Origin of the sequence: Pseudochelatococcus lubricantis, from assembly GCF_011762225.1 — a bacterium.
In the GTDB taxonomy this organism is placed as follows: Bacteria; Pseudomonadota; Alphaproteobacteria; order Rhizobiales; family Beijerinckiaceae; genus Pseudochelatococcus; species Pseudochelatococcus lubricantis.
The window spans coordinates 1-57,671 of the sequence record NZ_JAASQI010000006.1 but is presented as its reverse complement, the minus strand read 5'-3'; the positions used below and the strand labels follow the sequence as shown (position 1 = coordinate 57,671).

Here is a 57,671-nt window from a genome sequence, read left to right as displayed (position 1 = left end):
CCTTCGCACGCGCCGGATCATAGCCGAAGCGTTCGCTGACGAGCGCCGCGTCATAGGCCGGGCTCGGCGGCACGGGCAGATGGTCGAACGGCGTCCCGACGCCCGAGAACGCGGCCGCGTTGACGGCGTTCCGGTCAATCCCGCAGGCAACGGCATGGCGCAGGCGAGGATCGGTAAAGGGACCTTCCTGGACGTTGAACAGGAGATACATGAACGGACCGTTCGCGGATTCGAGGCCGACGTCCGCCCCGTTCTTCAGCCGGTCGAAATACTGTGTCGACACGTATTCGATGATGTCGACGTCACCCGACTCGAGAGCGGCGATACGCAGGCTCTCGTCGGGCATGGCAATGAAGTGGATCGCGGAAGGCCCGGGCACGCCGGCGCGGAAGAACTCCGGAAACGCCTTCACGGTGACGGAAGAGCCGCGCTCGACATTGTCGAGGGTGAACGGGCCGGCGCCGATGAAGTTCGGCGCGGCCGACCGGCGCGACACGACAACCGCGTACCCCGCCGCCAGCACCTGCGGGAAGGTGACGCTGGGCTGCTTCAACACGATGCGCAACGAACGCTCGCCGAAGACCTCGAACGTTTTCACGATCTGGAAATCCTTGCGCAGATGCGCGGTGGACTTCTCGTCCGCGATCAGCTCGAAGGAATATTTCACGTCTTCGGCGAGTACCGGCGTTCCATCGTGGAAACGGGCGTTCTCGCGCAAAACGAATTCGTAGGTGACGGGGTCGACCTGGCGCCACTCTTGCGCCAGTTCAGGGCGCAACGTGCCATCCGGAGCATAGGACAGCAGCCCGCGATACAGCATCAGCTTGACGGTGAGCGATGCAGTTCCGGTATACTCGAACGGATGCAGGTTGGGCGGAAACGAAGACAGCCCGAACCGCACGGGCTTCGCGCCAGCGGCGGCCCGGGCAATGCCGACCGGCAGCCCGCCCGCTATGACCAACGCACCGAGAAAACCTCTGCGGGAAAAAGAAAACCCACGCCTGCTGTCTTTTGCGATCATTGCATTGTTCCCCTTATGAATTTGCGAGTGCCGGACATCTCTGCGCCTCTTCCCGGCCCACCCCGTGCGACGTCGAACGCGCATCGCGCAGGACACGCCCCTGGGCCGGCGTCCGGGTCAGAAGGCACCGGCGTGGAGCAGAACGATTTTTCGATGACGCGCGGATTGACGCCACTTCACGATAATTCGACCATTGCCCGCGACCGGGACGTTCCCGCTTCAGCCCTTGCCGGGCTCTCTTCTTTGGAATGATATGTAGGAAGGTAGCCCCTCCGCAAATACGGTTGTATGCATACCTTATTCACTCACCTTATGGGGCGCATCGGTGAATTTTCGACAGATAGAAGCCTTCAATGCCGTCATGGCCGTAGGCACCACGACGCGCGCGGCCGAGTTGCTGGGCGTTTCGCAGCCCGCCATCAGCCGTCTGATCAAGCAACTGGAAAAGGCGACTCAACTCACGCTTTTCGAAAGGATAAACGGCCGCCTCGTGCCCACCTTCGAGGGTTCCCTCTTTCACAAGGAAGTAGACCGCTCGTTTCTCGTCCTCGAACGGCTGAAAATGGTGGCGGCGGACATCCGCAACTACGGCTCCGGCAATTTGCGCATCGCGGCGCTTCCGGCGCTGGGATTTTCCCTGATTCCGTTTCTGATTTCGCGGTTCATGCAGGAAAATCAGGCGCGGATTTCCATTTCCATGGAATCGGCCAATTCCGACGCCGTCCGCGATCTTGTCGCGGCGGGGCAATTCGATGTGGGATTCGCGGCGGAAGAAATCGACAGCACCGGCGTCATGGCGGAGCAATATGCCATGCCGCCAGCGGTATGTGTCATGCCCGTCGGCCACAGGCTGGCGGAACGGACGGTCATCGAGGCCCGCGACATCGTCGGCGAGCCGTTCGTGTCGCTGTCACGCACGGACCGGGCGCGGCAGCGGATCGACGCAATGTTCGAGCGCGTGGGCGGCGAGCGAAATATCGTGGCTGAAACGCATTATGCGCTTTCCATCTGCCATTTCGTGCAGCACGGGCTCGGCATTGGCCTGGTCAACCCCTATTGCCTGCACGCCATTTCAACGGACAGCCTGGCGGTGCGCCCCTTTCTGCCGCGCATCACCTTCCGCACCATGATGATATTTCCGCCCCAGCGCCCCATCACCGGCCTCACGCAAAGCTTCCGCGAGCTTGCGCAAAAGCACAGCACCTCTTTCCTGCTCGATACCCTGAACCGTTTCGACACGCTGAAAACAGACGAGGCGAAACAGGCATTCGGGCTCCTGCAGGAACCGGGACCGTGGATCAGGAACCCGATGCGATAGGGCGGCGGGCGGTATGCCAGGTCAGTATCCGTGCCGGCCATCCACGACATTGCGGAGGGGAAGCCCGTCCGCCTGCCGGGCCAGGTTCTCGGCCAGTATCGCCAGGCAGCGGTCGACGTAGCCGTGCGGATCGTCCGCCGAGACATGCGGCGTGATGAACAGATTCGGCACATCCCACAGGGGGGATGTCTCGGGCAAGGGCTCCCTGTCGAACACGTCGAGTATGGCGCCGGAAAGATGTCTTTCCACCAGGAGCCCGGCCAGCGCGTCGTAGTCCATGACGGCTGCGCGCGCCATGTTGACGACTGACGCGCCGGGCTTGAGTGCCGCCAGTTCGGCCCGTCCGATCGCGCCCTTCGTCTCGGGCGTCAGCGGACAGGCAAGGATCAGAAAGTCGGTATCCGCCAGTTCGTCCGCAAGCCGGTCGGGCCGGATCGTCCGCCCTACGGCGGGATGAGGCTCGCCGCTGCGGCGCACGCCCACGATATCGAGGCCGAGCGGCCGCAGCCGCTCGGCGACGGCGCCGCCGAGCGCGCCGACGCCGTAGAGGAGCACCTTCCGGCCGGCGATCGTCGACGAAAGAGACCGCTGCCACCTGTGCTGCCGCTGCAACGTGGCATAGGCCGGAATGCCCTGATGCAGCATGAGGACGGCCAGCAGCCCGAACTCGCCCGCCTTCGCCGCGTGAACGCCGCTGCTGTTGGTCAGCACGGCGCCCGGCGGCAGCCAGTCGAGCGGCATATAGCTCTCGACGCCCGCGCTGGTGCAGTGGACGATGCGCAGGCGCTCGCCCCACGCCGACAGCATCCCCATGTCGAGCCGGCCGGCGACGAACACGTGCGCGGCGCGTATCGCCCGCTCGTCGCGCTCGTCGCCATACCGGACATCGATGATCGCCGGCAGCGCCACCGGCGACAAGGCGCGCCTCACAGCCTCTTCCGTGATCCTGTAGGCAGGATCGCGTTCCCTGCTGTTCTCGACATAGATGCGCAGCGTTTCATCGGCCATGTTATTAGACCCGTCAGGGGGCAACTTCGCCCACAATGGTTCATCTATTTGTTGTCGCGTCTTTTCCGAAATCGGCGAAGCCTACCTTCGGCATCACGCGCTGGCAGTGACGCGGTGGAAGAGATAGGGCGCCACCCGCTCGGGCACGAGATCGACGCCATAGCCGGGACGTGTCGGGATCGCGACCCGCCCGTTGCGCACCTTCGGCTCGACCGGGTCGTCCACGAGGGCGTAATGCTCGGGAACCCGGAAAGGATAGAGTTCCTGAATGAGAAAGTTCGGAATGCAGGCGTCGAGATGCAACGCCACGGCGCTGGCGACAGGCCCGGCGCAGACGTGCGGGGCGATGCGCATGCTGTAGACCTCGGCCATGGCGGCGATCTTCTTCGTTTCCATCAGGCCACCGGTGTTACCGATATCCGGCTGCAGGATGGCCGCCGCTTGCTGCTCCAGCACGGCGCGGAAGCCGTATCGGCTGTACAGCCGCTCGCCCACGGCGATCGACACGTCGAGCTTGTCGGCAACTTTCTTCAGCGCTGGCACGTTGGTGGGATCGACGGGTTCCTCGAAGAACAGCAGATCGAATTCCTCAAGGGCACGGCCGACCTGGATGATGGCGTCGGTGGTCAGCTCCGCACTCATATCCACCATGATATCGACATCCGGGCCGACGGCTTCGCGCACCGCCCGCACCATGGCGACGGCCCGGTTACGGTCGGCGCGGTCGTATTCACGCCGCGAAACATGGGTGAAGATGCCGTTCGGATGGTTGGGGATCGGCTTGCCCAGGGGGTATAGCTTCAGGGCGTCGTATCCCGATGCCACGGCTTTCTCCGCAGCGCGGGCCATCTCGACCGGCGTCTGGGCACGAAACGACCAGCCGTTGCCATAGACGCGCACGTCGTCGCGGAACTTGCCGCCCAGCAGCTCATAGACCGGCACGCCGAGCGCGCGCGCCTTGATGTCCCACAAGGTCTGTTCGATGGCGCTGATGGCGGCGAAGACAATCGGCCCCCCGCCCTTCGCCCAGAAGGTGTGATCGTAGAGTTCGCTCCAGATTTCCTCGATCCGGAAAGGGTCCTTGCCGATGAGAAAGCGCTCGCAGAACTCGGCGATCAGTTGCGACACCGCCGACGCTCCCGAGCCGTAGGCCAGCGCCGCCTCTCCCAACCCCGAGATGTTCTCGCTTGTCTCGACCTTGAGAATAACCGGGCTCCGGCCATCGATCTTCGCAAGATAGATCTCTGCCCCTGTGATCTTCATCTATCAACTCCATGCCTGATGCATGGAGGGATCGTATAAAGACGCGCCTTCCCGCGTCTAATGCCGAGAAGTGCGCATATTATGCGCGCGTCTTATACCGTCGCCCGAAGCGAGGGGCGTTGCGCCGGGCGGGCGTAGGCGCTGATTGGCTTGGCGCGGACGAAGACGGCGACCGGCGCCGGCACATGGCGGGATGTGAGCTGCCAGTTGCCTGCCTCCTAAACACGGTGTTTCTCACAGATGTTGGAAAGCCTGATTAGAGCGCGTTCCGATCAGAATTCGCTCAAGATAAGGAAACGAGAATCTGTCCTGTTTCAACGTAAACAAGACAGATTCTAGCAGGGGAACGGCGAGGTCAAAGGCACCGGTCATCGACCCGCGGCACTCCATGAGACAAGGAAAAGAAGGACGCAACGGCGCCCAACCAACTATCTGAAACGACGGGAGTTTTGAATGCCCGTCGCTTCATGCCCGGTACTTCAGCGCCATATACACACCCCACAGGATGATCAGTATTGCGGCGATTTCGGCCTGATCGGGTATCTCCCTCAGAAAGGCGGCCGCGAGTATCAGGGTGAACGCCGGAACCAACGACTGGAACAGCGCACCCTTGATGGCCCCCAGATCGGCCACCGCGCAGGCATGCAGCGCAAGCGCCACGATACCTGTTAAAACGCCCTGCCCCAGCCCTTGCAGCACGAGTTCCTGTGACGTGGCCGCCAGTATCCGCGCGCCAGCCAGCCAGAAGTAGAACGGCAGGTAAACGAGGGCCGAGAGGAGCGCCACCGTTGTCACCGCCTCCAGCGCGGTCAGGCCGCTGCGGCGAAACGCTACGCCGTACACGGCCCACAGAACCCCGCCCGCCAGGAAATAGCCTATGTGGCCGCTCCCGCCCGCAGCCATTGCCAGCCACACAAGGCCCACGAGGGTTATCGCAATACCGCCGGCTTGTACTCTGCTCAGGCGTTCCCCCAGAAACAGCGTGCCGCCGAGCAGCGTGAACACCACGCCCGAGCTTGCCGAAACGGCCCCTCCGAACAGCGCCGGGGCGGCGAGGAAACCATGGCCGACAAGGATGACGAACGGCGGTCCGACGCCGAGCGTCATCAGCAGCGCAAGCGGCAGCTTGACCATGGGAAAGGGAACCCGACGCACCAGCAACATCAGGATCGGCGCGGCCACCATGAACCGGAGCGCCGCCAGGTCGTAGGGGTCCAGCCCGCCAGCCGTGACGCCATGCCGGGCAAGGACATACCACCCGCTCCAGATCGTCGCCGCGGCAATCCCCGCCAGCACGCCTCGCATGACGATCGCAGCGCTCGCGGATGCGGACTTCGCCATGGTCAGACCAGCTTGGACTTCTGCACCTTGCCCGACGGCGCGACGGGCAGCTCGTCGAGGAAGGCGACGATGCGCGGCACCTTGTATTCGGCGATGCAGCTGCGGCAATGGACGAGAACGTCATCCTCGTTCAATTCGGGATCGGCCTTGACGACGACCGCCTTCACCACCTGCCCAAAAACCGGATCGGGGCTGCCGACCACGGCCGCGGCGGCGATGCCGGGATGGGCGAGCAGCGCGTTCTCGACCTCGATGGGTGCAATCTTGGCACCGCCCGAGATGATCTGATCGCGGTTGCGCCCGACGATGAAGAAATTCCCCTCCTCGCATACGACCAGATCGCCGGTGCGGAACCATCCGTCCGTCATCGCCTCGGCGGTGCGGACCGGATCGCGGTAGTACGCTCCCGAAAAGCTCGGGCCGCGCACCCATAGCTCGCCCACCTCGCCCCCCGGCACCTCGGCGCCCTTGTCGTCGACCAGGCGGATCTCGGTCGGCGCGATCAGGCGGCCGACCGAGCCCGCGGGCGGCTGGCTGGCCAGACGCAGGTCGAATGAAAAGATCGGCCGCACCTCCGTCATCGCGTAATAGGGGCGAACCGTGATGCCGATGGACTGCCGGCAATCCGCCTCGATCTGCTCGTTGAGCGCCGCCCCCGAGGCTGCGCACAGCCGCAGCGAGGAAACGTCGTAACGCCGCCCGTCCTTGCGCGCCACGTCGGCCATCATGGCGTACATCGTCGGCACGCCGAGAAATACCGTGGGCCGCAGGTTCTCGATGGCCTCCAGCGCGAGGCGCGGATGGAACTTCGGCGCGAGCAGCACCGTCGCGCCGCTCAGCAGGGCGACGTAAGTCGCGGCGTGAAAGCCGTAGCTGAACGTCAGCGGCAGCATCACCAGGATGCGATCCTCGGGACCGATGCACCACATGCCGCTGTAAGCGAGGCCCGACGCAAGCTCGTTGGCATGGGTCGCCGCGACGCCCTTCGGCGTGGAGGTCGTGCCCGATGTGTAGCACAGGAGGACGAGATCATTCCCCGCCGCCGCTTGCGGCTCCATACAGGGCTCGGCTGCCCTGGCCCGCGCGAGAAATCCGTCGAAGGTCTCGCGCAGGGGAGCGGGCTCCAGCCCCTCGACGGCACGCTCGACCGTCGGCGTCAGTTCGTCGGCCTCAATCAGCAGCTTCGCCCCGCAGTGACCGAGGATATAGCGGATTTCATGAGGGGCGAAATCCGCGTTCACGGGCACGATGGCGGCGCCGATCATGGCCATGCCCAGGTATAGCGAGAAGATCTCGGGCCGGTTCGCGGACAACACGGCAACACGATCGCCCTTCTGGATGCCGGCATCCAGCAACGCGGTCGCGGCCCGGCGCCCCTCATCCACCAGCGCCCCATAGGACGTGATCTCATTGTTGAACACGAAAGCGGGGTGATCGGGCCGCGCGGCTGCATGGCGCAGCACCGGCGAGACGATATCGGTAAAATTCATGCTCCTGCTCCTTGCCGGCTGATCACTTGCCGGCTGATCATTTGCCGGCCGCTCATACGAGGCCGAGTCGCTCGGGTCCGTCGGCCTTGATCATCTCGCGTGCGATGACGATGCGCTGGATCTCGTTAGTGCCCTCGGTCAGCACGTAGATGGGCGCCTCGCGGTAAAGGCGCTCGATGGGAAACTCAGCGACATAGCCATAGCCGCCCAGCACGCGCATGGCATCCTGGGTGATCTGCATGGTGGTTTCGGTGGCGAAAAGCTTCGCCATGGAGGCGAACATGTCCGCGCGCCCGTATCGTGCCTTGTGGCGCAACGCCTCCCCGAGCAGCGCCCGCGCCGCGGCGAGCTGGGTCGCCATGTTGGCCAGGTGGATCTGAACCGCCTGATGGCCCGCGATCGGCTGGCCGAAGGCTTCCCGGTCCTTGGCGTATTGCAGGGCGATCGACAACGCCTCTCGCGCCATGCCAAGCGCCGTCCCCGCCATGGCGAGCCTGCCGGTTTCGAGCATCGACAGCACCTGCGGCAGCCCCTTGCCCGTCTCCCCGCCGAGCAGGGCGTCCGCCCCGAGGCGAACGTCATCGAAGCGCAGTTCCGCCGTATCGACGTGCTTGAACCCCATCTTGTCGATGACGCGCGTCACCTCGAAGCCCGGCGTTTCCGGCTCGACGATGAAGAGGCTGATCGGCCCCTTTCCGTCGGCGGCGGGCGCGCGTGCGAGGACGATGTGCAGGCCGGCGCGCAGCCCGTTGGTGATGAAGGTCTTCTGGCCGTTCAGCACATAGCTGCCGTCAGGCTGCGGCACCGCCTGGGTGCGGATCTGCTTCAGATCGGAACCGGCCGAAGGCTCCGTCAGCACGATCGCGCCGCGCCGCGACCCGTCGGCCAGTTGCGGCAGGTAGCGCGCCTTCTGCGCCTCGGTGCCGTAAAGCGCGATCAACCGTGCCACAGTGCAGTGGCTGTTGAGGAAACTGGGCATCGCGGACCAGCCCGCCGCCAGCTCCTCCATGATCGCCACATAATCCGCGAGCGGAAGGTCGAGCCCGCCGTGGCTTTCGGGGATGACCATGCCGAACAGGCCAAGCCCGGCCATGGCGTCGACGACGTCCTGCGGAAAACCGTCGGCTTCCTCCAGCCGTGCGACGCGGGGCGCGATCTCGCGGCGCACGAATTGCCGCACGCCCTCGACGATAGCGGAAACCTCGTCGGCAGCGGCGTCGTGGGCGGAGATTTCGTGATCGGACATTGCGTTTTCCTTCCTACATCGTCAGATAAGCGCGGCAGACAGCCTCGTTGGCCGAGAGTTCCGCCATGGTACCGTCGAAGACGATTTGCCCGCGGTCGAGCACATAAACGCGATCCGCCAGCGCTGCCGCGAAAGCGAGGTTCTGTTCGGAGAGCAGGATCGTCAGCCCCTGTGCCTTGAGATCGAGGATGAGGCGCGCCAGACGCTCGACGATCACTGGCGCCACGCCCTCGGAGGGTTCGTCGAGAAGCACGAGATAGGGATTGCCCATCAGGGTGCGCGCGATGGTGAGCATCTGCTGTTCGCCGCCGCTCATGTCCGAACCGGGGCGATGCGGCATCGCGGCGAGGTTCGGGAACACCTCGAACAGCGTCTCAATCGTCCATGTCGCGGCGCCGTCGCGCGGAGGCTGGCGCCCGAGGTCGAGATTCTCAAGCACCGTCAGCTCCGAGAATATACGCCGGTCCTCAGGGACGAAGCCGAGGCCGCGCCGGGCTACCTGATAGACCGGCAGTTTCTCGATCTGCTCGCCGCGCAGGCGCACCGAACCTGAACGGTTGCGCAGATGGCCCATGATCGCCTTAAAGGTCGTCGACTTTCCGGCCCCGTTGCGCCCCATGACGGCGACGACCTCGTTGGGATGGACCTTGAGACTCACGTCGAACAGGATCTGGGCTCGCCCATAGGACGCATTCAGACCGTTCACTTCCAGTATTGGTGTGTTCATTGTCCGATACCCGATGTTTCGAGGAAAGCGCCACTGCCCAGATAGACCTCCTGTACCAACGGATCCTCACGAATTTCCTCGGGAGTTCCCCTGGCGATCAACTGGCCACGCGACATCACCACGACCGTGTTCGCATGCTCGAACACGACATCGACACTGTGCTCGGTGAAAAGAACCGACAGGCCGCGCTCAGTCACCAAACGGGCCGTGAGGCTCATCAGTTCGTTACGCTCCTTGGGCGCCATGCCCGCGGTCGGCTCGTCCATCAGCAGAAGCCGCGGGCGATTAGCGAGAGCCATCGCCAGCTCCAGCCGCTTCACGTCGCCGTAGGCCAGAACGCAGCAGGCTCGATCGGCTTGTTCCTGCATGCCGACCGCCTCCAAAAGCTCATCCGCCTCCGCGGCATAGCCCGCCATGAGCGGCGACCAAAGCCCCCACAGGCGGCGATTGACCGAATGCAGCACCATCTGCACATTCTCGCGCACCGTCATCGAGCCGAAGGTCTGCGCGATCTGAAAAGTGCGCCCGACCCCATGGCGCCATATCTCGCTCGGAGCACTGCCGGTGATGTCGTGCCCGCCGAAGGTCACTGAACCGGTATCAGGGCGAAGCTGGCCGTTCAGCATGTTGAAGCAGGTCGACTTACCGGCGCCATTCGGCCCGATCAGCGCCATTATCTGGCCCGGACCGATCTCGAAGGACACGCCCTGCACCGCCTTGACGCCGTAGAACGACTTGCTGATACCGTTGACTGTCAGAGTGCTCATCTCTCACCCTTTCCGAAGCGGCCCATGAACGCGCCGACGATCCCCTGAGGCATCTTGAGCACGAACAGGATGATGAAGATGCCGAGTATCAGCCGCCAGTAGTCGGAGAGGTTGCGGATCAACTCGACCGAGACGATGTGATAGCCAAGGGCGCCGATCAGCGGCCCGCTGACGGACTGCACCCCGCCCACCAGCACCATCACCAGCGCATCGACCGTAGTCGCGACGGAGAAATCCGTCGGGAAGACGGAACCGCGGTGATAGGCCATCAACGCGCCCGCAAGCCCGGCGAAGGCGCCCGCCAGAACAAAGGCGCCCCACTGGATGAAGGCGACGTTGATGCCGATCGCGGCGGAGCGCGGCAGCGAGTCACGGCCGGATCGAAATGCGTAGCCGAAGGGTGCGTAGAGCGCCCGCCGCATCAGATAGGTAGCAACCACCACCGCGCCGAGCGCCAGATAGTAGTAGGCGACGTGGGAATTCAGCCATGCGGGGCGGGCAAGACCGACGATGCCGTTATCACCGCCGGTGAACGACACCATCTGCACCGACAGCGCGTGCAGGATCTGCGCAAACGCCAGCGTCAGCATGGCGAGATAGACACCCCTGAGGCGGGTGCAGAACCAGCCGAACACCACGCCGCCCAACGCGGCGGCCAGCATCGCCGCCACGATCCCCGCCCCCATCGGCAGGCCGAGGCGCGTCGCCACGAGCGCGGCCGCATAGGAACCGAGCCCATAATAAGCGGCGTGCCCGAAGGAGACGATGCCGCCGACCGACAGAAGGAAGTGCAGGCTGCTGGCGAAGATAGCCAGGATGAAGACCTCCGTCATCATCACCTCCACGTAGATCGGCGCCAGCAGGGGCAGCAGCGCCAGCGCGAGGATGACGGCAAGCGTCGCCTGCTGCGCGCGCCGCGACTGCGGGCGGAACGGCTGATCGATGGACAGATCGCTAGGGCGCTGCGGTATCAGACGTCCGCCCATGAGGCCGTTGGGGCGGAAGATCAGGATCAGCACCATCACGAGGAAGATCAGCACCGACACCGCCTGCGGGAAGAACAGGACGCCGAAGGCATTGATCACCCCCACCAACACGGCGGCGAGGAACGCACCAAGGATCGAGCCCATGCCGCCGATCACCACGATCACGAAGGCGTCGACGACGATGTTGATATCCATCTGGAGATTGGCGGATTCCTTGGGGATCTGCAGCGCGCCCGCAAGCCCCGCCAGAAAGGTGCCGATGAAGAACACGACGGTGAACAGGGTCGTCTGGTTCACGCCGAGCGAGGCGACCATCTCGCGATCCTGGGTTGCCGCCCGGATCAGCCGGCCCCAGCGGGTGCGGTGGGTAAGCCACCACAGCAGCCCGAGGAAGATCGGGCCCACGAAGATCAGCACGATATTGTACTGCGGGATGCGCTCGCCGAAGATCGTCACCGCCCCGCGCAGGCCCGGCACGCGCGGCGCAAGCACCTCGTCCGGCCCCCAGAACTCGAAGATCAGGTTCTGGAATACCAGCACCAGTCCGAAGGTAACGAGGATCTGGAACACCTCCGGCGCGCTGTAGATGCGCCGCAGGATCGTGACCTCGATCAGGCAGCCGACCACCCCCACGATCAGCGCGGCGATGAGCACCCCGCCCCAGAAGCCATAGGCGGTGTTCGGCATGATGCTGATCACCGTCAGGGCGACATAGGCGCCCAGCATGTAGAATGAACCGTGGGCGAAGTTGACGATCTTCGAGACACCGAAGATCAGCGCCAGTCCCGAAGCGACAAGGAACAGCGTCGATGAGTAGGATAGGCCGTTCAGGAGCTGAACGAACAGCGTGGATGCGTCATACATGACCTTCGGTCCTCGGCACTGCGGACAAACCCCGTCCGTCGCGAAACGCGCGCGGACACATCTCGGGGGCGCGGGTTTTGCGTCTGTCGGCACGGGTGGCGGCCATGTCGGTGCGACCGGCCGCCTCGCCGGTTACTGGGTTGCTGCGTGGGGACGAAGCGTCTTGACGACGTCGTCGGGCAACTGATAGTCGGCGCCGTCGTAGAACTTCCAGTCGACCATCTTGCCCTTGCCGTTCTCGACGGCGAGCTTTCCGATGAAGAAGCCGAACGTCGACTGATGATCCTGCGGCCGGAACGTCAGCGGGCCGACAGGTGTTTCAAACTTCACCCCGCGCGCCGCGGCGATCAGGGCCTCGGTGTCCGTGCTGCCCGCCTTCTCGATGATGGCCTTGATGGCCTGCATCTCGCTGTAGCCGATCAGCGAACCGACCTTGGGCGAAAGACCGTAGGCTTTTTCGTAGGCATCGCGGAACGCCTTGTGTGCTGGCGTGTCGACCTGCTCCGCCGGATAGCCGGTAACGATCCAACCCGCCGGCGCCTCGTTGCCCAGGGGCTCAAGATACTCGGGCAGCCCCGTCAGCACCGAAAAGACCTCGCGCCCCTCGAACAGGCCGCGCATGTTGCCCTCGCGAACGAATTTCGCCAGATCGGCTCCGAACGTCGCGTTGAACACCGCGTCGGGGCGGGCTGCGATCATGGCCTGAACGGTTGCGCCGGCCTCCAGCTTGCCGAGAGCCGGCCATTGCTCATTGACGAATTCGACATCGGGACGAAGACGCTGCAGCTCCTGGCGGAACCCGGCAACCGCCGACTGACCGAACTCATAGTTCGGCGCAATCGTCGCCCAGCGCTTCGCCGGCAGCTCGGCCGCCATCTTCGCCAGCGCCAGAACCTGGGAGCGGTTGCTGTTGAACAGACGGAACGTGTAACGATTACCCCTCTCCCACACCAGCGCATCGCTCTGCGGCTGGCCGACGAGGAAGAAGATCTTGTTGGTGTTGGCGAAATCCGCCACCGCCACCGCGACATGCGACAGATAGGTACCCGTCAGCAAGGCGACCTTCTCGTTGGTCACGAGTTCCTGCGCGGCGCGCAGCCCGGCGTCGGGCTTGCCCGTATCGTCGCGCGAGATGACCTCAAGGGGCTTGCCGAGCACGCCGCCAGCGGCATTGATCTCCTTGACCGCCAGCTCCCAACCCTTGCGATAGGCATCGGTCGATTGCGGGTTGGCGGAATAGGATGACATCTCGCCGATCCTGATGCTGTCGGCCAGTGCATGTCCAAGAGGCCAAAGCGCCAACGTGAACACCATGGCCGCCCTGCAAATGGAATTTTTCATTTATATATTCCCTCTCTGGTTTGATCGCTCTTTAGAGGCGCCCTGCTTTCGTTAAAACGCGAAATTCATATAACTTTTTGATTTTTAAGGGTTTTTTATTGATCAAGCGATTCCGTCTAATCCGAAATCGCTTCAGCTTCCAGGCGCGTAGCGGGCCCAGCCGTCCTTGAGCACCTGCCGATCTCCTACGACGACGTCGAACGCCACGCCTCCCTCCCGCGGCGCGGCGCGCAGCGTCAGGACATCACCGGGCAACACAGGTGAACTCAGGCGCGCGGTCGCGGCCTGCAACGCGGCTGGATGATCGCCGAACGCCGGCCCCAGCAGTTTCAGCGCTATGCCAAGCGTGCACAGCCCGTGCAGGATCGGCCGATCGAAGCCGTAGCCGCGTGCTATCTCGGGATCGACGTGCACCGGATGCAGATCTCCGGTCAGCCGATAAAGCACCGCCTGCTCTGGCGATGTCGCGTACTCGGCCAGCGGCGCCAGCGCGGGCAATGCGTCCGCTTTGGCGGGCGCAGGCGCGTTCAGCCCTCCCCAGCCCCCGATGCCGGGCAGGAATATGGAATAGGTGGCGCTGAAGAATACGCTGGTGACCTCGATCTCGACGATGGTGGCCTTGCCTTTGTCCCATACCGCTGCGACCCGTGCCCGAGCGGGAAAACGTGCACTGCGCGGCAGAAATGCGCCGCCCTCGTGCGCGTGGATATCAATCCCCTGGGACACATGTAGCGACTTCTTCCGGTCGTATACGCCCAGATCGCCGCACCGCTCCACCGCCCACAAGCCGAGCGCGCTTACAAGGCCGGGCAGAGGCCGCAGGTCGCGCTCATAGACCAGATCGAGTTCGTGCGCCCTCGCCCCGCAGGCCAGGGCATAGAGGATCGCGTCCTTCTCGGTCCAGCCGATCTCCTGCGTGCCGAGGTCGAGGCCGATCAGATCGTGAAATGTTTCCGGATGCTTCATTTTTTCGTCCTTGCTTGCTCCAGCGCCTCTCGCCGCTGGTCTGAAGCCAGCAGTTCGAGCCGCCGTGCCTCCCAATCCGCAACCTTGAAATCGGGGCTTTCGCACGATGCGACGAAGGCCTTCGCTGCTTCCTGCGCGAGCGAGGGAAGCCCCACCGCTGCTGCGGCGATTTCCAGCGCACGTTCGCGCACCGCATCCGCACCTGGCCGATCCGCGACATGGGTGACGATCCCGCCGATCCGGGCGTCAGTGCAGTCCAGCCGCTCGGCGAGCAGCAGCAGCCGCGTGGCGGCCGCATGGCTCATCCGTGGCAGTATCTGCGCCAGCCGCCGCGGATTGTAGAGGATCCCCATCCGCACCGCGGGAAGGGCGAAGATCGCATCGGGCGAGGCGACCCTGAAGTCGCAGGCGAGTGCGAGGTCGAGCCCCGCGCCGATACATGCGCCGTTGATCGCCACAACGGAAATCAGCGCGCTGTCCCGCAGGCTCGCGGTGAGCGCCGACATCTCCTCGTCGAAGGCGATATCCGCCACGCTGCCGTCCAGCTCCGCAAAATCCGCGCCGGCGGAGAAGACACGCCCCTCAGCAGCGATGACGATGGCCCGCAAACCCTCGACCCGCGCTGCGGCGACAGCGTCGCGCAGCGCGCCGATCAGCTTGCGCGAGAGCGCATTGCGCCGCGCATCGCGGGAGAGTACGAGCAGGCGGACGCCGTCGCCCGGCGTTTCGACGCGCAGGTCATCCATTCCCGACCCGCCCTGTGAACTGCAGTGCCGCGATCCGCTCGCCGAACGTCAACGCCTCCTCCAGATCCTCCGCTAGATCGAGGAGCGGCCCGTCCTGCCCGGCGCGCCCGACGAGCTGGACCGAAACCGGCAGCCCGCCGGCCGTATCACAGGGGATCGCCGCCGCCGGATTTCCCCCGACGTTGAACGGGCTGGTGAAGGGAAACGCCCCCCAAAGGCCGCTGACCCTCTGCCCGTTGATCTCACGCGGGCGCGCTCCGATAGTAAACGCCGGCGAGGCGGTTGCCGGCGTCAGCAGGACATCGAACTCGTCGAACAGCCCGGCAATGCGCGCTCGGTAACCGGCGTGCCGGCTGCGCGCCGCAGCAACCTGCTCGACGCTCAGGCTCGTCGCGGCGCGCAAGCTCGCCAGCGCGTAGTCGCTCAGGTCGTCGCCGCAATAATCGAGCATGAACCCGCGTTCGCGCCATTCCTCAGCCAGAACCAGAGCATTGAACACTTCATCCCAGCCGCGCAGATCCAGATCGATCTCCTCGACCTCATGCCCGAGATCACGGAGAGCGGCGGCCGCCTTCACCACTGCCGCGCGGATGCCGGGATCCACGGGATGATCGTCGGGCGAAACGCACAGTCCGATGCGCAACGCTTCACGAACGCTTTGGCGCGGCAAATCCTTGTCCGCGAGAACCGACAGGAAGAGCCGCGCATCGGCAACCTCGTGCGACATGGGGCCGGCACAGGCGAACTCGCTCATGGCCCGGAAGCCGCCCTCGTCGGCGCAAAGCCCGTAACTCGGTTTAAAGCCGAAGATGCCTGTCATGGCGGCGGGGATGCGGATGGAGCCGCCGCCGTCGGCGCCGAGCGCCAGCGGCACATATCCCGCCGCCACCGACACTGCCGCCCCGCCGCTTGAGCCTCCCGGTGTCGCGCGCAGATTCCACGGGTTGCGGGTGACCTGGGGGAGACGGTTCTCGCAGGTGGCGGACTGGCCGAACTCGGCCGTGTTGGTCTTCCCGACAAAAACCGCCCCCGCGGCGCGCAACCGCCGCACGGCACCGCTGTCCTCGAAGGCGCGGTGTCGACTGTGTATCAGCGACCCCCGCGTGGTGACGGATCCCGCGATATCGAAGGTGTCCTTGATGGTGATCGGAACGCCGGCCAGCGGCGCCGCATCCCCCGTCCGCCATGCGTCCTCGGCCTGCCTCGCCTGGGTCAGCGCAAGTTGGTCGAGCACGAGCACCATGGCCCTGAGCGTGTCGTCGCAATCGCGGATCCGTTCCAGCGACGCACCGGCAACTTCGACCGGCGAGAGATCACGGCGCCGGAAAGCGCCCAATAGACTGCAGGCCGAGGGGGCAGCGCCGACGAAAATGTCGTTCCTGTCAAGCATGCGGATGCACTCCGCCGCTCACACCATATGTTTCTCCAGTAATATATCCCGCTTTAACGTCATCGACGAGGAACGACACAAGATGCGCTATGTCCTCAGGGCGGCCGAGCCGGTTAACGACTGCCTTCTTTTCGAGATAACTGTCGAAAAACTCGTCGGGATAAATGCGGCGCAGGAAGTCGTTGTAGATCAGCCCTGGCGCGATGGCGTTGACGCGAATGCCATGCTTGCCGTTCTCGGCTGCGGCCACACGGGTCAGCGCCATGACGCCCGCCTTGGCCGCGGAGTAGGCCGCGCCGTGCTCGGTGGTCATTTCCCAACCGGAAATCGACGAGATGTTGACGATCGCCCCCGAGCGGGCAGCGATCATGTGCGGCAGCGCGAAGCGCATGCAGCTGAATGTCCCGGTTAGGTCAATGGCAAGGCACCGTTGCCAGGTGTCGAGGGACATCTCGGCAACGGGTTCGATCTTGGACCAGCCGGCGTTGTTGACGAGGACATCGATCCGTCCCAAACGGTCGGCCACCGCGCCGAATACCGCCTCGACCTCGGCATGATCGCTGACATCCAGCTTGTAGGACGGGCACTCCACCCCGGAGACCTGCGACAACTCCTCGGAGAGTTTGGTCATACGCCCTTCGTGCAGGTCGGTGATCACGACTTGCATGCCGTCCGCGGCGAGCTGGCGGGCCACGGCCGAGCCTATACCCGCACCGGCGGCGGCGGTAACTATTGCGACCTTCCTATCGCTCATCTGCTTCTCCCATGCTTTTGAATGATCAGGCGGGACAGTTCCCGGGCCAACAAATCGGGCTGATCAGCTGCGATCAGGTGCCCGGCGTCGGGGATATTGGTGTAGCCTGCGTCCGGCATGGCATCGCGCATGATCTGTGCCGCCTTTAGCGGACAGAAGACATCGTTTTCACCCTGGATGATGTGGACCGGCACCCGAATGTCGCGCAGCCTTTCGGTCATAGACACGGCTGCCAGCCCCACCATGGCGCGCGCCGCGTTGACATAACCGGCGCCATCGCCCACGGCGGCAATCCGACGGGCGGCAATGGCCGCAACATCCTGCCGGTTGCACACGACCTGCGCGTCCGTATCCTCCGCGAGTGCGCGGCGAAACCCGTCGATATCCGACATGGCCTGCTGGATGCGCGCCTCGAAAAAGCCCGCCGCGGCGCGCCCTACCTTGCTCGACGCGCCGATGACGATGGCGCGGCGAACCAGATCCGGGCGCTGCAAGGCGGCCTCCAGAGCCACCACTCCGCCCAACGAGAAGCCGACGCAGGCGGCGGGCCCCGTCACCTCTTCCAGATAGGCCGTGAGATCACCGGCAAGCTGGGATACGGTTCCGTTTCCCTCTCCGACAGTGGAGCCGCCATGTCCGCGCAGATCGAGCAGATGAGCGCGGATACCCCGGGGCAGGCGCGCCACGACCCCCGACCAGCTTTCCTTGTCTTCAGCCAGGCCATGAACAAATATAACGGGTTGCCCTTCGCCAAAGCGTTTGAAGGCAACGGATATATCGCCCAGCAATACGGCTCCCTTTTCGGAAGCGCACGACGCGGCTTCCGAGGCAGATAAAAGCACCATGGCATTTGTCCCGATTCCCCCGCGATGTTCATCATCGTCGGTTGTCCTTTGATTGGGTTGAGCCTATGCTAATTGCCACATAAAAACAAGAGTGACGTCACTTTTTTAAATGTCTGGAACGATGGAAAAACCAGCAGAACCGAACCTGCCGCAACCCACCACGCCCAAAGGGCGAGCCACACTGGCGCGTATCCTTGAGAGCGGCCGCGAAGTCTTTGGCGACGCAGGATATGTCTCCATGCGCATGAGCGACCTGGCGGAGAAGGCCGATCTGTCGATGGGTGCGCTGTACCGCTATTTCGACAACAAGGATGATGTCTTCCTGGCTATCATCCACGGCATTCATGGCGAGCTTTACGCGGCCAGCCGCGGCAACGGCCGGTACACGTTTCGCGCCGCCCCCTATGAAACGATTCTGGAATCCAATCACGGGTACCTGTCGCACTACCTTACTCACCGCAAGGTCATGCGCGCCTTCATCGAAGCAACGATGGTAGATAAACGGTACAATAAAATGTGGTGGTATATGCGGGAAAGTCATATAGTCCGCGTAGCCGCCGCATTGCGCCGCGACCATGGCATAACCGAGATCAGCGGGAGGCCCGTCAGGACGTCTCTCGAAGCCTTGGCGTCGATGACCGAGCAATCCGCCTATGTATGGTATGCGCATCCGGCAGATGACGAGAAGCTGTTGCCCGTCGATGACGCGACACAGGTCGTCAGCCAGATCTGGTTTCGGACCATTTTTCCGTAGAGAACGCTCTGATTAAATGAAATCATTTAATCGACAAGCATTCGTTCAATATCAAAACCTGTCTCAGGTTGTCATTGCCATGAGATGACAACATGAGCCAGGGAGCGTTTTCCGCGCATGCGCGCGCTCGGCCGAAGGCCAAATCTCCCCGGTCCTTGATGCCTGTGACGCGCTCATATCGAGAGGCAGGCGTCTTTCAGCTCCAGATAATCCTCGATCCCGTAATGCGAGCCTTCGCGCCCAAGGCCGGATTGCTTGATGCCGCCGAAAGGCGCAAGTTCCGTGGAGATCAGCCCGGTATTATGGCGGCGCGCTCCCGACATGGGCATCCGTACAGAGCAGGCTCGGATCGTTCAGTTGCATCACTTATGGCTTTACAAAAACGTGAGCGTCTTTGGGCTGCCACTGCACGTGCAGCCTGTCGCCGCGCGCGACGGAGCCGATCATCGGATGGCCGAAGTTCAAGCGCACCGTCAGCGCGTCGCCCCAACCGGTGCGGGCGGTGACGGTGCTGTTGTTACCAAGGAAGGTGACATCCTCGACAACGACCGGCAGCGTCGCGCCCTCGCGTCCGGGACCGGCAGCCAGCTCGATCCGCTCCGGCCGCAACATCAGCTCGGCCTTGTCTCCTGCCGTTCCCGTTCCATGCAGCGGAACCCCCGCCAGCACCTCACCGTCGGCGAAGCGCAGGGTAGCCCGGTCGTCGGCGATAGCGGCCAGCTCGCCGCCCAGAAACGCACTGTCGCCGATGAAGTCGGCGACGAAATGCGTGGCCGGGTTAGCGTAAAGCTCCGGCCCGGTGCCGACCTGCTCGATCTTGCCCTTGTTGAAGATGGCGATCCGGTCGGACAGCCGTAACGCCTCCTCCTGATCATGGGTGACGTAGAGGATCGTGACCCCGGTTTCCTGATGGATGCGGCGGATCTCGAACTGGATTTCCTCGCGCAGCTTCTTGTCCAGCGCCGAAAGCGGCTCGTCCATCAACAGCACAGGCGGATCGTAGACCAGCGCCCGCGCCAGGGCGACGCGCTGCTGCTGGCCGCCAGACATGTTGGCAGGCATCCGATCCTCGAACCCGTCGAGACGCACGAGCTTGAGCGCCTTCTTCACCTTCCGGTCGATCTCGTCCTTGCCGGCGCGGCGCACACGCAGCGGGAAAGCGACGTTCTCGCCCACGCTGAGATGCGGAAACAGCGTGTAACGCTGGAAAACCATGCCGATGTTGCGCTTGTGCGACGGCGTCGACAGCAACGAGCGGCCCTGCAGCAGGATGTCGCCGGCGGTGGGGTCCTGAAAGCCCGCAAGAATATAGAGTGTGGTCGACTTTCCCGAGCCCGACGGGCCGAGGAAGGTCATGAATTCGCCCTTCGAGATAGCAAGCTCGACATGGTCGGTGGCGACCACGTTGCCGTAGACCTTGCGGAGGCCGTTGATATGCAGAAAGGGTGTTGTCATCTTGCTTTACCTTTGCGGATCAGGGCGGCGATGACCATCAGAAGCACCGTCAGCGCGATGAGAAGCGTGGAGGCCGCGGCGATCACCGGTGTCAGGTCCTGCCTGAGCGTGGTCCACACCTTGACCGGCAGCGTCTGGAGCGAGGGCGAGGCCATGAAGATCGCCAGCACCACCTCGTCCCATGAAATGAGGAACGAGAAGATGGCCGCCGAGAACAGGCCGTGGCTGATGCACGGCATGGTCACGCGCAGACGCGCCTCCCACGGGCTCGCGCCGCAGAGGATGGCGGCGTCCTCAATGGCGGGATCGAAGGTTTCCAGCGCGCCCGAAATGGTAATGATCGAAAACGGCAGCGCCACCACCAGATGGGCGATCACGAAGCCCACGAGCGTGCCGCTGAGCCCCAGCCGCAGAAAGGCCGCGTAAAGCGCCACCGCGACGATGATCACCGGCAGGACCATCGGCGTGAGGAAGAAGGCGCGCAGCACCGCCCTGCCCCGGAAACGCCCGCGCACCAGCGCCAGCGACACCAGCAGGCCCAGCACCACCGACAGCACCATGACGATGACCGCGATCTTGGCCGAGGTCAGCGCCGCGTCTATCCAGCGCGGATCGGCGAAAAGCTCCTCATACCAGCGCAAGGTCCAACCCGGCGGTGGAAAGATGAGCCAGCGAGAACTGCCGAAGGACAGGGCCACGATGAAAAGGATCGGCAGGAGCAGGAACAGCGTCATCAGCCCGCAGATCGCCGAAAGCGCCCACTTCCATGCGCCGAGCTTGCGAAAATCGAGAAGCATCAGCGCGTCCCCTCTCTGGCTTCGAAGAACCGCAGTTGCACGGCATAGAGACCGAGCGTGACGACGAGCAGGATGAAGGCCGCCGCGCCGCCCATGCCCCAGTTCACAAGGCTCTGCACCTGCTGGGCTATGAGTTCGGCCAGCATCATGTTGGCCGTGCCGCCGAGCAGCGAGGGGGTAACGAAGTAGCCCAGCGACATGACGAAGACCATCAGCCCGCCGGAGGCGATGCCGGGCGTCGCAAGCGGCAGCAGGACCCTGGTCAGCGCCTGCCACCTCGTCGCGCCGCACAGCGCGGCCGCCTGAAGAATGGACGGATCGATCTTCCGGATCACGCCCAGAAGCGGCAGGATCATGAAGGGCAGCATGATGTAGACCATGCCGATGGTCACGCCGATCAGATTGTTGGTCAGTTGCAGTGGCTGGTCGATGATGCCGATGGAGATCAGAATCCGGTTGATGAGTCCCGTCTGCTGCAACAGCACCATCCATGCATAGGTGCGCGCCAGAAGGTTGGTCCACATCGACAGGATGATGATCGCGAAGATGACGGCGGCCCAGGGACGGGGCATGATCGTCAGCGCCCAGGCCACCGGAAAGGCGATCAGCACGGTGATCAGCGTCACGATCCCGGCAACGAAAAACGTATTCAGGAAAACCTTGGCGTAAGTCGGCGACCCGACCAGCGCGGCGTAGTTCTGCAGGCCCGGTTCAGGCTCCGTGATCGAGCGCAGCAGAAGCATGGCCACAGGTATCACGAAAAATGCCAGAAGAAGCAGGACCGCCGGCATGGCCAGCGCCAGGCCCGAGCCCCCGCGCCCCCGGTTGGGCAAAGCCAGGCGGATGATGCTCATAGCTATATTTCCTCCCGATCGCGCCGGCATGTCGCCCGAAGGCCGCAAGGCCTTCGGGCAGGTGTCGAAGACGGGTTTCAGCGCGCCTGCCAGGCATACCAGCGGTTGCCGATCTCATCGCGATGCGCGGCCCAGTAGGCCATGTCGGCGTTGACCTGCAAGGCGTTCTGCTGGTCGGGAAGGGTCGCGCGGACATCAGGCTTCATCAGCGCGGCCGACCCCGTGTTGATGGGCGCATAGCCCGTGTCGGCCGCGAAGTCGGCCTGTGCCTTGGCGGCGGTGGCGGCGGCGATGAACCGCATCGCGGCTTCCTTGTTCTTGGTGCCTTTCGGCACGACGAGCGCGTCGGCTGCGGTGATGTTCTGATCCCAGCTTATGCCGATGTTCATGCCGTCCGCCTGAAGCGCCGCCACGCGCCCGTTCCAGAAAAAGCCGATCGGCGCCTCGCCGGACGCCAGCAATTGCTGGCTCTTCGCGCCGCCCTCCCACCAGATGATGTCTTTCTTGATCGTGTCGAGCTTGGCGAAAGCCCGCTCCATATCCAGCGGGTAGAGATCCTCGGGCTTGACGCCGTCGGCCAGAAGCGCCGCCTCGATCACACCGGGGGCGGACCATTTGTAGAAGGTGCGCTTGCCGGGAAACTTCTTGGTGTCGAACAGATCGGCCAGCGTCGCGGGCTTTTCGCCGGGGAAAGCGGCGGAGTTGTAGCCCAGAACGAAGGAGTAATAGAACGACCCCACCGCATAATCCGAAACGAAACGCGGATCGAGGTGCGCGCGGTCGATCACGGTGAAATCGAGCGGCTCAAGAAGCCCTTTCTGGCCGGCCTGAAGCGCCCAGTCGAACTCCACATCGGCCACATCCCACGAAACGGCGTTGGCCTCGACCATCGCCTTGATCTTGCCGTAGTCGGTTGGGCCATCCTGCACCACGGCAATGCCTGTGGCTTCGGTCAGGGGCTTCGCCCAGTACTTGGTCTGGGCGTCCTGTGTCGTGCCGCCCCACGAGGTGAAGACCATCTGCTGTGCCTGTGCCGCACCGCCCGCGAGCGTCAGGGCGGCAGCGACAACGAGCGCTTTCATTTTCATAACGTAACCCTCCATTGTTGATTTTCACTTTATTCGACCGGCTGTTGCCGTGTCGGAACCGTTCAATGCGTGATGGTCAACGCATGACGAAAGGGTCCGGAATGGGAGCGTCCGAGGTTCTCAGCCAGACCGTCTTGACCGTCGTGTAATCCAGCGCGGCGGCGAGGCCGCCTTCGCGCCCGTGCCCGGACAATCCATGCCCGCCAAAGGGCGCGATGGGCGACACGGCGCGGTAGGTGTTGACCCATACAATGCCGGCGCGAATGCCCCTGATCATGCGATGCGCACGGGTCAGGCTACGCGTGAACACGCCGGATGCCAGGCCATAGCGTGTGTCGTTCGCCAGATGCAGCGCCTCGTCCTCATCCCTGAAGCTCACGACCGAGAGGACCGGGCCGAAAAGCTCCTCCGTCACCGATGGCGCATCCGGCACGGACGAGCAGTCGAGAATGGTGGGAGGAAAGTAGAACCCGTCACCGGCAATCGCCGCACCGCCGGTCACGAGCCTTGCGCCGCCGGCGACGGAGGCCGCGACAACGCCCTCTATCCGGTCGCGCTGGCGACGGGTGCAGAGCGGGCCGACCTCGGTCGCCATATTGTCGGGCGCGCCGATCGTGACGGCCTCGGCCTTTGCCTTCAGCCGGGCGAGGAAATCCTCGCGAATGCTCTCCTGGACCAGAAGCCGGGAACCTGCGACGCAGCTCTGGCCCGTGGCGGCGAAGATACCCGCGACCTGCGCATTCGCCGCGGAGTCGAGATCGGCATCGTCAAAGACGATGAAAGGAGATTTGCCGCCAAGCTCCAGCGAGGTCTTGGCCAGATTCTCAGCCGAGCCGCGCACGATGTGGCGCGCGGTTTCCGGCCCACCGGTGAAGGCGATATGCGCCACCTTCGGATGTGTGGTCAGCGCCGCGCCGGCCCCTGGACCGCCAGTCAGGATATTGACCACGCCGGGCGGAAAACCGGCCTGATCGATAAGTCGCGCAAATTCCAGCAACGGCGCGGGACCATCCTCGCTGGCCTTGACGACCAGCGTGCAACCGGCCGCCAGCGCCGGGCCGATCTTCACGGCGGACAGGAAAAGCTGGCTGTTCCACGGCACGATGGCCGCCACGACGCCCACGGGTTCGCGTCGCAGCCAGACTTCCATATCCGGCTTGTCGATCGGCAGGTGCGCGCCTTCTATCTTGTCGGCCAACCCCGCATAATAGCGATAATACTCCGCCACATAGGCGATCTGGGCCGATGTCTCGCGGATGATCTTGCCGGTGTCACGGGTTTCCAGACGCGCCAGACGCGGCGCGGCCTCCTCCACCAGTTCGGCAAGCCGCATCAGCAGCTTTCCGCGCGCGGTCGCCGTCAACCCCGCCCACCGGGGATCGGTAAACGCCCGATCGGCAGCGCGCACCGCACGGTCCACATCCGCCGCGCTGGCGTCGGGCATCAGCGCCCAGGGGCGGCCATCAGCCGGATCGAGACTTTCAAAGGTCGCCGCCCCGTCCTCGAAGCGCCCGTCGATATAGTGTTGAAAACTCTGCATGCCGGTCACCCGAAAGCCGGGATGACATCCCGGATGAAACGCTCCAGCGAGGCGCGTTTGCGCTCGAAGCTCATGCCGCTGTCGATCCAGAAGCTGAATTCGTCATAGCCCAGCGCCTCGTAGGATTTGATGCGGGCGATGACCTCGGGAGCCTCGCCAACGATCTGGTTCCTGCGCATCGCTTCGGGCGAATAGAACGGATGGGCGGCGACATCTTCCGGCGTCAGCCGCTCGATGAGGCCCATCGAGATCGGACGTTCGTTTTTGAACCACGCGCCGAAATAATTGTAAAACAGGTTCAGTTCTTCAGCGCCGCGCTGTGCATCTGCCTCGCTGTCGGCGACGTAAGTATGACGCAGCACCATGATTTGCGGGCGGGGCTGATCCGGGAACTTCTCGCAGGCGGCGTTGAAGCGCTCCATCAGGCTCTCGACTTCCTCATCGCCCAGATGCAGCGGCGTGACCTGCACGTTGCAGCCGTTCTCCACGGCGAATTCGTGGCTGTTGGGATCACGCGCTGCAACCCAGATCGGCGGATGCGGCTTCTGCACCGGCAGCGGAGCACTCGTCGTTTTGGGAAACTGCCAGAAATCGCCCTGATGCTCGTAATCGCCTTGCCACACCTTCTTGATGGCGGGGATCAGTTCACGCATGCGCTGGCCCGCGCCCCATGCGTCGAGCCCGGGCAGCATCCGCTCGTACTCGAAGCTGTAAGCGCCGCGCGCAATGCCCAGCTCCAGCCGGCCGCCGGTGATCAGGTCGGTCATCGCCGCTTCGCCCGCCAGCCGGATCGGATGCCAGAACGGGGCGACCACCGTGCCCGTGCCAAGGCGCACGTTCTTCGTCTGTCGCGCGATGTCGATCAGGTTCAGAAACGGATTCGGCGAGATGGTGAAATTCATGGCGTGGTGTTCGCCGGTCCAGATGGCGTGCAGGCCGCCCTCGTCGGCGATGCGGCAAAGCTCCAGCATTTCCTCGTAGAGCGTTTTCTGGTCCTGATCCGCCGACACACGTTCCATGTGGATGAAGAGCGAAAACTTCATGCCGTGTCCTCTCTATTTGCGTGTAACCTGACCTTCGGCATGCGACCCGAAGTAGACGCCGTAGTTGCCAAGCCTTGTTTCGGTCGCAAGCCGGTCCAGCATCGATCGCGTGGCCGGGTCGCCCACCGCCTTCAGACAGGCGGTTTCGAGCGGAATGAATGCGCCGCGTGACGCCTCCGGCGAGGTTGCGGCGCAACGAAAGGCGATATGCTGCCGTCCTTCGGCTTCGCCTTCATAGACGGCATAGATTTCCCCGGAAGCCGCGCCCGGCGCCACGCTGGCGAGCAGTTTCTCCAGAGCCGGCCTGACGCCATCACGGCCGACACGTGCTTCCGGCAGGCTCAGGCGGCCGGCATCATCATCCAGAAGCAACACCTGCCCCGCCGCCTCGACGATGGCCGAGATCACGACATCGGGACCAGCCGGGAGCTGCGCGGCCGTCGCGGCGGGGGTGATGTAGGCGCCCCGGTAGTAGCCCAGCCCCGGCTCATGCGAGGCGGAGAAGCCCCTTATTTCCCCCAGCAGGATGACATGATCGCCGGCTTCGACCGTCTGCCACAGGGTGCAGTCGAACCAGGCCGACGCCCCCGCGATCACCGGCGAGCCCGCGGGCCCGGCATGCCATTCGACGTCCGCGAAGCGATCCTCGACGGGCCGCGCGAATGTGCTGGAAACCTCTTTCTGACCCTCGGCCAGCACGTTGACCGCGAATCCCCCGGCGTTGACGAAATGCGCGAAGTTGCGCGAGCTGCGGCCGATCGAGACGAGCAGCAGCGGCGGATCGAGGGAGACGGAGGAAAACGAGTTCGCCGTGAAGCCGACAGGCTCGCCGGCGGGGCCCGTGGTGGTGACCACTGTGACGCCGGTCATGAAACACCCGAAGGCGTCGCGCAGGGCGCGCGGATCAAACGCAGTCATAGGCTATACTCCGGCTGAGCCAGTCTTTCAGGGCATCGTTGACGATGGCGGGAGCGGTCAGGTTGACCATATGACGATGGCCGGGAACGATCACCGCCTCGCCCAGCGGAATGGCCGCCGCCATGTCGCGGCTCATCTGCGCGCTGGAGTTGAGATCATGCTCGCCAGTCAGCAGCAGTGCGGGACAACGGATCTGCGACAAGCGATCGGCATAGACGGTGTCGCCCTCCGCGAAAGAGCGGTACGCCGTCGCGTAACCCCGGAGATCCATCCCGGCCAGCCAGTCGGCCACCATGGCGCGGATATCATCCTGATCGTCGCCAAACCAACGGGAAAGCGGCCCGTCGATGCGTCCGTCTCCACCGGATATCTCGGCGGCGCGGGCGATGACTGCGTTCCGCGCTTCCGGACTGCGCCGATGGACCGCATTCAGCAGCGCGACGCGCACGACCAGATCGGGACGCTCCACGGCGAGCCCGGCGGATACCAGAGCGCCCATCGAATGGCCCGCCAGATTGACCGGCCCCTCTCCCAGCGCCTCTACCAGACGCGCAGCCCAGCCGACGAAATCTGGCAGGCGCGCATCCGGCGACAAAGGTGAACTGCCGCCATGGCCGGGCATGTCGACGGCGATCACATGGTGACTGCGCGAAAGCTCCTCAATCTGCGGCTTCCATGCCTCCGCGCGCATTCCTACACCGTGGATCAGCAGCAACGGCGCGCTGTTCGCGCCGCCACGCGGACCACTCTCGATCAGCCGAACGATACTGCCGTCAGACAGCGGCAGGGTTCGAAACGTCATGACCCAGATCCTTCAGATCCTGATAACGGTCGCCGATACGGTGATGCGGGCGGCCGCCGATGGAGGCTCCGAGCGCCACCACGATTTCATCCGCCGCCGGAGCGTCGGGAATGGCGAACTGGATGGTCAGGTAGTGCGACCGGCGGCCTTCGTCGTTCTTGTCCATGAGCGGGATCAGGATCGGGGAGTTGGCGGGGCCGCGTGTATTCGTGAAAGCCAGATAGGACTTCGCCCCGACCGCGCTTCTGTAATGGTTGCCGAACCGCAGGGTGTGGATCAGTGCGTTGGCGTGCTCCAGCTCGCCATCCAGCCCGACAACCGCCGCCTTGCCATAACCCTCGACCGCCTCGCCAGAGCCCGTTGTATCGATGATCATCTTCGTCAGCAACTCGCCCAGTTCGGGAGCGACCGCATGAATCTCGGGCTTCAGATCCTCGACAAAGCCACGGCCCGCCCAGGGATTGCGGACGACGGCCGCCGCCGCAATGAGCTTCAGGGGGCGCGGCGCGGCGCGGCCGCCTTCGATCAGGATCGTTTCGACGGTCAGAAGGGTTTTTCGAATTTCAGCAGCCATTGCACCTATCCTTTACGATTCTCCTTGCTGTCCAATTATCTTGGTATACCAACATACCATCTGTCAATAATATGTTGTGCATTTTTTCTGCGCAGGGTAAGGTGTGTGCATGGAAAACGAACAGTTCATCGGCCTACGCATTGAGCATGTGCCCCAAACGCTGCGGGAGATCGCAATCGAGCGCCTGCGCGCCGCGATCATGTCCGGACAGCTTCCTTCGGGTTACCGGCTGGTCGAACGCACTCTGGTCGACCAGCTCGGTGTCTCGCGCTCGGTCGTGCGGGAGGCGATCCGCTATCTGGAGGCGGAAGGGCTGGTCGAGATCATGCCCCGCAGCGGCCCGGTGGTTGCCACGCTGGACCGAGACACGGCTCGGCAGATCTACGACATCCGCCTGCGGCTGGAATCCGCGGCAGCCGCCGATTGCGCGCGTTTTCTGGATGACAGGTCGCGAGCTGCGCTTTCAGGCGCATTGAAGAACCTCGAAGAAGCGTTTTCCTCGACGGACCCGCAGGTTCTTTATGATGCGACGACCCGTTTTTACGAGGTGATCTTCACGTCGGCGGGGCATCATATCGCGTGGGAAATCGTGCAGCGTCTGAACGGTCGCATATCGCGGCTGCGCGCACTGACGCTGGCCTCGAAGGAGCGTCATGTTTCAGGCCACGCGCGGATGCAGCGCATCGCCGAGGCGATCCTGTCGCGCCAGCCGGAAACCGCCGCGCAAGCCGTTCGCGATCACCTGACAGAAGCGGCCATGATCGCCGGCCGCCTTCTCGACGCCAGCGAGACATCCGCTCCCAAAAAAGGAAAATCCGGCCGATGACCGCCTACTGGATTGCCCATGTAACGATCACCGACCCCGAGGCTTATGCGGGCTATCGGGAGCAGGCCGCCACTGCCTTCGCCCGTTACGGAGCGGAGTTTCTGGCGCGTGGCGGCGCGTTTGAGACGCTTGAGGGACCAACGCTGCAACGCCATGTGGTGATCCGCTTTCCGGATCTTGCCAGCGCCCGGGCCTGCTACGATTCACCCGAGTATCAGGAAGCCCGCCGCCGCAGGGAAGGCGCGGCCGAAACCCAGCTCGTGATCGTCGAAGGTCTGTGACGGCTCCGACAGCGGATCGCAAAATCCCAGCCCACCGTCGCGGCGATTGGCGCTGTTCCCGTGCCGGGGTTATTTTTTGAGGTCGTGCCCCGTGATGACGTTCGGGGCAGCCGCCAACCTGCTGATACTTCGCTGCAGATGGCGGTTTGATGCGTCAGCGTTTCAGTCAACTGTCATGACAGCGGAGGACGCTGTTGATGACTGCTCGTTCCGCTTTTCACCAGTTGACGGGGCAGCCGCGACAGCCTTCCATCCATGTGCCTTGAAAGATCGCGAAGGCCTGGCTGGTCCCCTCCAGGATCGCGTCGGCGAGATTGGCATCGTATAACTTGGTCTCCTGCAGGTTGGCGTCCGTCAGGTTCGCGCCCTTCAGGTTGAGCTTGCTGCCCTGGAGCATTTCGAGATCGGCGGCCGTGAGATCGGCGCGGGACCAGTCCGAACCGGCCGCGCGAGCATGTTCGAGGTTCGCGCCACGCATGTCGGCTTGCCTGGCGGAACTGCCCTGCAGGAACGCGCGTTCAAGCCGCGCAGCCTTCAGATCCGCGCCGTCGAGGTTGGCGCCGCGGAGATTGGCGCCGGAGAGGTTGGCGCGCGCAAGCCGGGCGCCGCGCAGATCGGCGCCCGCGAGGTTGCTGCCCTTGAGATTGGCGTGACGCAAGTCCGCGCCGGGACACCGGGTGCGCGGCTCGATGCGGCATCCATTGATCACCACCACACCGTCGGAACCGGGATCCGGCCCGTCGTAACTCCAGAACTTCTCCTCAGCCGAGGCGGCGAATGGCACGAGGGCGACGAGAAAGGCCATGACGAGGGTTTTCATGATTGTCTCACAGCGGCGAGGAAGGCACCGGCCGGAACCGGTGCCGAAGGGACCGGATCTGTCTACTTCCGTGCCTGTTTGATGTCGGACAGCCTGAATACCCAGAACGATCCGCCCTGACTCACGTTGCGCGTCATCTTGGCCATGTCGCCGCCCCAGAGAGGCACCGCGCCGCCGTAGCCCGACGCCACGCCGATGTACTGCTCGCCATCCATTGTCCAGGTGATGGGGGATGAGACGATCCCCGAGCCGGTCTGGAACTTCCACAACTCCTCGCCCGTCTCGGCGTTGAACGCCTTGAAGTAGCCGTCTGACGTGCCGGTGAGGACGAGCCCTCCCTCCGTGGCCAGCGTGCCTGCCCAGAGCGGCATCTCCTCCTTGTGCTCCCACTTTATCTTGCCCGTCGCGGGGTCCATGGCGCGCAGGATGCCGACGTGATCCTCGAATTTCTTCTTGATGGTGAAGCCCATGCCGAGATAGGCGGCGCCGGGCGCGTAGTTCACCTTCTCCGCCCAGAAGTCCTCCTGCCAATGGTTCGCCGGGATGTAAAAGAGGCCGGTCTTCGGGCTGTAGGACATCGGATTCCAGTTCTTGCCGCCCAGGAATGGCGGCGAAATCTGCGCAACGGGCCCCTTGCTCTGCCCTTCCGCGGGCGGGGGCGGACGCTGGCCCTCGACTTCGATCGGGCGGCCGGTCTCAAGATCGATGCCCTTGGCCCACGTGATCCCGTCCACGAAGGGGAAGGCGTTGAGCAACGCCTTGGGACGGTTGATCTCGCCGCCGCGCTTCGAAAGCGCGTCGATGTCCGTCACGTAGAAGAACCCGTTACGATCGGCGTGGGCGCCGGCCCGATGTTTCTTGCCGTCCTTGTCCGTGTAGTCGAAGAGAATGATCTCGTTGTTGCCGGAGAAATCCCAGGTATCGTTCGGCGTGTGCTGATAGAAGCCGACCAGCTCGCCGTTCGTCGGGTTGACATAGGCTTGCCCGGATGTGAACAGGCTGTCACCCGGCCAGCGTGCCCAGCCGTTCCACGGAGCGGGGTTGCCGGCCCCGATGATGATGGTGTTCGTCTCCTCGTCGAAGGAGGCGGACTGCCACGGCGCGCCGCCGCCATGGTGCCACGCCTGCACGAGCTGCCCGCTCTTGTCGCGCGGCCACGACGGCGCGTCGGGGTTGCCGGTCGGCGTGCTGTCCTTGCCCATGTAGCGGCCCATATGGCCCTCCACGAGCGGCCGCATCCATATCTCCTCGCCCGTCTCGGGATCCCTGGCGAAGAGCTGGCCCACCACGCCGAACTCGTCGCCGGACGAACCATGGATCAACAGGTCGCGGCCCGTTTCCCTGTCGCGGATGATCGTCGGGGCGCCGGTAATCGTATAGCCGACCTTGTAATCGCCGAAACGCTTGTGCCAGACAACCTTTCCGGTCTTGCGGTCGAGCGCGACGACCGAGGCGTCGAGCAGTCCCATGTAGACCTTGTCGCCGTAGATCGCCGCGCCGCGGTTGATCACGTCGCAGCAGGGGCGGATGCCTTCCGGCAGGCGCGCGGTATACTGCCACAGCTTGCGTCCGGTCCGGGCATCGAGAGCGAACATCCGGCTGTAGGATGCCGTGACATAGATCACGCCGTCCTTGACGATGGCCTGCGCCTCCTGGCCGCGCTGGCGCTCGTCCCCGAAGGAGAAGGACCATGCGGGGACGAGGTTCTTCACCGTCTCGACATTGACGGCATCGAGCGGGCTGAAGCGTTGCGCCTTCGGCCCGAAACCGTACATCAGCACGTCTTCCGTCGTTTCCGCATCGTTACGGATGTCGTCCCAGCCGACATCGGCCATGGCGGGTGCAGCGAGCACGAGCGCCAGAAAGCTGGCGGCCGCCACAAGCGTGGCTTTGCGTTTCATCGTTTTTCCTCCCAGACGTAAGGCCGGTTTTCTCCGGTTCCAATGAATGGGAGGCTAGCATTCCGGACTGAGAGCGGACTGAGGCCCGCCTGAGAATTTCCTAAGACGAGGGGGGACCTTGGTCGTATGCCGATCGCTCCGCGACGTTTCATGTCGCGCCCCGCGGCGTAACCCGCAGGTTCAATGCCCGACCGGCTCGTCGAGAATGTAACCGTAGCCCCTCACCGTCCGCAATTGCAAGCCGGCGCCGCTGTGGGCGAGCTTCCGGCGCAGATAGGAGACGTAAACGTCCACGACATTGGGGGTATGACAATCGTCGTCGCCCCAGACGCGCTCCAGCAGGGTCTCGCGCGTAATTGCCCGGCCAGCATGTTGCATGAAGAATTCGAGCAGCCCGAACTCCCTCGCCGTGAGCGGAATGACATGCTCCCCGACGGAGACCCGCCGACTTTTCTGATCGAGGACCAGCGATCCTGCCCGAAGCTGCCGGCCACGGGGAAAGCCCGTGGCCCGCCGCACCAGCGCGTCCACGCGCGCTGTCAGCTGGGTGGTCGAGAATGGCTTGGTCACGTAATCGTCGGCGCCGAGGCGCAGGCCGCGCACGATATCCTCGTCCCGGTCGCGGCAGGTCAGCATCAGTATCGGCGTCGTCACACCCTGCTCGCGCAACCGTTGGCAGACCTCGAAGCCCGAATAGACGGGCAGGAGCACATCGAGCACGATGGCGTCGAACCGGCCTGCCGCCGCCCGGTCGAGACCTTCCTCACCGGTCCCGCATCGCTCCACCTGCCAGCCGCCGGCCACGAAGGCGTCCTCCACCACCTGCGCAATACGGAAATCATCCTCGATCACCAGAATGGTCATGCCGTGCCTTCCTCCGTCTCCTCGCTGACCCGGGGCAGGCGGATCAGCACCTCCGTCCCGCCCGCGCACCCGGCGCCGATCGTCAGCGTGCCGCCGAGCCCCTGCACCAGCCCGCGCGCCATGGAAAGGCCGATGCCGGTGCCTCCCCTCCCGCTCACCTCCCGCTCGAAGACGTGCGCGAGGAGCGGCTCGGGAATGCCCGGGCCGCTGTCGCGGATCGCGATGCGGGCTTCCAGCTCGTCGGCCTCCAGCGTGACCTCGACGGGCGACTCCGGTCCGGCGTGGTCGAGCGCGTTCTCAAGCAACGCATCGCAGGCCCGCTGCAATTCCCGCCGATCGGCCCGGATCATCACGGGCTCATCGCCTGCATAGCGGAAACGCAGCCGCCCGCTTCCCGGCAAGGCGCGCAGCGACGCCAGCCGGCTGTCGAGAAAATCGTAAAGCTCCACCGGCTCCAGCGCCCGGACGAGGCGTCCGTCCTCGGCGCGCGCGAGCGTGAGCAGTTCGGAAACCCGCCCGGCCACCTCATCGATGGCATCGATCGCGGTATCGAACGGTGCCGTACCCCTGCCCTGCCGTTCCCAACCCGTGCGGGCGTTCTCCAGCGTGCCGCGCGCAACCGCGAGGGGCGTCTTCAGGGCGTGGCCGATGTCGGCCAGAAAGCGCCGCCGGTTGGCATCGACTTCACGCAACCGGGCGTTGGACAGTTCGAGTTCGACACTCCGGCGTTCCAGCGTCCCGGCAAGCCGGCGCTGCTCCTCGCCTTGTCGGACTGATGCGCGTTCGAGCGCCTCCGCCATGCCGTTCACCGCCTGCGAGACTGTGCCGGCCTCGTCCCACGGCACGGGAGAAATCCGCGTATCGAAATGCCCGTCCCCAATCCGGGACACGGCTTCGCGCTGGCTGCGGAAACTTCGCCCCGCCCGCCGGGCGACCGACATCCCCAGCGCCAACGCGGCCACGGCCGCAATGCCGACGAGCGCGAAAACGAGCCAAACAAGCCTGTTGCGGAGCGCAGCTCGGCCGGAGCGGGCGGTTTCGATTTCGTCGGCCTCGTCGGTCAGCGCTTCCTTGACCAGCGCGCGAAAATCCTGCCGCGCCTGGTCCAGCTCACTTGCACCCGTGCCCGCCGCGACAGCGGCATCTGAGGAAAAGCGAGCCTCCACGGCACCGCCAAGCAGTGCCGTCATGCGGCGGATACCGGCGCGCAACGCGGCCGGGCGATCGCGCTCCTCCACTTCCCTGTCACGCTCCTCGTCGCCGACGAAAGCGATCTCCTCCTCCGTCAGCCGGTCGAGCACGCCCAGATCCTGCATCGCGTCGAGTTCGGCCTCCGCCAGCGCCGCGCGTGCCGCTGCCGGATCCGCGGCGAGCAGCGTATCCAGCGCCATCCGGTCGACGTCCGCCAGCACCCGCTCCAGCACGGCGATCTGCCGCCCCGCCTTCTCCACGCGGCTGTGCGTCCATTCCTCCGTGCGGAGTTGCCAGGCCCCGAGGCACGTCAGGGCGGCGAGCGCGGCGAGCGGAATCCCGACAGCGAGGGCAAGGCGGACGGCGAGTGTCACGGCCGGGACTCCACCACCCGGATGCGCCAGCCGCCCGAGGCATCGACCTGCACACGATATCGCCCCGGCCCGGGCAGCGGATAACGCCCTTCGCCCCTGCCGCCGAGATGGAGGTTCTGAACAAGCCGGCCGGTGTCGTCCTCAAGATAAAGAACGAGGATGACGTCCTCGCTTTCGTAGACAAGAGTCGCTGGACCGGAGGTACTGAAAATGCCTGTGGCGCCATTACCGAAGCCCGAGAAAATCGGACCCGCCCGATCGCGTGCAAGGGCGTCATAGCATGCCAGCCGGTCGCTATCAGCCGGAATGGCAGCGCATCTGGCGAGCGACGGATCGCCACCCTCGGCAAGAGCGGGCCGGGCGATCACAAGTGGCACAGCCGAAGCCGCCGCTATCCACCGGACCCATGGCGGGAACAATCGCGCCAGGGCGAACAGAAATCCTCCGCCGCCCGCAAGCCGGGCCGCCGCTGAATCGTACCCACGCCCGAATCCAGAACGCAGACTGCCTGAAACATCATCCGCGCAACCCGGCATCCCGTCTTCTCCCTATCCCGACAGCGCATAAGTTACGAAAGCAACCACCTACATCAAACGCCCGAAAAGAAGGGAGGCAATGCGACGTTGGTCGGACAAGGCTCGTTGAGCAGCCGCGCGGAGACCCGACGCCCTCCGCCAGACGCTCAAACCGGTGATCTGCCGCTGCATTTTTTCTCCCCTTTGGATGAGGCGACCGACACATGATTTCGCAATCGGATGCGGATTGAAGCGAGTTGTCTTGAAGCGAGAAAATTACCGTCTCGCTTGCCCTGCCGGGTCGCGACGACTCTGAAGCGTTCGATTTTGTTGAGGAAGCGCTCGATTGCGCCGAGCTGGCAATGCACCCGCTGACTGACAGGGAACGTCTTGACCCGATTGGGCATGCCGCTGACGTTTGCCCGGGTATCCCGTTCCCCCATCGTAGGGCGCGGGGCCCGGCATCCGATACTGCCGCGCCACTCCTCAGCCGAGGGAAGACGCAGACGCCGCGTTATGTTCAAGCGTGACGGTGGTGCCAGTTCCCCCTGCGATGTCCAGCTTTATGCCGTGCAGCCGGGCGATGGCGGCGACGAGGCTGAGACCAAGGCCATTGCCGGGCGCGTGCCGGCTGGGTTCCGCGCGATAGAAGCGCCGCAAGACATTGGCCCTGTCAGCTTCCGGAATGCCCGGTCCGTCGTCGGTCACCCGCAAGCGGGTCAGGTCGCCCTTGCGTTCCAGATGGACCTCGACATTCCCGCCTTTTGGCGAGAATTTCAGCGCATTGTCGATAAGGTTGGCCACGGCCTCGAACAGAAGGCTGGGATCGCCCGGAAGCGGGCGGGGATCGCTTTCCTGAATGGAGGACGTCAGATTGATCTCCTTTTCCTCCGCCAGCGGTTCGTAAAGCTCGATGGCATCCGCCACGATCGCAGCGAGATCGACCGGGACGAATCCCGCGCGCCGCGCGCCGTCCTCGACTTCGGAGATGCGTAACAGCGCCGCGAACGTCTTCAATATGCCTTGCGTCTCGACGATCGCTTCATCGACGCTGTTCGCATAGTCTTCGACATTGGTTGCGCGGCGGCGGGCACGATCCAGCCCGGCGAGCAGACGGGTCAGTGGCGTGCGGAGATCGTGGGCGATGTTGTCGCATACCCCTTTGACCTCCCGCATCAGGCGCTCGATCTCGTCGAGCATCTCGTTGACAACGGCGATCAGACGGCCGGTATCGCCCCCGACACCCTGGCTCGGCAGGCGGCCGGACAGATCGCCGGCGACGATCTTGCGCGTGGCCTGGGTGACGGCGTCGAAATGACGGACGGCCCCCGTGCCGATCAGGACCGCACCGGCAAGCCCGAAAAGCGCGGTGCAGCCACCCGCCAGCAACATCGCGCCGAACAGAACCTCGTTGAATTCCTTCACTTCGCTAATGCTCTCCGCGACGAGCAGTATCTCGCCGCCGGGAAGCGTCCAGGTCAGCCCGCGGAACGGTACTCCGGGCATGCCGCTGTCGGCGCCGAATTCGAATGGCGTGGTCGCCCCGTCGTACCCCATGGGAAAGGGGATCGGGCTTCCGGCTAACCGTTCATGGGCGGCATTGAACAGCGTCATGGGCCGCTCGGCATCAAACTCGCCATTCTTGCGGTTGTCCAGCCTCGCTGCGATGGTCTGAACATTGAGCTTGGTCAGGCTGCGTCCTTCTCGCAAGACCCAGTCATCCACCTTTTCGGTGAGGAAGTCCTTCACCTCGATGTCGATGAATGTATAAAGAACAACGGACGTCAGCCCGAACAGCGCCAGAAAGCTCAACGCCAGGCGGAAGCCGGTCGTGCGATAGAGTTCAATGATTCGCATCGAGGATATAGCCGGAGCCGCGGACGGTCTGGATCATCGACGCCTGGCTCCCCAGATCGATTTTCCGGCGCAGTTTCCCGATATGGACATCAATGACATTGGTTGGCTCGTCATAGCGATAGTGCCAGACCTCCTCGAACAGCATCGTCCGCGTAACCACCTGACCGGCATGACGCATCAGATATTCGAGAAGACGATACTCGCGCGGCAGCAACTCGATCGTCTGGCCCCGCCGGCATACGCTATGGGTCAACAGGTCGATTTCCAGATCGCCGACGCGCAGCGTGGTCTCAGCTGCCGGGCCGACATTGCGGCGCATCAGGGCGTCGAGCCGCGCGGTCAGCTCCAGAAAGTCGAACGGCTTCGTCAGATAATCGTCGCCGCCCGCCTTGAGGCCGCGCACCCGTTCGTCGACCGCGGAAAGGGCGCTCAGGATGAGAACCGGCGTGCTCACCCCGGCCGTCCGCAAGGTTGTGAGGATCCCCAGGCCGTCGAGGTCGCCCGGCAGCATGCGGTCGAGAATGATCGCGTCGTAACTCTCGCCGACGGCCTTGACGAGCCCTTCACGTCCGGTCGACGCCATACGGGCCTCATAACCGTGGTCGACCAACGCAGCCTCTATCTCCCGAGCCGTCTGAACGTCGTCCTCGATAACGAGAATAGTCGTCATCACATCGCCTCACTAAGCCAGCCTAGGTATGTTTGATGGTAGCATGATCTCATTTCGCTCCGAACGTCGGGTTTGCCATATCATGAAATCCATTTCATCTGACTCTTCTGGAGCATCGCGATGCGCATCCTGATCGTCGAGGACGACGATCGCACCGCCGGCTACATCGAGCGCGCGCTCGTCGAGACCGGACATATCGCCGACCGGGTCGGCGACGGACCGACCGGCCTCGCCATGGCGTCGGAGGGCATCTATGACGTCATCATCCTGGATCAACTCCTGCCCGAGCTGGCCGGGACAGAGATTCTGGCGGCGCTGCGCACCGCTGGAAATCCCATCCCTGTGCTGATGCTGAGCGCCCTCGGCGGCACGCTCGACAAGGTCGCCGCCCTCAACGCCGGTGCCGACGATTATCTGGTCAAGCCCTACGCCACCGCCGAACTCATCGCCCGGCTCGAAGCACTGCTGCGCCGGAAACGGCCAGACCGACGGGATCACATTCTGCGGCTCGGCGACTTCGAACTCGATATGGTGCAGCGCCGCGCGCGACGCGGGGAGCGCCGGATCGATCTCCAGCATCGGGAGTTCCTGCTGGTCGAATACCTGATGCGTCATGCCGGTCAGGTGGTCACGCGCACCATGCTCCTGGAGGCTGCCTGGCCCTATGACTTCGAGCCGAAGAGCAATGTCGTCGACATGCATATCCACCGGCTCCGCCGCAAGATCGATGGCGGCTTTGCCTCGCCCCTGATCCATACCATTCCCGGAGCCGGATACCTCATGCGAGCATCGAATACGGCATCCTAGGCGGAGCGCCAACGCCGGTGAGGAGGAGATAGCCGACGGGACGGACCAGCCCGGCCCCATCATAAACGCGATTTCATCTTCGTGCGAAAACCGCCTCATCTGCCGACCCTCATAGTCGATTGTGCGCCGCAACAGAGGCGCGACGTGACAGGTCGAGCCGAATGCCCAACAGCCCCATCCACCGCTTGAAACCATCGAGCCGCCACCGCTTGTGCCGCTCGCGACGGAAAACCGTGGGCATCGCGATACCTTCCGCCGGGCTGACCGCCTGCTCTCACGTGCCGCCCTACCAGCGCCCCGGCCTCGCGCTTTCCGCCACCTATAGCTCGGGCGACCGGAAGGACGCTTCCGTCAGCACGACGTGGTGGCAGGCCTTCAACGGCCGTGAGTTGAAGGCGCTCGAACAGAGAGGCCTGGGGGATACTTCGACCTACCTCACGGTGCTCAACACGCAGCGCACGCTGTTTCAGGCAGAGGAAGCCTATCTGCTCGTGCGCCTGCAGCAGCTTCAGGCTGCGGTCAACCTCTTTCGCGCCCTCGGCGGAGGATTCGCGCGAGACCGCGGAGTCGCGGTCAGGCAGTCCCACCCGGCACCGCCGCTGCGTGCTGCCTCCGAACCGATGTGATGGAGATGGATATGGAACTCTCGCCCAGCAACAAGAACCCCGACATGCCGGAACGCCGCAAGCCGCGACGACGCGGACGCTGGATCGTCGGCATCCTTTTGCTGGCCATTGCGGGCGGCGGCTACGCCATGCGGGATCGGCTGATACCCGGCAAGCCGCTGCCGGCCAAAGCCGCGACCACGCCGGCGACGATCCCCATCACGGCCGTCCTTGCGGCGAGTCGCGATCTTCCGATCTCGCGGTCCGGTCTGGGAACCGTGACCCCCCTCAATCAGGTCGATGTGAAGGTCAGGGTGGATGGTCAGATCCAGAAGATCGCCTTCACGGAGGGCCAGGACGTCAAGGCCGGCGATCTGCTGGCCGAAGTCGATCCCCGCCCGTATCAGGCCCAGCTCGCCCAGGCACAGGCCACGTTGCAGAAGGACATGGCGCAGCTTGCCAACTCCCGAAAGGAGGAAGGGCGGGCGACCCGGCTGAGTACGCTCGGCGCCGGCTCGTCGCAAGCCTCCGATACCGCCAAGGCACAGGTTGCCATCAATGAGGCGCTGATCGCCGGGGACCAGGCTGCGATCGATACCGCAAAGCTCAACCTCGCCTTCGCCACGGTGACGGCGCCTATCGCGGGGCGTGCCGGGCTGAAGCAGGCGAATGAAGGCGCGATCATCCATGCGAATGATGCCGCCGGTCTGGTGACCATCACCCAGCTGCATCCGATCGCTGTTCAATTCTCCCTGCCGCAGGACGATCTGCCCGACCTTCTGGCCGGACAGGCCAAGGCTCCGCTGCAAGTCTCCGTTGACTCGCGCGATGGCTCCCGCCACCTCGCAGACGGCAAGCTGACCGTGATCGACAGCCGGGTCGACACCGCGACCGGCACGATCAAGCTCCAGGCGGAGTTCGAGAACCTCAACAACGCACTCTGGCCGGGAGCGCTGGTGACGGCGCGGGTTATCGTACGGACCGACGCCAACGCGACCGTGGTACCGTCGATCGCCGTCCAGAACGGACAGAAGGGCCCCTACGTCTTCGTGGTGAAGCCCGACAGCACGGTCGCCGTGACGCAGGTTCAGACCGGTGAAACCGTGGGCGACTTCACCGCGCTGAAGGCCGGCATATCGCCCGGGGACAATATCGTGCTGTCCGGACAATCCCGGCTGACGCAGGGCACGCGCGTGAGCGTCACCCAATCCGACATTTCCGCGCAGCATCTCGCACTGGAGGCGAAGCAATGACCATTTCGGAACCGTTCATCCGGCGCCGGGTGGGCACCTGCCTGCTCGCGATCGGTCTGGTCCTTCTCGGCGCGATCGCCTATTTCCAGCTACCGGTGGCGCCGCTGCCACAGGTCGATTTCCCGACCATCCAGGTTTCCGCGAGCCTTCCCGGCGCCAGCGCCGAGACGATGGCGACCGCCGTCGCGACACCTCTGGAGAACTCGCTCTCGACGCTGGTGTCCGGCGTGACCCAGATGACCTCGGTCAGCTCGTCCGGGCGCACATCGATTACCCTGCAGTTCGACCTCGCCCGCGACATCAATGCAGCATCGCAGGACGTCCAGATCGCGATCTCGGCCGCCGCCGGAGCCTTGCCCAAGAACCTTCCCAACCCGCCAACCTTCCACAAGACCAATCCGGCGGATGCCACCCTCCTGACGCTCGCGCTCACCTCGGACACGCTTCCGATGACCGAGCTCGACCACTATGCCGAGGACGTCATCGCCCAACAAATCTCGCAGATGACGGGCGTCGGCCAGGTAGACTTCCATGGACCGCAACGCCCGTCCGTCCGCATCCGGCTTGACCCGGACAAGGTGGCCGCACGCGGTTTGACCCTTGACGACATACGCAGCGTGATCGGCCAGCAGACCGTCAATGCTCCAAAAGGCTCGCTCAGCAATGCCGACCGGACTGTCGTCCTCGACGCGACCGATCAGCTGATCGATGCCCCCGCCTATGCGGGCATGGTCATCGCCTACAGGAACGGCGCCCCGATCCGGCTCAGCGATCTGGGAACCGTCGTGACGGCCCCTGAAGATACACGTCAGGCGGCGTGGCTCCAGGGCACGCGCTCGGTGATGATCGACATCAAGAAGCAGTCCGGCTTCAACGTCCTGACCACGATCCAGGCCATCAAGGATCGCATTCCCGAGTTCAGCGCCTCCTTGCCTGCTTCCGTCAAGCTGTCGGTGATCGGCGATCGGACGCAGATCATCCAGGCTTCGGTCGACGACGTGCAGTTCACGATGCTGATCACCGTCGCATTGGTTGTGGCGGTGATCTTCGCCTTCCTGCGCAACCTCTGGGCAACGGTGATCCCGAGCATCACGATCCCTCTTTCCATGCTCGGAACCTTCGGCGTGATGTATCTGCTCGGCTACAGCCTCGACAATTTGTCGTTGATGGGGCTCGTCATCGCGGTCGGTTTCGTCGTCGACGACGCGATCGTGGTGATCGAGAACGTCATCCGCCACATGGAAATGGGAAAGTCGAAGCTCGACGCCGCCATCGAAGGCGCCAGGGAGGTCGGCTTCACCATCGTCTCCATGACGATCTCGCTGATCGCGGTGTTCATCCCGATCCTGCTGATGGGAGGCATTGTCGGACGCCTGTTCCGTGAATTCGCCGTCACGGTGAGCGTCGCGATCCTGATGTCGGGCGTCATTTCGCTCACGGTCACACCGATGATGTGCGCCTGGCTGATCAGCCACGATCATGGCGCGCCGCGCGGCCGGCTATATCGGTGGTCGGAAGCCTTCTTCCAGGCGGTGACACGCGGCTACGGACGCTGCCTCGACGTCGTGTTGCGCCATCAGTTCCTGACGCTTATGGTAACCGTCGCGACACTCGCGCTGACGGTGTGGCTCTACGCCATCACGCCGAAGGGGTTCCTGCCGCAGCAGGACACCGGCTGGATCATCGGCCAGGCACGCGCGGCAACCGATATCTCCTTCAACGCGATGTCGCAGAAGATGCAAAGCCTCGGGGACATCGTGCAGAGCGACCCCGACGTCGACAATGTCGCCTACTGGATCAATCCCAGCCCTTCGGCAAGTATCGGCGCGATCCAGATCAACCTGAAGCCTTTCTCCGAGCGCCACGCCACGGCGGCGGAGGTGATGGCGCGCATCAAGAAGGCAACGGCCAACATTGAGGGCCTCACGCTTGGCATGCAGGTCCGCCAGGACATCCAGGTGGGCGGACGCTCATCCGCGGCCCAGTATCAGTATACGCTCCAGAGCGGCGACACCACCGAGCTTGGCAAATGGGCCGCCGTCATGGCCAAGGCCATGACGGCCTTGCCGGGAATCCAGGATGTGACGTCGGATCAGCAGCCGGGGGCGACAAGCGCGACACTCGTGATCGACCGCCCCACGGCGGCCCGGCTCGGGGTCAGCGTGCAGGCCATCGATGACGTGCTCTACAGCGCCTTCGGCCAGCGCCAAGTCGCGACGCTGTTCACCCAGGTCAGCCAGTATCATGTGGTGCTCGAACTGGATCCGCGTTTCCAGCTGAACACCGATGCGCTGAACCGCCTCTATGTGCGTTCGACAACAACCCAGAAGCTGGTTCCCCTCAGCATGGTCACGTCCATCAAGACGGGTCTCCTGCCGGTCACGGTCAACCATCAGGGGTCGCTTCCGGCCATCACCGTGTCGTTCAACCTCGCACCCGGCGTCGCGCTGAGCGATGCCGTGGCGGCGATTCACGATGCCGAGCTGAAGGCCGGCATGCCTGTCAACATCAAGGGAACCTTCCAGGGAACGGCCCAGGCCTTCCAGGCTTCAATGGCCAGCCAGCCATGGCTGATCCTCGCCGCGGTCGTCGCCGTCTATATCGTCCTCGGGGTTCTCTATGAGAGCGCCATCCATCCGCTGACGATCATCTCGACCCTGCCATCGGCGGGCGTGGGCGCGCTCCTCGCCCTGCTCCTGTTCGGTCAGGATCTGTCCATCATGGGCATGATCGGCATCATCCTCCTGATCGGCATCGTCAAGAAGAACGCCATCATGATGATTGACTTCGCCCTCGACGCCGAACGGACACAAGGCCTGGCGCCGGTTGAAGCGATCCGGCAGGCATGCCTGCTGCGCTTCCGGCCGATCATGATGACGACGCTTGCGGCGCTGCTCGGGGCGTTGCCGCTGGCGCTCGGCCACGGTCCGGGAGCGGAACTGCGCGTGCCGCTCGGCATCGCCATCGTCGGCGGTCTGATCATCTCGCAAATGCTGACATTGTTCACGACGCCGGTGGTCTATCTCGCCTTCGACCGCCTCGTCGCACGTGCGGATCCGGCGAAGGCAACAAGCGCCGCACGCGCTCCCGCCGAGACAGGGGCCGAAGCATCGTCCGTGAATTGGAGCTGATACTCACTTGGCCGAAGAGATCGCCTCCGGCGCGCCTTTCGACGCGCCGATGCGTCCGTCGCGGCGCCCCGCACACCCGCTCAGGATGCGGCCGCCGTCTCGACCCGTCCTTCCGCCGCCCCGCCGCGCTGCTCATACTGTAGCAGCCAGAGCAGGAGGCAGGGCAGCAGAAGAAGCGTGGCGATGGTCGCGACGGCAAGGCCGCCGATGATGGCGAAGGCCATAGGCCCCCAGAAGATCTGGAAGGCGATCGGCACCATGCCGAGCATGGCCGCGAGCGCCGTCAGCACGATGGGCCTCGCCCGATGCGTGGAAGCGTGGACGATGGCCTCCCAGGGCTCCTCCCCCCGGCGGACATTCTCGTCGACCTCCTGGATCAGGATCACGGCGTTGCGGATGATCATCCCGGCCAGCGCGATGACGCCGAGCTGCGCCACGAAACCCATGGGCGTGCCCGTCGGCAGCATCGCGGCGACCACGCCGATGAGACCGAACGGCGCCATCAGGATGGCGAGCCCCGTGCGGGCGAAGCTCTGGAGCTGGACCATCAGCAGCGCGAAGATCACGAAGGCCATGGCGGGCAGGACAGCAAGGATCGAATTCGTGCCCTTCGCCGCCTCCTCGACCACGCCGGAGATTTCGATCGCGTAGCCGATCGGAAGCTGCGCACGCACGGGTTCGAGCCTGCGGTCGATGTCGAGGGCGACGGTCGCGGGCTGGACATTCTTCGCGACATCCGCCTGAACGATGACCATCGCGTTGCCGGAGCGGCGCCAGATTACCGGTTCGTCCATGCCGTAAGCCACCGTCGCGATCTGGCGCAACGGTATGCTGGCGCCGGACACAGCACGGAAATGCAGGTCCTCGATCGCGCTGACCGTCGAGCGGTCGTGAGGCCGGCCACGGATGACGACGTCGACCATGCGGTTGCCATCCCTCACCGACGTCACCGACGTGCCCGCGATCGTCGCCGCAATCTCGTTGGCGACCGACTGCGAGCTGATACCCAACGCACGCGCCTCGACCTGGTTCAACTCGACGCGGACCCTGCGCTGCGGCTCACCCGCCGTCAGGTTGATGTCGGACGTGCGGTTGTCCCCGGCGACGATGCCGGCGACCTCGGCGCCCAGGCGCTTCACGACATCGTAATCGGGGCCGAGCACGCGGAAGCGGATCGGCCATCCGACCGGGGGCCCGACCTCCAGCGGCGAGACGCGGGTGACGATATCCGGGTGTTGGTTGGCGAAGAAGGCCTCCAGACGCTGCTGCACCTCGTCGCGCTCCTGCACGCCTCCCGCGACGATCACGGTTTGAGAGACATTGTCGTTGTCGAGCAGGAGATCCATCGGCAGGTAAAAGCGCACCGAGCCCGATCCGACATAGGTCGTGAAGTTCCGCACGCCGGGGTCCCGCGACAGCATCTCCTCCAGTGCGCGCGCGCGTGCCTCGGTGGCCTGACGGGATGCGTTCTGCGGCAGGTTCAGGTTGACGAGCAGCTCGGGACGGTCGGATGCGGGAAAGAACTGTTCCTCCAGTTTCGTCGCGCCGAAAACGGCGGCGGCAAACGCGGCGAGAAACAGCGCCAGCGTGGCGATCCGCCACCGCATCGCCACTTCCAGAACGCGGCGAAAGGCGCGCATGAACCTTCCCTCGCCGTGCTGCTCGTGCTTCATCGTGTCCGGCAGAAGCCACATGCCGAGCAGCGGCGCGAACAGGACGGCGACGATCCAGGAAGCCGAGAGCGAGATCAGCACGACCATGAAGAGCGAGTAGGTGTACTCCCCGGCGCTCGACGCCGCGAAGCCCACCGGAATGAACCCGGCGATCATGACGAGCGTGCCCGTCAGCATGGGAAAGGCCGTGGTCTCGTAGGCGTGGCCCGCGGCAACATCCTTGGGCCGCCCGATCTCCAGCTGGCCGACCATGCTCTCCACCGTGATCATGGCGTCGTCGACGAGAAGACCGAGCGCGATGATCAGCGCGCCGAGCGAAATGCGTTGCAGCCCGATCCCCGCAATCTCCATGCCGATGAAGGTCATCGCGAGCACCAGCGGGATCGCCGCCGTGATTACGAGGCCCGCCCTCAAGCCGAGCGACAGAAAGGAAACTGCCAGCACGATCCCGATCGCTTCGAGCAGCACCTTCACGAAACCGCCGATGGCGTCCTCCACCACCGTCGACTGATCCGCGACCTGAACGACGGCGATGCCGGGGGGAAGGCTCGCCTCGATCTGCGCCATCCGCGCCCGCAGCCTTGCCCCGAACTCGATCAGGTTGCCGCCTTCCGTCATGGAAATGGCGAGGCCGATCGCCGTTTCGCCGTTGACGCGCAGACTCGGCGCCGGCGTGTCGACGAGCCCGCGCCGGACGTCGGCGATGTCGACAAGCCGGACGAACCGCCCGTCGATCCGTAACACCAGCTCGCGCAGGCTCTCCTCGGATGCGAACGCGCCGCTGACCTGAAACAGGATCTTGTCCTCGTCCGTCTTCAGCTCGCCCGCCGGCGCGACCGCGTTCTGGGCACGAAGAGCCTCGATCACCGTCGCCTGGTCCAGCCCGAAGGCGGCGAGCCGCGCGGTCGAGAACTCGATGACGATCTCCTCCTCCTGAACACCGAGGAGGTTGACCTTTCCGATGTCGGGCACCGAGAGCAGCTGGTTGCGGATGACGTCGACGCGGTCGCGCAGGTCGCGAAGAGTGAAGCCGTCGGCGGTGAACGCGAAGATGCTGCCGTAGGTGTCGCCGAACTCGTCGTCGAGCCATGGCCCCTGCACCCCCTGGGGGAGCATCGGCGCGAGGTTCTCGACCTTCTTGCGGACCTGATACCAGATCTCCGCGATCTCGGCCGGCGGCGCGTCGTCCTTGAGATTGACGAAGATAACGGACTTGCCCGGACGGGTGTAGCTCTGCGTATAGTCGAGATATTTGATCTCGGCCAGCCTCTTCTCCAGCGGCTCGGTGAGCAGGCGGACAGTGTCTGCCGTGGTCGCCCCCGGCCAGTCGGCGGCGACGACCATGGTCTTGATTGTGAAGGGCGGATCCTCGTTGCGCGACAGCCGCATGTAGCTCAGGGCACCTGCGATCAGGGCCGAGAGCATCATGAAGATCACGAACGACCGATGGCGCAGGGTCCATGCCGAGAGATTGAAACGACCGCGGGTCGTCCGGGCCTGGGCGGACATCACTTCCCTCCGTCCGCGACGCGGACCTGCTCGCCGTCGCGCAGCTTGGCAACACCCGTGGTGGCGACGCGCTCTCCCTCCTGCAAGCCGCTCGATACGTACAGAGAGCGCTCGTCGAAGCGCGCCAGTTCCACGGGGCGGCGATGCAACGTGCCGGTTTGGACGTCGACGACGAAAACCGCCGAGCCCGTTTCAGAAGTCGTCAAGGCGGAAGCAGGCAACCTCACAAGCTCATCCTTGCTCAACACGAGCGTGCCGATGACGGGCGCGCCGAACGGCATCCTTGCCCCGTTCCCCTCCACCGCGACCTTGACCCGGTAGCTGCGCGTCGAGCGGTCCGCCAAGGGTGCTACTTCGTCGATCGTTCCCGTGGCGGTGATGGCGGGATCGCTCACGAGCCGCAACGTGATGACCGAGGCTTTGGGAGTGGTCCTGTAGAAAACCTCCGGCACGTCGAACACGGCATGCCGCCGGTTTTCAGTCACCAGGCGAAGCACCGCCTGCCCCGCCGCCACGACCTCGCCCTGATTGGCTTCGACCGCCGAAATGGTGCCCTCGTGGGGGGCGCGCAGTTCCGTGTAGGACAGCGCATCCTGCGCGCGTTCGAGCGCTACGGTCGCGGCGTCGACACGCGCGGTCGCCGTCGCGCGGTTGGCGTCCGCGTCTTCCACCACGGCGCGGGCGGCGGCGTTGCGCTCGAAGAGCGCGCGCTGGCGCTCGGCCGACAGCGTCGCCAGAGACAGCGCCGCATTCGCCGCCGCCAGTTCCGCCCTGGCCGCGCGCAGGTCGTTTTCCGCCGGGCGCTTGTCGAGAACGGCCAGCACGTCTCCCTCGCGCACGGATTCACCCAGGCGCAGCCTCGTCGCGAGCATGCCGTTCAGGCGGAAGCTCAGCGCCGTATCGTGGTAGGGCCGGATCTCGCCGACCTGACTGAACGACTGCTCGACGGTTTCCGTGCGCGCCTCGACCACCTGCACGACGCGGGGAGCCCTGGGCTGAGCCTCTTCTTGCGGCGAGCAGCCGGCGACAGCCGCGGCCGCGAGCACGAATGCACCCAGCCTAAGAATGTTCATGACGTCGCTCCCCTTGGGAAAGCCCCTTCAGAATGGTGTCGATCGTCCGCTCGATAAATTCGCGCGGATCGCCGAGGTCCATTTCAGGCGACACGATGGCAAGGGTGACCGATCCGTGCAGGCCGGCCCAGAGAACGTCCGTGCTCGGCTTCGGCTCGCCGGGGGCGAGCGCCCGCGCATCCATGGCGGCGGCCATGCGGCGGACGAACTCTCCGTAGACGGCGGCGACCGTTTCGAAGTTCACGCCGGCATTCTCGGTGGCCTTGTTGTCTTCGAGGAACATCAGCCGGAAGCGGATGGGATCGGACAGCGCGAAATCCGCGTAGGAAAGCGCGTAGTCACGCAACGCCGTCAGCGGATCCGGGGAGGTCTCACCCGCCATCAGCCGCTCATGCAGATCGCTCATTCCGATGCTGAAATGCGCCAGGATCAGGTCCTGCCGGCTCGGGAAATACCGGTAAAGGGCGCCCCCCGTCATGCCCATCTTCGACGCCACGTACCGCATCGAAAGCGCACCGATTCCTTCCTCCGCAACGATCAGCGCCGCTTCCTTGAGGATGCGGCGGCGGACTGCTTCGGTCTGCTCTGGCGTCATGGGTTGTCGGGGCATGGTCATTTTCTCCCATTGATAATAACGTTTATTAAACACGTTCAGATAATACTGCAAGCCGATTTGTGATGTCTGCGACGCAAAATAGTCCCACCCGCCTGCGAGCGGTATCGTGGATGGCCGGAATACCTTCCATCCTACATTAATTGACATCGTTTAATAAACGTGTTTACGTAATTTGGCAAGCTGGTTTGCGGCGATCGCGGCACAAGGCTGTTCCGAAAAAGACGAGGGAAGAATGGGACCAGTATCTGACGCACCCGCGATGCCGGCGGAGGACCGTCGCCTCGGATTCGAGGCGAGGAGGTTCGCACTCGAAACATTGGTCAAGATCTATATCGAACAGTCCAACGGCTCTCGCGCGCTCGTCGTATCGCATACAAGGGTAATGCTGACGCTGGCAATCGCCGCCATGGCGGGCTTCGTCACCGTCCTCGCCGCAATTCTGCGCGGAAACCCGCAAGCCTTCGCAACCTCGCAGCCAGTCCCGGCCGGGCTCGCCCTGTGCGGCCTGGCGCTTCTCGTGACCTCGGCGCTGTGGGCCACCAGGGCGCTCGCTCTCGCGGCCCAGGTTGCGACGAGCCTCCTGCGAGACCCTTTTCCGACAGCCCGGAAGGAACTGGAGGAAATGTTCGGCGCGCGGCACGAGGACGTTGTTCTGGACAATCTCGTGGCGGCGGTTCAGCTTCATATCGCCGACACCGCGCCAGCCAGGAACTTCAGCACCTATGCGACGATCTCACTGGTCGCCGGCGCAACCCTGGCGGCGGCGTCTCTCGTCATTCCGTTCGTGACAATCGGGCGCTGAACCCGCGCCGGCCGGGGAGCACAATCCTCGCCGTGATTCAGTCATAGAGACACAAATCCAAATACATCATCACGCCCTGACAATACGCTACAGATACCCATAGGCCTGCGAGGCAAATGTTTTCTATCGTGAGGCGGGACCGTCGCCATGGCGTTCCCCGAAGGGCATCCATGCTGAAGGCCAACGGCTATCGACGGAAGCAGTCGTCGGCGTAAAATCTACTCGTGAACTGGAGCACGGCATGAAATCTGTTCTTCTGAGAACCTTGACCTTTGCAGCGGCGATCACGTTGTCTGCCCTTCCGGCCCTGGCCGCCGATACTGTGCGCGCGACCGTCGACGCGGTGATAAAGCCGCTGATGGCCGAGCACGACCTGCCCGGCCTTTCGGTCGCGATCCTCCACGATGGCAAGCGCCACGTCTTTCACTACGGCGTCGCATCCCGCAAGACCCGCTCGCCCGTGAACGACAAGACTCTGTTCGAGATCGGCTCCCTATCCAAGCCCTTCACGGGAACGCTTCTCGCGCGCCTTGAAGCGGAAGGGTTGGTGGATCTTTCGGCGTCCGCGCAGACCCTGCTGCCGGAGATCGCGGGGAGCCCGATCGGCGGTGCAAGCCTTCTCGACCTTCACACCTATGTCGCCGGCGGCCTGCCGTTGCAGTTCCCCGCCGGGGTGGACAAGACGAACTTCGCCAAATTTTTCCGGAGTTTCAAGCCCACCGCCAAAATCGGCGCGAGCCGCCTCTATTCGAATCCCTCGATCGGGCTGTCCGGATACCTCGCCGCGGTGACCGCCGGACAGCCCTTCTCCACGCTTCTGACCGGCAAGGTCCTCGCCCCCCTCAAGCTTGAGGACACTTTCCTCAAGGTTCCGGCGAACCGCATGGCCAACTACGCGCAGGGCTACACGCGCGACAACGCGCCGGTGCGCGTCAGTCCCGGCCTCTTCGATCACGAGGCCTATGGCGTGAAGACCACCGCGAGCGATCTGCTCCGCTTCGTGGAGGCATCGGTGAACCCGGCAGGCCTCGGTAGCGACCTCGAAACCGCGCTCGTCGCGGCGCGCACCGGCGTCTACCGCGTCGGCAGCATGCATCAGGGGCTGGGTTGGGAACTCTACCGCGCACCCGCGCGGAGCGCCGAGCTTCTTCAGGGCGCCGATCCGGCGTTCGTGCTGGAACCGAATGCGGTGGAGCGCCCGGAAGCGCCTGTGACCGGCGCGGCAGTCGGGACCGTCTCGAAGACCGGCTCCACGCTCGGCTTCGGCGCCTACGCCCTGTTTCAACCCGCGCGCGGCACGGCGATCGTGATACTCGCCAACCGCTTCTGGGCGAACCCGGCGCGCATCGAGGCGGCGTACGCTATCCTCGACAGGATCGACCCGGGCTTCACCGCCGACTAGGGTCGATACTCAGTTGAAGTTTCTTCCAACGTTAGAGTCTGTCCTGCTTCAACGTAAACAAGACAGATTCTAGAGGCTGTTAGTGAATATGGACAGTCGCGCGCCAGTTTAGGCATTCCGGAAGTCCATGTGTGGTTATTTCAAATCCCGGTGTATAGTCGTTTCGAAATCCGTCGCTGTCAGCAACATAAGGGTTGAAAGATGCCTAAAGGATCGGACCTGTTTGTCGCCGCGCTGGAAAACGAGGGTGTGGAGCGCATCTTCGGTGTGCCGGGCGAGGAAAACCTCGACGTGCTGGAGTCCCTGCGGACCTCCAGCATCAAATTGATCCTGACACGTCACGAACAGGCAGCGGCGTTCATGGCTGCGACCCATGGGCGTCTCACGGGCCGGCCTGGCGTCTGCCTTGCCACGCTCGGTCCCGGCGCGCTGAATCTCTCGACCGGCGCGGCCTACGCCCATCTCGGCGCCATGCCGATGATCCTCATCACCGGCCAGAAGGCTGTCCGAAGCGCCAAGCAGGCGCGCTTCCAGATCGTCGACATCGTCGCCTCGATGAAGCCGCTCACCAAGATGACGCGCCAGATCGTTAGCGCGGCCAGCATCCCCGCGACGATACGGGACGCTTTTCGCACCGCCATGGAAGAACGGCCGGGACCGGTGCATATCGAGCTGCCGGAGGACGTTGCGGCCGAGGAACTCGACAGCGCTTTCGTCATTCCGGTCCACCCGCTCGAACGGCCCGTCGCGAGTACTGCCGCGCTCGACAGCGCTGCCGAGACGATCCGCGCCGCCAAGCGGCCACTTGTGATGATTGGCGCAGCCGGCAACCGGCCTTCGCTGATTGACCCGCTGTCGACCTTCGTGGCGCGCACCCGGCTGCCCTTCTTCAACACGCAGATGGGCAAAGGTGCCGTCAACGGAGGCTCCAGCCTCTACATGGGCACCGCCGCTCTCTCGGAGGGCGACTATGTCCACGAGGCGGTTGAGCGCGCTGACCTGATCGTCGCTATCGGCCACGACACGGTCGAGAAGCCGCCCTTCCTGATGAAGAGCGCCGGCGGCCCGAAGGTCATCCATGTCGGCTACCAGTCCGCCACGGTCGAACAGGTCTACCACCCGGATATCGAAGTGATCGGCGATATCGGGGCCACTGTCGAAGCGCTTGGCGAGCGGCTCGCAGGCCGGCTTTCCGTCGATGACGGCATGCTTGACCTACGTCAGAAGATCCTTGCCCACCTTAACGACCGCGCTGAGGAAGACCGCTTCCCGGTAACCCCCCAGCGCCTCGTCCATGATGTCCGCAAGGTGATGCCGGAGGATGGCATCGTCTGCCTTGACAATGGCATGTACAAGATCTGGTTCGCCCGCAACTATCGCACGCACGTCGCCAACACCTTGCTTCTCGACAATGCGCTCGCCACGATGGGCGCCGGCCTGCCTTCGGCGATGATGGCGGCGATGATGTACCCCGAGAGGCGCGTCATGGCGGTCTGCGGCGATGGTGGCTTCATGATGAACTCGCAAGAGATGGAGACAGCGGTACGGCTGGGACTGAACCTCGTCGTCGTCATCCTGAATGACAGCGCCTATGGCATGATCCGGTGGAAGCAGGCGGTCGACGGATTTCCGGATTTCGGCATGAGCTTCGGCAATCCCGATTTTGTGCGCTATGCCGAGGCCTATGGCGCGAAGGGCTCCCGGGTGACCGCCGTGGAAGATCTCGTGCCGACACTTGAGGCAGCCTTTGCTGGCGGTGGCGTCCATCTGGTCGACGTGCCGATCGACTATTCTGAGAACACCCGCGTGCTGGTCGACGAGTTGCGCAACCGCACGCCGGATGTGGAATGTGCCTGAAAAAGCTCCGTCGTCGCAGGGTGCAAGCACCAAAAACGTGAGGAGAGAGAAAATGCTAACGGTCGTGCAGGCCTTCGATCGCGCGCCGATCGCGGAGGTCGAAACCGACGATGCCGCGGCGCTGGAGCGCAAACTGCAAGCCGCCGAGCGCGTCTTCAGGGACCGCGATGGCTGGCTCAAGCCTCACCAGCGCATCGCGATCCTGCGCAAGCTGGCCGCGCTGATGGAAGGCAGGCGCGACCATCTCGCCATGCAGATCGCGCGCGAGGGCGGCAAGCCGTTGCCCGACGCGATCGTCGAGACCAACCGCGCCATCGACGGCGTCCACAACGCCGCCGACGAGCTGCGCAGTTTTGCCGGACGGGAAATACCCATGGGTCTCTCGCCAGCGGCGGAAAACCGTTGGGCTTTCACCACGAAGGAGCCGATCGGTATCGTCGCCGCGATCTCGGCCTTCAACCATCCGCTGAACCTGATCGTCCATCAGGTGGCTCCGGCCATCGCGGTGGGCTGTCCCGTCATCGTCAAGCCGGCGATGACGACGCCGCTATCCTGCCTCGATCTGGTGGCGTTGATACATGAAGCCGGCCTGCCGGAACCATGGTGCCAGAGCTTCGTCACGGAAGAAAACCAGCTGGCCGAAAAGCTGGCCACCGACAGGCGCATCGCCTTCCTCAGCTTCATCGGCTCGGCCAGAGTCGGCTGGTCGCTGCATGCGAAGCTCGCCCCCGGCGCGCGCTCGGCGCTGGAACACGGCGGCGCAGCGCCGGCCATCGTCGACCGAAGCGCCGATCTCGACAAGGTCATCGAGCCGGTCGTCAAGGGCGGCTATTACCACGCCGGGCAGGTCTGCGTTTCGACGCAGCGCATCTTCGTCCATGACGCCATCGCCGAGGATTTCACGCAACGGCTTGTCGCCCGCGTCGAAAAGCTGCGCACCGCCGATCCCACCCTGAAGGATACCGAGGTCGGGCCGCTGATCCTGCCGCGCGAGGCCGACCGGGTCGCGGAATGGATCGGGGATGCGATCAAGGGGGGTGCCGTCCTCGCGACCGGAGGCGAACGCCTCTCGCAGACGACACTGCGGCCGGCCGTGCTGCTCGATCCCCCAGCCGACGCGACGATATCGACGCAGGAGGTTTTCGGTCCGGTGGTCGCCGTCTATCGCTATGGCGATCTGGACGAAGCCGTCCGCCAGGCCAACTCTCTTCCCACAGCCTTCCAGGCCAGCGTGTTCGCGCGGGATATCGACGTCGCGATGCATGCGGCCGACCGTCTCGAAGCCTCGGCCGTGATGATCAACGATCCTACCGCCTTCCGGACCGACTGGATGCCATTCGCCGGCCGCAAGGAATCCGGATACGGCACCGGCGGCATCCCCTACACCATGCGCGACATGACGCAGGAGAAGATGATCCTGCTGCGCAGAAGCTGATCGCATTGCCTTAGTTTTCAATACAGCGGACAGCATGCGGAGGTGCGCTTTTGACAGCCATGAGCTGTGCCACCGCCGCATGCCACTCTCTGATGATCCGTCAGGCGCGGATGAAGGCCAGCAGGTCCGGATTCACCACGTCAGGGTGCGTGGCGAACAGGCCGTGAGAGAGGCCTGGGTATGTCTTGAGCGTGCCGTCACCTACGAGCTTGATTGCCTTGTAAGCCGAGTTCCCGATGGGCACGACCTGGTCGTCCTCGCCGTGCAGGATCAAGACCGGCATGTTGAGCGCTTTCAGGTCCTCGGTGAAATCGGTCTCGGAAAACACTGCAATGCAGTCGTAGTGGGCCTTTGCGCCACCGGCCATGCCCTGACGCCACCAGTTGTCGATCAGGCCCTGGCTTACGTTCGCACCTTCCCGGTTGAAGCCATAAAACGGTCCGCTCGGCACGTCGCGATAGAACTGCGCGCGGTTCGCGGCCAAGGCGGAACGAAACCCGTCGAAGACTTCAAGCGGAACACCGTCCGGGTTCGCATCTGATTTGACCATCACCGGCGGAATCGCGGCGATCAGGACGGCCTTGGCTACCCGGCCGCGCTCGGCGCGGGCCGCATAGCGTGTAACCTCGCCACCGCCGGTCGAATGGCCGATATGGATGGCGTCGTGCAGATCCAGAGCCCTGGTGATCACAGCCACGTCTGCCGCATACGTGTCCATGTCGTTGCCGGTGTCGGTCTGGTCGGATCGGCCGTGGCCGCGCCGGTCGTGTGCGATCACGCGATAGCCATGCGACAGAAAGAACAGCATCTGGTTATCCCAGTCGTCAGAACTGAGCGGCCAGCCGTGGTGGAACATGATGGGTTGCGCGTCTTTCGGCCCCCAATCCTTGTAGAAGAGGGTGGTGCCGTCTGATGTGGTGATGGTTGACATCGCATGTCTCCTTCGGGGGTATTCTGAGTGATTTCGCAAACAGTACGGTCCGTGATGGGGAGAACGACCTGCTTCTCAAAAGATATCGTATCGCGAGGAGCAGAGGCTGCAGGACGCCTACTTCGCCGCTTCCTCGATAAGGTCTGCGACGACCTTCGGCTGGGAGACCATCACGACATGGGATGCACCTTCGACGACGACCGTGCGCCTGGAGCCCGCGCGTTCGGCCATGAAGCCGAGTGCCTCGGCGGGAATGTTCTTGTCGCCGTCGCCATAGACGAAGTACGACGGCAGCGACTTCCATGCCGGTTCGCCGGATTTTTCCGTCAGCGCCGCCTCGGTGATGGGCCGCTGGCCGGCAGCCATCAAGACGGTTATCTCGGCCGGAACGTCGTGGGCGAACTGATCCCGGAACTTCGTCTGATCGATGTAGAGATCGACGCCACCATCCGCGAGCTTGACGGGTGGCGCGAGTGCGTCACCAAGCGTCCCGCCCGGGAACTTCCCGGCCAGTTCCGCAGCCGCCTCCCCCGCATCCGGTGCGAAAGCCGCCACATAGACCAGAGACTTGACGTTTTCATGCCCCTTCGCGGCGTTCGAGATGACCTGGCCTCCATAGGAGTGACCGACAAGAACCACCGGGCCGGCGATGCTTGCAACGACATCTGAAACAAGGCGCGCATCGTTCGAGACACTTCGCAACGGATTCGCAACCGCAACAGTCCTGTACCCATCCTTCTGAAGGCTGGTGATGACACCGTTCCAACTGGACGAGTCGGCGAACGCGCCGTGGACAAGGACGATCGTGGGCTTGGCCGGCTCAGCGATAGCGGCGCCAGATAAAAGTGAGGTCGCGACAGCAACCGTTGCGGCAAACTTGGACATGATAATTCCTATCTCTGCTTTGGTTCGATGAGTTGCAGGCGACGTAGACGGGTGGGCGGCATCGAACGCAGAAAGCGGGTTGCCAACAGGGTTGGCATCATCTTTCGGCATCCGTGACGGACGGCGTAATCTTCGGCGGGATACTTCAGGGCAGCCGGCCGGGATCGGGCTTGCGCCTCGATCAGCTCCACCATGTCATCGGTATGCTGCACCATATCGCTGCCATCCCGAGTCTGATCTGAGCCACCACCCGCCCGGTTGTGAACGGGAAAAGCGGTGTTGGGAGGCTTGATTTTAGCAATCGTTTGTATGCCACGCAGCACCGAGACTGCCGTCGAGGTGCCAATCTTGCGGGTTCTTCATCCACACCGGCGGCATCAAATGCCGGTGCTTAAAAACAGTATAGAAAATTCATTCTAAAACAATATTCATTGATATAGAATGCATTTCTTGTAGAATATGCGAGTTTTTTCATCACTGACTTTTCATATGCCAAGTGTAGCTCGCTTAAGCAAAGGTGCGGCGTAGTCAATGAAGGCGCGCACAGCAACGCTGGCGCTCTTGCGTGGCTGAAAGACCATTTGCACAGGCAAGGGCTCCAGCTCGTATTCCGAAAGAACGTTGACAAGAACGCGATCCGCCAACTGACGCTGAACCTGGTAGGATAAAGGACGCACCAGCCCCAAGCCACGCTCGGCCGCTTTGATCGCAACCCCCGCGCTGTTGAGCGAGAGGCGGCAGGTCACCCGTACCGAACGGGTGCGCCGAGAAGACGGGCTCTCACGATAGCGCCAAAGTTCATGCGTGCCGGCCTCGTTCAGCCCGATGCACCAGTGGTCCTGCAATTCTGACGGATGCATCAATGGCGGGTGATTGGACAAATATTTCGGCGCCGCGCAGATCAATGGCCGTACCTCGCCGATTCTGATCGCATGCATTGAGGAATCCTGTAAGGCCGCGACACGGATAGCGACGTCCACTCCCTCTCCGACAAGATCAACAATGCGATTCATAAGCAGGACGCGAACTTGCGCCCGAGGATAGGCCTCAAGAAAGCTCTCGACCACCGGCATTACGTGGAGGCTGCCAAACAGTTCCGGAGCCGTGATGACGACGGTTCCGTGGATTTCCGCGTCTCGCTCGCGATGCTCAAGGCGATCAAGCTCATCTAGCATGATCCTATAGGCTGCGACGTGGCGGGATCCTGCCTCGGTAACGTTGAAACGTCGCGTCGTGCGTTCCAGCAGCCGCTCGCCCGCGGCGGCCTCCAGCTGTGCAACAGCTCTTGTCACCGACGCGGGCGAACAGCCCAGCTGGCGCGCAGCGGCAGCGAGTGAACCCGCCTCCACGACCACAACAAAGACTGACATGGCTTCGAGACGATCCACGACCGTTTCCAATTCTGCAATCAAGATTTTCAGATCGATATTATTCTATCTTATGCTGAAATAAACTACTTTTTGTCGACAACCGAATGGAGATTGAGATGCCAACACGTTATAAATCCCGGAAAGTCGGCGAAGTAGGCGTATTTTATCGGGAGGCGGGACCGGCCGACGCACCGGTTGTTCTGCTGCTGCATGGCTTTCCCACCGCCAGCCACATGTTCCGGGACCTGATCCCGCTTCTCGCCGATCGCTACCGGATCGTCGCGCCCGACCTTCCCGGCTTCGGCCAGACCAAGGCACCGCCGCGCGGGAAGTTCGACTACAATTTCGATCGGCTTGCCGATGTGATAGAAGGTTTTACCGAGGCCCTGTCGCTCGACCGGTATGCGCTTTACATCTTTGACTATGGCGCGCCGGTTGGTTTGCGGCTGGCAATGCGTCATCCCGAGCGGGTTTCTGCGATCATCAGCCAGAACGGCAACGCCTATGTCGATGGCTTCAGCGACCAATGGGGACCGTGGGAAGCATATTGGCGGGACCCGAGCGAAGCGAACCGCGAAGCCTGCCGACCTTCGCTATCCCCGGACACTATCAAAAACTGGCAGTATGGCACCGGAGCCGATCCCGAACTCCTCTCGCCAGACGGATACGAACTCGACATTGCCTATATGGCGCGGCCAGACGCGGAGGAAATCCAGCTCGATCTGATCCGTGACTACCGTAACAACGTAGCGATCTACCCGGACCTCCAGTCGTATTTCCGCAACCATCGCCCGCCACTGCTGGCCGCCTGGGGGCGTCACGATCCTGCGTTCATTCCTGCTGGCGCAGAGGCCTACAAGCGCGACCTTCCCGACGCGGAGGTACATTTGCTTGATACCGGACATTTCGCACTGGAGACTCACGCCAGCGCCATTGCAGCCCTGATGCGTGACTTCCTCGATCGTGTGCTACCAATGGAGAGGAGAGCAACCTAGAGCGCGTTCCGATCAGAATTCGCTGAAAATAAGGAACCTAGGTCGTAGTGAGGAATTAAGTTTTATCGCAATTGGATATGAATTGCGGCGAGCATGACGAAGCCCATGAAGTTTGCTATGAGCTTGTCGT

At 63.9% G+C, this 57,671-nt stretch carries 50 protein-coding genes and 1 pseudogene (1 of these 51 running past the window's edge); 13 read left to right on the top strand and 38 right to left on the bottom strand.

Going from position 1 to position 57,671, the window contains the following annotated elements; translation table 11 throughout:
- Positions 1-1,021, bottom strand: the 5' portion of a protein-coding gene (locus FHS82_RS13090; RefSeq protein WP_166953544.1) for an ABC transporter substrate-binding protein. The gene continues 527 nt to the left of window position 1, outside the view; the window shows 1,021 of its 1,548 coding nt (coding positions 1-1,021); the start codon lies at positions 1,019-1,021; its stop codon lies off the left edge, out of view.
- 325 nt (positions 1,022-1,346) lie between these two features.
- Here FHS82_RS13090 and FHS82_RS13085 point away from each other — a divergent pair, with 325 nt between their 5' ends.
- On the top strand, positions 1,347-2,339 hold the full coding sequence (locus FHS82_RS13085) for a LysR substrate-binding domain-containing protein (protein ID WP_166953542.1): 993 nt from the start codon (positions 1,347-1,349) through the stop codon (positions 2,337-2,339).
- 21 nt (positions 2,340-2,360) lie between these two features.
- On the opposite strand, the gene FHS82_RS13080 is transcribed toward FHS82_RS13085, so the two are convergent.
- The 14 genes from FHS82_RS13080 to FHS82_RS13015 all read right to left on the bottom strand — a co-directional run bounded on the left by FHS82_RS13080 (position 2,361) and on the right by FHS82_RS13015 (position 18,073).
- Complete coding sequence (locus FHS82_RS13080; protein WP_166953540.1) at positions 2,361-3,347, bottom strand: D-2-hydroxyacid dehydrogenase; 987 nt, start codon at positions 3,345-3,347, stop codon at positions 2,361-2,363.
- A gap of 93 nt (positions 3,348-3,440) precedes the next feature.
- Positions 3,441-4,610 carry a mandelate racemase/muconate lactonizing enzyme family protein gene (locus FHS82_RS13075; protein ID WP_166953538.1) on the bottom strand — a complete coding sequence of 390 codons (1,170 nt, stop codon included), beginning with the start codon at positions 4,608-4,610 and terminating at the stop codon, positions 3,441-3,443.
- Positions 4,611-5,075: 465 nt separating this feature from the next.
- Entirely contained in the window at positions 5,076-5,951 is an 876-nt protein-coding gene (locus FHS82_RS13070) for a DMT family transporter (RefSeq protein WP_166953536.1), read from the bottom strand.
- Between the two features lie 2 nt (positions 5,952-5,953).
- On the bottom strand, positions 5,954-7,441 hold the full coding sequence (locus FHS82_RS13065; RefSeq protein ID WP_166953534.1) for a class I adenylate-forming enzyme family protein: 1,488 nt from the start codon (positions 7,439-7,441) through the stop codon (positions 5,954-5,956).
- A gap of 52 nt (positions 7,442-7,493) precedes the next feature.
- On the bottom strand, positions 7,494-8,687 hold the full coding sequence (locus FHS82_RS13060; RefSeq protein ID WP_166953532.1) for an acyl-CoA dehydrogenase family protein: 1,194 nt from the start codon (positions 8,685-8,687) through the stop codon (positions 7,494-7,496).
- A gap of 13 nt (positions 8,688-8,700) precedes the next feature.
- Positions 8,701-9,414, bottom strand: coding sequence for an ABC transporter ATP-binding protein (locus FHS82_RS13055; protein WP_166953530.1), 714 nt, complete (start codon positions 9,412-9,414; stop codon positions 8,701-8,703).
- Entirely contained in the window at positions 9,411-10,181 is a 771-nt protein-coding gene (locus tag FHS82_RS13050) for an ABC transporter ATP-binding protein (protein WP_166953528.1), read from the bottom strand. The genes FHS82_RS13055 and FHS82_RS13050 overlap by 4 nt, the downstream gene beginning before the upstream one ends.
- Positions 10,178-12,031 (bottom strand): ABC transporter permease, encoded by a 1,854-nt coding sequence (locus tag FHS82_RS13045; RefSeq protein ID WP_166953526.1) that lies wholly within the window; start codon positions 12,029-12,031, stop codon positions 10,178-10,180. The genes FHS82_RS13050 and FHS82_RS13045 overlap by 4 nt, the downstream gene beginning before the upstream one ends.
- A gap of 132 nt (positions 12,032-12,163) precedes the next feature.
- The gene (locus FHS82_RS13040) at positions 12,164-13,372 is read right to left on the bottom strand and encodes an ABC transporter substrate-binding protein (RefSeq protein ID WP_166953524.1); all 1,209 of its coding nucleotides are present in this window, start codon (positions 13,370-13,372) and stop codon (positions 12,164-12,166) included.
- Between the two features lie 132 nt (positions 13,373-13,504).
- Positions 13,505-14,338, bottom strand: a complete 834-nt coding sequence (locus FHS82_RS13035) for a MaoC/PaaZ C-terminal domain-containing protein (protein ID WP_166953522.1) — start codon at positions 14,336-14,338, stop codon at positions 13,505-13,507.
- Positions 14,335-15,084 (bottom strand): enoyl-CoA hydratase/isomerase family protein, encoded by a 750-nt coding sequence (locus FHS82_RS13030; RefSeq protein ID WP_166953520.1) that lies wholly within the window; start codon positions 15,082-15,084, stop codon positions 14,335-14,337. Before FHS82_RS13030 ends, FHS82_RS13035 begins: the two co-directional genes overlap by 4 nt.
- Entirely contained in the window at positions 15,077-16,474 is a 1,398-nt protein-coding gene (locus FHS82_RS13025) for an amidase (RefSeq protein WP_166953518.1), read from the bottom strand. Before FHS82_RS13025 ends, FHS82_RS13030 begins: the two co-directional genes overlap by 8 nt.
- Entirely contained in the window at positions 16,467-17,228 is a 762-nt protein-coding gene (locus FHS82_RS13020) for an SDR family NAD(P)-dependent oxidoreductase (RefSeq protein WP_166953516.1), read from the bottom strand. The genes FHS82_RS13025 and FHS82_RS13020 overlap by 8 nt, the downstream gene beginning before the upstream one ends.
- On the bottom strand, positions 17,225-18,073 hold the full coding sequence (locus FHS82_RS13015) for an alpha/beta fold hydrolase (RefSeq protein WP_166953514.1): 849 nt from the start codon (positions 18,071-18,073) through the stop codon (positions 17,225-17,227). The genes FHS82_RS13020 and FHS82_RS13015 overlap by 4 nt, the downstream gene beginning before the upstream one ends.
- A 109-nt stretch (positions 18,074-18,182) precedes the next feature.
- Between FHS82_RS13015 and FHS82_RS13010 the strand changes: the two genes are divergently transcribed.
- The gene (locus FHS82_RS13010; RefSeq protein WP_208394234.1) at positions 18,183-18,827 is read left to right on the top strand and encodes a TetR/AcrR family transcriptional regulator; all 645 of its coding nucleotides are present in this window, start codon (positions 18,183-18,185) and stop codon (positions 18,825-18,827) included.
- A gap of 173 nt (positions 18,828-19,000) precedes the next feature.
- Here FHS82_RS13010 and FHS82_RS13005 read toward each other — a convergent pair.
- The 10 genes and pseudogenes from FHS82_RS13005 to FHS82_RS12960 form a co-directional block, all read right to left on the bottom strand.
- Positions 19,001-19,132: pseudogene (locus FHS82_RS13005) on the bottom strand (aldehyde dehydrogenase family protein); the annotation flags it as partial.
- Positions 19,133-19,193: 61 nt separating this feature from the next.
- Complete coding sequence (locus FHS82_RS13000; protein ID WP_166953510.1) at positions 19,194-20,282, bottom strand: ABC transporter ATP-binding protein; 1,089 nt, start codon at positions 20,280-20,282, stop codon at positions 19,194-19,196.
- Positions 20,279-21,079: an ABC transporter permease gene (locus FHS82_RS12995; RefSeq protein WP_166953508.1), complete on the bottom strand. Its 801-nt coding sequence runs from the start codon at positions 21,077-21,079 to the stop codon at positions 20,279-20,281. The genes FHS82_RS13000 and FHS82_RS12995 overlap by 4 nt, the downstream gene beginning before the upstream one ends.
- Positions 21,079-21,933: an ABC transporter permease gene (locus FHS82_RS12990; protein WP_166953506.1), complete on the bottom strand. Its 855-nt coding sequence runs from the start codon at positions 21,931-21,933 to the stop codon at positions 21,079-21,081. The genes FHS82_RS12995 and FHS82_RS12990 overlap by 1 nt, the downstream gene beginning before the upstream one ends.
- A 77-nt stretch (positions 21,934-22,010) precedes the next feature.
- Entirely contained in the window at positions 22,011-23,021 is a 1,011-nt protein-coding gene (locus FHS82_RS12985; RefSeq protein WP_166953504.1) for an ABC transporter substrate-binding protein, read from the bottom strand.
- A gap of 76 nt (positions 23,022-23,097) precedes the next feature.
- Positions 23,098-24,561, bottom strand: a complete 1,464-nt coding sequence (locus tag FHS82_RS12980) for an aldehyde dehydrogenase (RefSeq protein WP_166953502.1) — start codon at positions 24,559-24,561, stop codon at positions 23,098-23,100.
- Between the two features lie 5 nt (positions 24,562-24,566).
- A complete protein-coding gene (locus FHS82_RS12975) occupies positions 24,567-25,604 on the bottom strand; it encodes an LLM class flavin-dependent oxidoreductase (protein ID WP_166953500.1) in 1,038 nt (345 codons plus the stop codon).
- A 12-nt stretch (positions 25,605-25,616) separates the two neighbouring features.
- Positions 25,617-26,522: a flavin reductase family protein gene (locus FHS82_RS12970; protein ID WP_166953498.1), complete on the bottom strand. Its 906-nt coding sequence runs from the start codon at positions 26,520-26,522 to the stop codon at positions 25,617-25,619.
- Positions 26,509-27,324, bottom strand: coding sequence for an alpha/beta fold hydrolase (locus FHS82_RS12965; RefSeq protein WP_166953496.1), 816 nt, complete (start codon positions 27,322-27,324; stop codon positions 26,509-26,511). Before FHS82_RS12965 ends, FHS82_RS12970 begins: the two co-directional genes overlap by 14 nt.
- Positions 27,296-27,898, bottom strand: a complete 603-nt coding sequence (locus FHS82_RS12960; protein ID WP_166953494.1) for an amino acid synthesis family protein — start codon at positions 27,896-27,898, stop codon at positions 27,296-27,298. Before FHS82_RS12960 ends, FHS82_RS12965 begins: the two co-directional genes overlap by 29 nt.
- Before the next feature lie 109 nt (positions 27,899-28,007).
- Here FHS82_RS12960 and FHS82_RS12955 point away from each other — a divergent pair, with 109 nt between their 5' ends.
- Together FHS82_RS12955 and FHS82_RS12950 are read left to right on the top strand one after the other, a co-directional pair.
- Positions 28,008-28,724, top strand: coding sequence for a GntR family transcriptional regulator (locus FHS82_RS12955; protein WP_208394233.1), 717 nt, complete (start codon positions 28,008-28,010; stop codon positions 28,722-28,724).
- Complete coding sequence (locus FHS82_RS12950; RefSeq protein WP_166953492.1) at positions 28,721-29,005, top strand: DUF1330 domain-containing protein; 285 nt, start codon at positions 28,721-28,723, stop codon at positions 29,003-29,005. Before FHS82_RS12955 ends, FHS82_RS12950 begins: the two co-directional genes overlap by 4 nt.
- Positions 29,006-29,222: 217 nt before the next feature.
- On the opposite strand, the gene FHS82_RS12945 is transcribed toward FHS82_RS12950, so the two are convergent.
- From FHS82_RS12945 to FHS82_RS12915, 7 genes are all read right to left on the bottom strand, one after another.
- Positions 29,223-29,810, bottom strand: coding sequence for a pentapeptide repeat-containing protein (locus tag FHS82_RS12945; RefSeq protein WP_208394232.1), 588 nt, complete (start codon positions 29,808-29,810; stop codon positions 29,223-29,225).
- A 77-nt stretch (positions 29,811-29,887) separates the two neighbouring features.
- Positions 29,888-31,726, bottom strand: a complete 1,839-nt coding sequence (locus tag FHS82_RS12940) for a methanol/ethanol family PQQ-dependent dehydrogenase (protein ID WP_166953488.1) — start codon at positions 31,724-31,726, stop codon at positions 29,888-29,890.
- A gap of 180 nt (positions 31,727-31,906) precedes the next feature.
- Positions 31,907-32,590: a response regulator transcription factor gene (locus FHS82_RS12935; RefSeq protein ID WP_166953486.1), complete on the bottom strand. Its 684-nt coding sequence runs from the start codon at positions 32,588-32,590 to the stop codon at positions 31,907-31,909.
- Positions 32,587-34,155 carry an ATP-binding protein gene (locus FHS82_RS21440; RefSeq protein ID WP_166953484.1) on the bottom strand — a complete coding sequence of 523 codons (1,569 nt, stop codon included), beginning with the start codon at positions 34,153-34,155 and terminating at the stop codon, positions 32,587-32,589. Before FHS82_RS21440 ends, FHS82_RS12935 begins: the two co-directional genes overlap by 4 nt.
- Positions 34,152-34,532 (bottom strand): hypothetical protein, encoded by a 381-nt coding sequence (locus tag FHS82_RS12925; RefSeq protein WP_166953482.1) that lies wholly within the window; start codon positions 34,530-34,532, stop codon positions 34,152-34,154. Before FHS82_RS12925 ends, FHS82_RS21440 begins: the two co-directional genes overlap by 4 nt.
- A 624-nt stretch (positions 34,533-35,156) precedes the next feature.
- Complete coding sequence (locus FHS82_RS12920; RefSeq protein ID WP_246225339.1) at positions 35,157-36,482, bottom strand: sensor histidine kinase; 1,326 nt, start codon at positions 36,480-36,482, stop codon at positions 35,157-35,159.
- A gap of 31 nt (positions 36,483-36,513) precedes the next feature.
- Entirely contained in the window at positions 36,514-37,197 is a 684-nt protein-coding gene (locus FHS82_RS12915; protein WP_166953480.1) for a response regulator transcription factor, read from the bottom strand.
- A 120-nt stretch (positions 37,198-37,317) separates the two neighbouring features.
- Here FHS82_RS12915 and FHS82_RS12910 point away from each other — a divergent pair, with 120 nt between their 5' ends.
- The 4 genes from FHS82_RS12910 (at position 37,318) to FHS82_RS12895 (ending at position 42,993) form a co-directional block, all read left to right on the top strand.
- On the top strand, positions 37,318-38,004 hold the full coding sequence (locus tag FHS82_RS12910; RefSeq protein ID WP_166953478.1) for a response regulator transcription factor: 687 nt from the start codon (positions 37,318-37,320) through the stop codon (positions 38,002-38,004).
- Positions 38,005-38,237: 233 nt separating this feature from the next.
- Entirely contained in the window at positions 38,238-38,630 is a 393-nt protein-coding gene (locus FHS82_RS12905) for a TolC family protein (protein ID WP_166953476.1), read from the top strand.
- An 11-nt stretch (positions 38,631-38,641) separates the two neighbouring features.
- A complete protein-coding gene (locus tag FHS82_RS12900; RefSeq protein WP_246225338.1) occupies positions 38,642-39,862 on the top strand; it encodes an efflux RND transporter periplasmic adaptor subunit in 1,221 nt (406 codons plus the stop codon).
- Positions 39,859-42,993 (top strand): efflux RND transporter permease subunit, encoded by a 3,135-nt coding sequence (locus tag FHS82_RS12895; protein ID WP_166953474.1) that lies wholly within the window; start codon positions 39,859-39,861, stop codon positions 42,991-42,993. Before FHS82_RS12900 ends, FHS82_RS12895 begins: the two co-directional genes overlap by 4 nt.
- Before the next feature lie 80 nt (positions 42,994-43,073).
- Here the strand turns inward: FHS82_RS12895 and FHS82_RS12890 are convergent, their stop codons facing one another.
- The 3 genes from FHS82_RS12890 to FHS82_RS12880 are packed head-to-tail and all read right to left on the bottom strand — an operon-like array spanning position 43,074 to position 47,915.
- Positions 43,074-46,175 carry an efflux RND transporter permease subunit gene (locus FHS82_RS12890; RefSeq protein WP_166953472.1) on the bottom strand — a complete coding sequence of 1,034 codons (3,102 nt, stop codon included), beginning with the start codon at positions 46,173-46,175 and terminating at the stop codon, positions 43,074-43,076.
- Positions 46,175-47,248, bottom strand: a complete 1,074-nt coding sequence (locus FHS82_RS12885; RefSeq protein ID WP_166953470.1) for an efflux RND transporter periplasmic adaptor subunit — start codon at positions 47,246-47,248, stop codon at positions 46,175-46,177. The genes FHS82_RS12890 and FHS82_RS12885 overlap by 1 nt, the downstream gene beginning before the upstream one ends.
- Positions 47,235-47,915 (bottom strand): TetR/AcrR family transcriptional regulator, encoded by a 681-nt coding sequence (locus FHS82_RS12880; RefSeq protein WP_166953468.1) that lies wholly within the window; start codon positions 47,913-47,915, stop codon positions 47,235-47,237. Before FHS82_RS12880 ends, FHS82_RS12885 begins: the two co-directional genes overlap by 14 nt.
- Before the next feature lie 181 nt (positions 47,916-48,096).
- Between FHS82_RS12880 and FHS82_RS12875 the strand changes: the two genes are divergently transcribed.
- From FHS82_RS12875 to FHS82_RS12860, 4 genes are all read left to right on the top strand, one after another.
- On the top strand, positions 48,097-48,666 hold the full coding sequence (locus FHS82_RS12875; RefSeq protein ID WP_166953466.1) for a hypothetical protein: 570 nt from the start codon (positions 48,097-48,099) through the stop codon (positions 48,664-48,666).
- Between the two features lie 241 nt (positions 48,667-48,907).
- The gene (ampC, locus tag FHS82_RS12870; protein ID WP_166953464.1) at positions 48,908-50,068 is read left to right on the top strand and encodes a class C beta-lactamase; all 1,161 of its coding nucleotides are present in this window, start codon (positions 48,908-48,910) and stop codon (positions 50,066-50,068) included.
- A gap of 201 nt (positions 50,069-50,269) precedes the next feature.
- Entirely contained in the window at positions 50,270-51,925 is a 1,656-nt protein-coding gene (locus FHS82_RS12865; protein WP_166953462.1) for an acetolactate synthase large subunit, read from the top strand.
- A 52-nt stretch (positions 51,926-51,977) separates the two neighbouring features.
- Positions 51,978-53,360 carry an aldehyde dehydrogenase family protein gene (locus tag FHS82_RS12860; protein WP_166953461.1) on the top strand — a complete coding sequence of 461 codons (1,383 nt, stop codon included), beginning with the start codon at positions 51,978-51,980 and terminating at the stop codon, positions 53,358-53,360.
- A gap of 100 nt (positions 53,361-53,460) precedes the next feature.
- Here FHS82_RS12860 and FHS82_RS12855 read toward each other — a convergent pair whose 3' ends face one another.
- The 3 genes from FHS82_RS12855 to FHS82_RS12840 all read right to left on the bottom strand — a co-directional run bounded on the left by FHS82_RS12855 (position 53,461) and on the right by FHS82_RS12840 (position 56,564).
- Complete coding sequence (locus tag FHS82_RS12855) at positions 53,461-54,291, bottom strand: alpha/beta fold hydrolase (protein ID WP_166953459.1); 831 nt, start codon at positions 54,289-54,291, stop codon at positions 53,461-53,463.
- 117 nt (positions 54,292-54,408) lie between these two features.
- Complete coding sequence (locus tag FHS82_RS12850) at positions 54,409-55,176, bottom strand: alpha/beta fold hydrolase (protein WP_166953457.1); 768 nt, start codon at positions 55,174-55,176, stop codon at positions 54,409-54,411.
- 485 nt (positions 55,177-55,661) lie between these two features.
- Positions 55,662-56,564: a LysR substrate-binding domain-containing protein gene (locus FHS82_RS12840; protein ID WP_166953453.1), complete on the bottom strand. Its 903-nt coding sequence runs from the start codon at positions 56,562-56,564 to the stop codon at positions 55,662-55,664.
- Between the two features lie 98 nt (positions 56,565-56,662).
- Between FHS82_RS12840 and FHS82_RS12835 the strand changes: the two genes are divergently transcribed.
- Complete coding sequence (locus FHS82_RS12835; protein ID WP_208394230.1) at positions 56,663-57,541, top strand: alpha/beta fold hydrolase; 879 nt, start codon at positions 56,663-56,665, stop codon at positions 57,539-57,541.
- The last annotated feature ends 130 nt before the right edge of the window (positions 57,542-57,671 follow it).

Excerpts from the sequence above, each read along its gene's own strand:
- FHS82_RS13075 (WP_166953538.1), bottom strand. The coding sequence starts at position 4,610 with ATGAAGATCACAGGGGCAGAGATCTATCTTGCGAAGATCGATGGCCGG.
- FHS82_RS12935 (WP_166953486.1), bottom strand. The coding sequence starts at position 32,590 with ATGACCATTCTGGTGATCGAGGATGATTTCCGTATTGCGCAGGTGGTG.
- FHS82_RS13010 (WP_208394234.1), top strand. The coding sequence starts at position 18,183 with ATGTCTGGAACGATGGAAAAACCAGCAGAACCGAACCTGCCGCAACCC.
- FHS82_RS13015 (WP_166953514.1), bottom strand. The coding sequence starts at position 18,073 with ATGGTGCTTTTATCTGCCTCGGAAGCCGCGTCGTGCGCTTCCGAAAAG.
- FHS82_RS12950 (WP_166953492.1), top strand. The coding sequence starts at position 28,721 with ATGACCGCCTACTGGATTGCCCATGTAACGATCACCGACCCCGAGGCT.
- FHS82_RS12865 (WP_166953462.1), top strand. The coding sequence starts at position 50,270 with ATGCCTAAAGGATCGGACCTGTTTGTCGCCGCGCTGGAAAACGAGGGT.
- FHS82_RS12985 (WP_166953504.1), bottom strand. The coding sequence starts at position 23,021 with ATGAAAATGAAAGCGCTCGTTGTCGCTGCCGCCCTGACGCTCGCGGGC.
- FHS82_RS12885 (WP_166953470.1), bottom strand. The coding sequence starts at position 47,248 with ATGAACATTCTTAGGCTGGGTGCATTCGTGCTCGCGGCCGCGGCTGTC.
- FHS82_RS13030 (WP_166953520.1), bottom strand. The coding sequence starts at position 15,084 with ATGGATGACCTGCGCGTCGAAACGCCGGGCGACGGCGTCCGCCTGCTC.
- FHS82_RS12995 (WP_166953508.1), bottom strand. The coding sequence starts at position 21,079 with ATGCTTCTCGATTTTCGCAAGCTCGGCGCATGGAAGTGGGCGCTTTCG.
- FHS82_RS12960 (WP_166953494.1), bottom strand. The coding sequence starts at position 27,898 with ATGGCTGCTGAAATTCGAAAAACCCTTCTGACCGTCGAAACGATCCTG.
- FHS82_RS12940 (WP_166953488.1), bottom strand. The coding sequence starts at position 31,726 with ATGAAACGCAAAGCCACGCTTGTGGCGGCCGCCAGCTTTCTGGCGCTC.
- FHS82_RS13080 (WP_166953540.1), bottom strand. The coding sequence starts at position 3,347 with ATGGCCGATGAAACGCTGCGCATCTATGTCGAGAACAGCAGGGAACGC.
- FHS82_RS13065 (WP_166953534.1), bottom strand. The coding sequence starts at position 7,441 with ATGAATTTTACCGATATCGTCTCGCCGGTGCTGCGCCATGCAGCCGCG.
- FHS82_RS12965 (WP_166953496.1), bottom strand. The coding sequence starts at position 27,324 with ATGACGTTTCGAACCCTGCCGCTGTCTGACGGCAGTATCGTTCGGCTG.
- FHS82_RS12955 (WP_208394233.1), top strand. The coding sequence starts at position 28,008 with ATGGAAAACGAACAGTTCATCGGCCTACGCATTGAGCATGTGCCCCAA.
- FHS82_RS13025 (WP_166953518.1), bottom strand. The coding sequence starts at position 16,474 with ATGCTTGACAGGAACGACATTTTCGTCGGCGCTGCCCCCTCGGCCTGC.
- FHS82_RS12915 (WP_166953480.1), bottom strand. The coding sequence starts at position 37,197 with ATGACGACTATTCTCGTTATCGAGGACGACGTTCAGACGGCTCGGGAG.
- FHS82_RS12900 (WP_246225338.1), top strand. The coding sequence starts at position 38,642 with ATGGAACTCTCGCCCAGCAACAAGAACCCCGACATGCCGGAACGCCGC.
- FHS82_RS13045 (WP_166953526.1), bottom strand. The coding sequence starts at position 12,031 with ATGTATGACGCATCCACGCTGTTCGTTCAGCTCCTGAACGGCCTATCC.
- FHS82_RS13055 (WP_166953530.1), bottom strand. The coding sequence starts at position 9,414 with ATGAACACACCAATACTGGAAGTGAACGGTCTGAATGCGTCCTATGGG.
- FHS82_RS13060 (WP_166953532.1), bottom strand. The coding sequence starts at position 8,687 with ATGTCCGATCACGAAATCTCCGCCCACGACGCCGCTGCCGACGAGGTT.
- FHS82_RS12945 (WP_208394232.1), bottom strand. The coding sequence starts at position 29,810 with ATGGCCTTTCTCGTCGCCCTCGTGCCATTCGCCGCCTCGGCTGAGGAG.
- FHS82_RS12980 (WP_166953502.1), bottom strand. The coding sequence starts at position 24,561 with ATGCAGAGTTTTCAACACTATATCGACGGGCGCTTCGAGGACGGGGCG.
- FHS82_RS12975 (WP_166953500.1), bottom strand. The coding sequence starts at position 25,604 with ATGAAGTTTTCGCTCTTCATCCACATGGAACGTGTGTCGGCGGATCAG.
- FHS82_RS12910 (WP_166953478.1), top strand. The coding sequence starts at position 37,318 with ATGCGCATCCTGATCGTCGAGGACGACGATCGCACCGCCGGCTACATC.
- FHS82_RS12895 (WP_166953474.1), top strand. The coding sequence starts at position 39,859 with ATGACCATTTCGGAACCGTTCATCCGGCGCCGGGTGGGCACCTGCCTG.
- FHS82_RS12990 (WP_166953506.1), bottom strand. The coding sequence starts at position 21,933 with ATGAGCATCATCCGCCTGGCTTTGCCCAACCGGGGGCGCGGGGGCTCG.
- FHS82_RS12835 (WP_208394230.1), top strand. The coding sequence starts at position 56,663 with ATGCCAACACGTTATAAATCCCGGAAAGTCGGCGAAGTAGGCGTATTT.
- FHS82_RS13020 (WP_166953516.1), bottom strand. The coding sequence starts at position 17,228 with ATGAGCGATAGGAAGGTCGCAATAGTTACCGCCGCCGCCGGTGCGGGT.
- FHS82_RS12890 (WP_166953472.1), bottom strand. The coding sequence starts at position 46,175 with ATGTCCGCCCAGGCCCGGACGACCCGCGGTCGTTTCAATCTCTCGGCA.
- FHS82_RS13035 (WP_166953522.1), bottom strand. The coding sequence starts at position 14,338 with ATGAAGCATCCGGAAACATTTCACGATCTGATCGGCCTCGACCTCGGC.
- FHS82_RS13070 (WP_166953536.1), bottom strand. The coding sequence starts at position 5,951 with ATGGCGAAGTCCGCATCCGCGAGCGCTGCGATCGTCATGCGAGGCGTG.
- FHS82_RS12875 (WP_166953466.1), top strand. The coding sequence starts at position 48,097 with ATGGGACCAGTATCTGACGCACCCGCGATGCCGGCGGAGGACCGTCGC.
- FHS82_RS12850 (WP_166953457.1), bottom strand. The coding sequence starts at position 55,176 with ATGTCCAAGTTTGCCGCAACGGTTGCTGTCGCGACCTCACTTTTATCT.
- FHS82_RS12855 (WP_166953459.1), bottom strand. The coding sequence starts at position 54,291 with ATGTCAACCATCACCACATCAGACGGCACCACCCTCTTCTACAAGGAT.
- FHS82_RS12860 (WP_166953461.1), top strand. The coding sequence starts at position 51,978 with ATGCTAACGGTCGTGCAGGCCTTCGATCGCGCGCCGATCGCGGAGGTC.
- FHS82_RS12970 (WP_166953498.1), bottom strand. The coding sequence starts at position 26,522 with ATGACTGCGTTTGATCCGCGCGCCCTGCGCGACGCCTTCGGGTGTTTC.
- FHS82_RS13000 (WP_166953510.1), bottom strand. The coding sequence starts at position 20,282 with ATGACAACACCCTTTCTGCATATCAACGGCCTCCGCAAGGTCTACGGC.
- ampC (WP_166953464.1), top strand. The coding sequence starts at position 48,908 with ATGAAATCTGTTCTTCTGAGAACCTTGACCTTTGCAGCGGCGATCACG.
- FHS82_RS13050 (WP_166953528.1), bottom strand. The coding sequence starts at position 10,181 with ATGAGCACTCTGACAGTCAACGGTATCAGCAAGTCGTTCTACGGCGTC.
- FHS82_RS13040 (WP_166953524.1), bottom strand. The coding sequence starts at position 13,372 with ATGAAAAATTCCATTTGCAGGGCGGCCATGGTGTTCACGTTGGCGCTT.